Below are 57231 nucleotides of genomic sequence, written 5' to 3' on the forward strand. Positions count from 1 at the left end.
GACGTCGCCTTCGCGGGTGACTTTCAACGGCTCTCCCGGAACCAGCGACAACTGGGTCTTATTGCCCTCGGCGTCGATATACTGAACGCCGGTATATTGGGACGTGAACGTGTGGTCCTCGTTGAGCTGGCTGGCCATATATTCGCCCTCGGGAAGCGTGTAGGCATCTTCGCCCGGAACTGCATAGAGGTCGGCCACGAAAAGGTAACCCGCCTCTTTGAGCGTCACCCGCCCTTTGGCCACGGTATATTCGGCATCCGTAAAGGCCATATAATAGTTGTGCGACTCCACGCCCTTGACCGGGCCGAGGTACCACGACAGCGGAACTTTATCCAGCACCACCTTGTCTGCGTCGTCTCCCTCCTCCGAAGCGTCGGAATTCTTGCACGGTCCGTAATAGGCGACCGTCAGCGTTTTGCCGCCGGTTTCGATTTCGGCGGAAATGCGGGCGACGCGGGCCGAGAGGAACTCGACCGAGAGAGCCGCTTTCGAGGCTTCCCCGACGTTCGAGGAGTTCACGTCGATCTCCCCATAGACGATTCCGTTGCCGGCAGCCGTAAGATCGACGGCTCCGGAAGGCTGTTTGACGGTGATCTTCACGGCATCGTCGGCGATCAGCATGCCGTCCGCATCCACGAGCCCTGCCGTCGGCGAGAGATAGATCGTATAGACAGGGGCGGCTTCCGGAACATCTGCCTTTTCGCCGTTTCCGGGAGTCTCGACCGTATAGACGGCGGATTTGATTTCCCGCACGACACCGTTGCAGATCAGTGCATTCCCGCTTTCCGGCATATCGGGGTCGCCGGATGAGGACGAGTCGTCGTCCGAGCATGAACTCAGCGCGACGGCTCCTGCCATGCAAAGCATGATCAGAAAGAATGGGTACAGTTTTTTCATAGGATGAGATTTAATGAACCGGCTTCCCGGCTTGGTTTTGCGAATGGAATGCACCGAACTCGACGCCATCTTTGAATGGGTTTTACCATTTTACATTCGGAACCCTGAGCGGATTCCGGAAAAAATTACTTATTCGAGTTTTCGGGATTTTTTCAGCTCGGCACGAGAACGGCGCCAAGGAAAAATCCCCCCCCCTCGCGATTTGACAAGGAAAGAGGATTCTCTCAATAACAAAAGTAACAAAAAGTTTCTATTTTGATTCATTTTCGGCGATTTTTTAATCAGGAAGATGAAAAAAGATACTGTTCGTCGGTGAAATTCAGGCGGTAGGATTTACTCTCGCGTGCAAATTTTTTCCCGTATTTCCCGGATCTCCAGGGCGGGAGGGATTCCGGAAAGACGGCCGCACGAACGGATCGTGCTTCGGGAACGGGGCCTCCCGGCCATTTCCCAAACGAACCGGCTCCCGAACCCTTGCCCCCCCCGACATGTCCCGCCCGGAACGGACCGTCCCCCTTCCGAAACACTCCGGCCCGACCTCACTCCGGCCCGAAACACCCCGGTCCGAAACACCCCGGTCCGAAACGAAACGCCCCCGTCGCAATCGTTGCGACGGGGGCGTTATCCCTATGCGGAACGGGAAGGTTCCGCAAATCCTATTTCTTCGAATTCTTCGCGCGCTGCATGGCTTCCTGCTGGCGCATCAGCTCTTCGTAGCGCTGCTGGAACTTCGACTTCCGGCCTTTCGATTTCCGCGCGGCGTTGGCCTGCATGAAGGCCTGGATCTTCGAATCGTCCACCATGCGCCGGATCACGAGCGTCTGGCCGATGGTGAGCAGGTTCGACAGCAGGTAGTAGTAGCACAGACCGCTGGCGTAGCTGTTGAACCACAGGAGCAGCATGACGGGCATCATATAGACCATCATGAATTTCATGCCGGCCATCTGGGGCTGCGCCGAAGCCGTCTGCTGGTAGTTGTAATACGAATAGACGAACATCGACAGGGCCATCAGCAGCGCGAACAGGCTCACGTGGTCGCCGTAGAACGGAATCGAGAAGGGCAGGTTCAGCACGCTGTCGTACGACGACAGGTCGTCGGCCCAGAGGAACGACTGGTCGCGCAGCTCGATCGACGCCGGGAAGAACCGGAACACGGCGATCAGAATCGGCATCTGGATCAGCAGCGGAATGCAGCCGCCCATCGGGTTGATCCCGGCCTTTTTGTAGAGCTCCATCGTCGCCTGCTGGCGCTTCATGGCATCCTCCTGCTTGGGGTACTTCTTCGCCAGCTCATCGACCTGCGGCTTGATCAGCCGCATCTTGGCCATCGAAACGTAACTCTTGTAGGTCAGCGGCGAGATCACCAGCCGGATCAGCACGGCCAGGATCAGGATGACGATGCCGAAGCTCGGAATGTAGTTACGCAGGAAGTCGAAGACCGGAATCACGCACCAGCGGTTCACCCAGCCGAAGATGCCCCAGCCGAGCGGAATCAGACGCTCCATGTGCAGGTCGTCCCCCTCCGAAAGGCTCACCTTCTTGAGGATCGAGTACTTGTTGGGGCCGAAGTAGAAGGCGAAATCATACCCTTCGGTCTGCGGCGTGTAGGGCACGGTCATCCGCGCCGTGAAATCCTTCACGTAGCCCGAACCGGGATGCGCCGTCGAGAAGCCCAGATCGGCATACGAGACGTTCTCCGGGGCGATGAACACCGACGAGAAGAACTGCTGCTTGAAGGCCACCCAGTTGAGCGACGAGGTCACCTCCTTCGACTTCTCCTCCTCGCTCATGCCCAGCTCCTCGACCGACTTCTCGCCCGGAAAACGGTAGGCCACCGTGGTATACATGTTCTCGTTCTTGAAGCCCTTCTCGTTCTGGTAGGAGGTGTTCGACCAGTCGATCTGTATCTGGGTCTGGTTGGCCATCTCGCGGGCCATGTTCACCAGCCGGACGTCGAACCCCACCAGATAGTCGCGCTCGGGCGACGCCGTGTCGTAGATCGTATAGCGGTACTCGAGGCTCGCATCCCCCGACACCGGGAGGCGCATGACGACCACCTGTTCGCCCTCCGGGCCTTCGGCGACCGGCTCGGCCTCGAAAACGTAGTCGAGCGTATTGACATCGACGTTGCGCAGGCCGTTCTTCACGTAGAAGGTCATGCCGAAACGCGCCGTGGCGGGGTCCATCATCTCGACCGGACGGCCCTCCTCGCCGCGGGGGGCATAGCGCTTGTAATCCTTCAGCGTCACGCCCGTCACCTGGCCGCCGCGCGTCGAGAAACGCACCGCCATCACGTCGTTCTCCACCGTGAACTCCTCCGCTTCGGCCTCACGGGCCGCAGCGAGCGTCGCGCCCAGCGCCTCCACCTGACGTTCGCGCACGGCGGCGGCCGCCACCGAATCCGCCGCGGCAACCGCCTCTCCGGCGGCGGGCGCCGTCACGGCCGCGGCCGCGGCCAGCGAATCCTGATAGGCCTGCCACCGGGCCATCTCCTGCTGGTATTTCTCCTGTTCCTTTGTATTCATATAGGCGAAGCCCAGAAAGAGCACCGCCACTACGGCAATTCCGATAATTGATTTTTTATCCATCTAACCAAATAAAATCGCTCTTCGTTGTCCTGCTTTTTGTTTTCCGGTCTCCGGGCCGCTATTTCCGCTCCTCCGCACAGGCGAGCGCGGCCTTCACGAAGGCCACGAACAGCGGCGAGGGACTCAGCACGGTGCTCTTGTACTCGGGGTGGTACTGCGTACCCACGAACCACGGGTGGTTCTCGATCTCGACGACCTCCACCAGATTCGTGTCGGGATTGACACCCACGGCCTTCATCCCGGCCGCCTCGAACTGCGCGAGGTAGTCGTTGTTGAACTCGTAACGGTGGCGGTGGCGCTCCGAAATGTTGAGCCGGCCATAGGCCGCGGCCACCTTCGACCCCTTGCGGAGCGTACAGGGATAGGCCCCCAGACGCATCGTGCCGCCCTTGGCCGTGATACCCTTCTGCTCCTCCATCAGGTCGATCACCGGATGGGGCGTCTGTTCCATTTCGCTCGAATTGGCGTCGGCGATTCCCAACACGTTGCGGGCGAACTCGATCACGGCGCACTGCATGCCGAGACAGATGCCGAGGAACGGGATGCCGTTCTCGCGTGCGAAACGCACGGCCTCGATCTTGCCCTCGATGCCGCGGTTTCCGAATCCGGGAGCCACCAGGATCCCGGCCATCCGGCCCAACTGCGCGGCCACGTTCGACGCGTCGATCTTCTCCGAGTTCACGTAGCGCAGCTTCACCTTGCAGTCGTTCACCGCCCCGGCGTGCACGAACGATTCGCAGATCGACTTGTAGGCGTCGGGCAGCTCGGTGTATTTGCCCACCAGCGCGATCTCGATCGTCTTCGCCGGATGCTTGATCTTCTCGACCAGCGCCGTCCAGGCGGCCATGTCCGGCTCCTTGTCGGCCGGCAGGTCCAGCTTGGCGAGCACCACTTCGTCCAGATGCTGCTCGTGCATCTTCATCGGCACTTCGTAGATCGTCGGCACGTCGATCGACTCCATCACGGCGTTGGCGTCCACGTTGCAGAACAGCGCCACCTTGCGCTTGATGCCCAGCGTCAGCGGATGCTCCGTGCGCAGCACCAGAATATCGGGCTGCAATCCGTTTTCCAGCAGCGCCTTCACGGAGTGCTGCGTGGGCTTGGTCTTCAGTTCGCCCGACGCGGCCATGTAGGGGATGAGCGTCAGGTGCACCAGCGCCGTGTTCCTGTACCCGAGCGAATAGCGCAACTGGCGCACCGACTCGATGAAGGGCAGCGACTCGATGTCGCCCACCGTACCTCCGATCTCGGTGATAATCACGTCGTATTTCTTGGTCTGCCCCAGCAGTTGAATGCGCCGCTTGATCTCGTCGGTGATGTGCGGAATGACCTGCACGGTCTTGCCCAGGTACTCGCCCTTGCGCTCCTTCTCGATGACGCTCTTGTAGATCTTGCCCGTCGTGACGTTGTTGGCTTTCGACGTGGGGTGGTTCGTAAAGCGCTCGTAGTGGCCCAGGTCGAGGTCCGTCTCGGCGCCGTCCTCCGTCACGTAGCACTCGCCGTGCTCGTAGGGATTCAGCGTTCCCGGATCGACGTTGATGTAGGGGTCGAGCTTCTGGATGGTCACCGAATAGCCGCGCGCCTGCAACAGCCGTGCGATCGAAGCCGAAATGATACCCTTGCCGAGCGACGACGCCACGCCGCCCGTCACGAATATGTACTTGGGTTTGGAGAGTTTCATGCTGTACTCTTAAAATATTTTAGTATCTGTCTTTTCCTGATGCCGTCAGGCCTTCTCCTGCCCGCCGGCGTCGCTCTCCGCCTGCCGGTCGATCAGTTTCACCTTCTCGATCGTGGCGGCCAGCTCCTCGCGGGCCCGGTCGATCTTCGCCCGCACCTCGGCGATCAGCGCTTCGGCGTTCTTCGACTTGGCGAAGAAGCCCACGTTGTTCTCCAGCAGGGCGATCTCCTGCTCGATCTGCCGCACCTTGTTGTAAAGGCGCTCGCGCTCCGAGCGCAGGCGGCGGTCCCCCGAGGCCTTCAGCGAGGAGACCTTCTCGCGGAAACGGGTCATCGAACGGTCGCGCTCCGAGCCGCGCAGCGTCGCGAACAGCTCATCGACGGCCGCCTTGTAGCGCTTCTGCACCGCCTCCTTCTGGCGGATGGGCACGAATCCGATCTCGCCCCAGCGGCGCTGGAAATCCCGGATCACCTCGTAGCCGCCGGCCCTGACGTCCGCCGCGGCCATCTCGTCGAGCAGCGCCAGCTTGCGGCGCAGGTTCTCCTCGTGCTCGCCGTCCACGCCGGCGAAATGCGCGCTCTTGCGCTCGAAGAAGCGGTCGCATGCCGCGCGGAACCGTTTCCACACGGCATCGGAATGCCGACGCGACACGGCGCCGATCTGTTTCCAGCGGGCCTGCAAGGCGATCAGCTCGTCGGTGGCCTTCTTCCACTCCTCGCTCTGCATCAGCGACTCGGCAGCCTCGCACAGCTCGGTCTTGAGCTGCAGGTTGTGCTCCATCTCGGCCTTCACCCCGGCATAGAACTGCCGCTTGGCCTCGAAGAAGCGGTCGCACGCCGCACGGAACCGTTCGTAAATGCGGTTGTTATCCTTTTTCGGGGCGAACCCGATCGTCTTCCATGTCTTCTGTATCTCGAGCAGCCGGTCGCTCGCCCGGTTCCACTCCTTGCGCGCGGTGAAAGGCTGCGCGGCCAGCTCCTCCGTGGCTTCGCACAGCCCGGTCTTCAGCTCGAGGTTCCTGACCTGCTCGGCCTTCAGCGCCTCGAAATGCTCCTGATGCTGCTTGTTGATGCGGCTCGAAGCGGCCTTGAACCGCTCCCACAGCGCCTCCTTGTATTCGTTGGCCACGGGACCCGTCTCGCGCCATTCGTCGTGGAGCTTCTGCAACTTGTGGAACGCCTCCACCACCGACGGCTCCAGCACCAGCGCCTCGGCCTGCTCGCAGAGGGCGAGTTTCTGCTCGTAGTTCTTCTTCAGGTCCAGGTCGCGCAGCTCCTTGTTGATCTTGATGAAGTTGTAGAAATTCTCGACATGCAGGTTGTAGGTCTCCCACAGGTCCTTGACATGCTGCTGGGGCACGATGCCCGTCTCCTTCCAGCGCTGCTGCAACTCGCGGAATTTCGTGAAGGTATGGTTCAGCGTCTCGTCCGAATCGACCAGTTCCTTGAGCTCCTCGATGATCCCGAGTTTCGTCGCGAGGTTCTTCTCCTTCTCGGCCTCCAGTCCGGCGATGAACTCGTCGCGGCGGCGGCGGTACTCCCTGAACAGCTCCTTGAGCTGCACCTCGGCGCCGTCCACGGCGGGCGAGAACTCCTCTTCGGCGCCCCCCTCCTCAATGAAGCGGCGGCGCGCAGCCTCCACCTCGGCGCGGCGCAGCCGGTAGAAGGCGATCTTCAGCGCCTCCACGTCGCGCCGCAACGCCTGCACGGGCTGCTCCCCGAGCATCTTCCCGAACAGGGCCACCAGCTCCTCCTTGCTCTTTCCGGCGAAACGGTCCTCGGCCGCGGGAGCCTCCGCCGCCAGCCGTTCGGCGGCCTCCTCCTCGGCCGTGGCCTCGTCCAGTTCGAGCCCGGCGCTCCGGGCCGCCAGCGCGGCGTCCTCGTCCGAAAAGTCCACCTGCACCTCCTCGGGCGCATCCTCCTCCTGCGGGGCTTCCACGGGCTCCGCCGCCGCCTTGATACGGGCGCGGCGCGGACGCGGCGCATCCTCCTGCCGCACGGCCTCCCCGGCGGGAACCTCTCCGGCGACCTCTTCGGCGGCAGTCTCCGTCACGGAATCTCCGGCAGCGGTCTCCCCGGCGGCATCCGTCCCGGATTCTGCGCCGGCGGCCTCCGCGACAGGGGGTTCCGCCGCAGCGGGCATTTCGGGATCGGCGACGCCGTCGGTCGCCTCGCAGGCAGCGATCACATCTTCAGCCGCAGGGCTGATTTGCTCCTCGGAAGCAGGAAGGTTCGGTTTTTCAGTAGCCATTTCAGTACGCGTTTTCTTGCCCGCCGCGAAGCGGGAGTACATAAATCCCGCAAATATACTTATTTTTCCCGGGACGCCGAAGGTTTTAGCGGGAAATTTGCTATCTTCGCGGAAAGATAATCCGGGCCTCCGTCCGAAGGACGCCCCCATCGGAAAACCGACACATGAGCCATCGCATCCTGCTGGTGGACGACGAGGTGGACATCCTCGAATTCGTCCGTTACAACCTCGTCCGCGAAGGGTACGAGGTCTATACGGCCCAGAACGGCGCCGAAGCGCTGCAACGGGCCGCCGCCTGCCGTCCGCACCTGATTCTGCTGGATATGATGATGCCCGTGATGGACGGCGTGGAGACCTGCCGCGCCATCCGCCGCGACCCCCGGCTGCGCGACACGATGATCGTCTTCCTCTCGGCACTGGGCGAAGAGGAGCAGCAGCTCGCCGGCTTCGGCGTCGGAGCCGACGACTACCTCACCAAACCGATCAAGATGAAACTGCTCGTAAGCCGCGTACAGGCCATTCTCAAACGCATCGACGCCGACGACACCCCCGCCGCGCCGGACGGCGCGCAGACAGGAATCACGGTGGACCGCGAACGCCACACGGTGCTCTGCGACGGCCGCGAAATCACCCTGCCGCGCAAGGAGTTCGCCCTGCTGGAGCTGCTCTGCGCCGCCCCGGGAAGGCTCGTTTCGCGCGAGGAGATCTACGCCCGGATCTGGGGCTCGGAGGTGGTCGTGGGCGACCGTACGATCGACGTGCATATCCGCAAGCTCCGCCAGAAGATCGGCGAGCGGCGCATCGTCACGGTCAAGGGCATGGGTTACAAATACGAGCCGTAATCCCGCCGCACCCGGGAAACCGTCCCCGGAAGCGCACCGGCAATATCCCGCCCGGGCCGTCCCGAAGCCCCTGCCCGGAACCGTATCCGCACCCCGCAGCCGGTCCCGCGCGGCCTCCGATTCTCCGACGCCGCGCCCATTCCGACAAAATTCCCGAAAAATTCGGCAGGCATCATAACAATCCGTAATCATTTTTTATCTAAATTTGCATATTCGCAGAAATATACATATATTTAACTTATGATTCGTGAACTCATCGCCGTAGGAATCGGGGGCGCCGCCGGAAGCGCCGCCCGCTACGCGATCTCCTGCTGGATGCTGGCCGGGCACACGCTGCTGGGCTTTCCCGCCGGGACGTTCGCCGTCAATGCCGCGGGGTCGCTGCTGATCGGCATTCTGCTCGAAAGCCTTTCGTCCGCCGCGGCCGGATGGCTGCTCGTCACGGGGTTCTGCGGCGGGTTCACCACCTTTTCGACCTTTTCGGCCGACGCCGTCCGCCTGCTCCGCGCCGGGGACTACGGCCCCGCCGCCGCATACATCGTCCTGAGCGCCGCGGTCTGCATCGCGTTCGCCGCGCTGGGCATGTGGATCGGCCACCTGTCACGCAATTAACTCAAAAAACCGCATAGAGAAAAATGGTAATTCTGGTACTGAACTGCGGCTCGTCGTCGATCAAATATCAGGTCATCGACATGGAGGCCGCCTCGAGCAAAGTGCTCGCAAAGGGAATCGTGGAACGCATCGGACTGGCCGAGGGCGATCTGGTGCACAAACCCGTCGGCAAGGAGCGGTTCGAACTGCGGCAGCCGATTCCCGACCACACGACCGGCATCCGTCTGGTGCTCGACGCCCTGACGGATCCTGCGCACGGCGTGATCCGCTCGCTGGACGAGGTGAAGGCCGTCGGCCACCGCGTCGCCCACGGCGGCGAATTTTTCCCCGAAAGCTGCCTGGTCACCGAGGAGGTCAAGGAGAAGATCCGCTCGCTGTTCGAGATCGCCCCGCTGCACAACCCCGCCAACCTCGAGGGCGTGCTCTCGATCGAGAAGGTGCTGCCGGGCGTGCCGCAGGTCACGGTCTTCGACACGTCGTTCCACCAGACCATCCCGGCCGTCAATTACATGTACGCCCTGCCCCACGCCTACTACGACAAGTACCGCGTGCGCAAATACGGTTTCCACGGCACGAGCCACCGCTACGTGGCCCGCGTGGGCGCCGAACTGGCCGGGCTGGACTTCCTCCGTTCGAAAATCATCACCTGCCACATCGGCAACGGCGCGTCGGTGACGGCCGTGCTCGACGGCAAGTCCTTCGATACGTCGATGGGCTTCTCGCCGCTCGACGGGCTGGTGATGGGCACGCGCTGCGGACAGGTGGACGCCAGCGCCGTCACCTACATCGGCGAAAAGGAGGGCATGTCCTACGCCGAGCTGAACGACATGATGAACAAGCGTTCGGGCGTGCTGGGGCTCACGGACCTCTCGAGCGACATGCGCGACATCGACCGCGCCTACGACGAGGGCGACCCGCGCGCGATTCTGGCCCGCGACATGCACTACGGCCGGATCAAGAAGTTCGTCGGACAGTACGCCGCCGAGATGGGCGGCGTCGATCTGATCGTCTTCACGGGCGGCGTGGGCGAGAACTCCGAGGAGATGCGCGAATCGGTCTGCTCGGGACTGGAGTTCATGGGCGTGAAGTTCGACCCCGCGGCCAACAAGGGCGCGCGCGGCGTGGACAAGCTGCTCTCGGCGCCCGACTCGCGCGTGAAGGTGGCCATGATCGCCACCGACGAAGAGCTGATGATCGCCACGGACACCTACAATCTGGTGAAATAAAACGCACACACGACAACAAATCAAACGACACAAAACTATGATTGAGCATCTTACGGAAATCGTCGAAGAGGCGAGAAAGAGAGGTAAAAAACGTCTTGCCGTAGCCTACGGGCAGGATTCGCATACGCTGGAGGCCGTCTATGAGGCCTACAAGGAGGGGCTGGTGGAGCCGACGCTCTACGGCGACAAGGCCACGATCGAACGGGTCTGCGAGGAGAACGGCCTCGACCTGAAGGCCTTCAACGTCGTGGACGAACCCAACGACGTGAAGTGCGTGCAGCAGGCCGTCGCCGCCGTGGTCGCCGGAAACGCCGACGTGCTGATGAAGGGGCTGGTCTCGACGGACAAGTACATGCGCGGCATCCTCAACAAGGAGGCCGGGCTGTTCCCCCCGAAAGGCGTGCTGAGCCACGTCTCGATCGTCGAGATGCCCTGCTACCACAAGCTGCTCGTCATTTCGGACGTCGCCGTGATTCCGCTGCCCGACTTCAAGCAGAAGACCGTGCAGATCGGCTACCTCGCCCGCACGGCCAACCTGCTGGGCATCAAGACGCCGAAAATCGCCTGCATCGCCCCCTCGGAGCAACTGCTCCCCAACGTCGTCTCCTCGACCGAAGGCGCGCTGCTGGCCAAGATGGCCGACCGCGGCCAGTTGGGCGACGTCGTCGTGGACGGTCCGCTGTCGCTCGACGTGGCGCTCTACAAGGAGGTGGCCGAACACAAGAAGGTCCGGGGTTCGTCCGTCGCGGGCGATCCGGACTGCCTGCTCTTCCCCAATCTGGAGTCGGCCAACGTCTTCTTCAAGTCGGTGTCGCACCTCTGCGGCGGCGAACTCGCGGCCATGGTGATGGGCACGAAGGTTCCCTGCGTGCTCACCTCGCGCGGCGACACGAGCAAGACGAAACTCTACTCGATCGCCCTGGCCTGTCTGGCCGCCAGATAACACCCGAAACCGACCTGCTACTAACCTGAACCGAGAACTTTATGGGCTACAAAGTATTAGCGATAAATCCCGGCTCCACATCCACCAAGATCGCCCTCTACGACGACGAACGGCCCTTGCTGGAGGTGACCCTGCGCCACAAGACCGAAGAGATCGCGCAGTTTCCCGACATCATCAACCAGTTGGACTGGCGCCGGGGCCTGATCCTCACGGCGCTCCGCGAGAAGGAGTTCGACATCAAACAGCTCGCGGCCGTCATCGGCCGCGGCGGGCTGATCCGTCCGATCCCCGCGGGGGTTTACGAGGTCAATTCGCGGATGCGGTACGACCTGCGGAACGCCCAGATGAAGCACGCCTGCAACCTCGGAGGGCTGCTGGCGGCGCAGATCGCCCACATGGCGGGCGTGAAGGCCTACATAGCCGATCCGCCCGTGGTGGACGAGATGGACGACGCGGCCCGCATCACGGGCATGCCCATGTGCCCGCGCAAGCCGATCTTCCACGCCCTGAACCAGAAGGCCACGGCACGCCTGCACTGCGACCGCGCGGGACTGGTTTACGAACAGGCGAACCTGATCGTCGCCCACATGGGCGGCGGCATTTCGGTCGCGGCCCACAGGCAGGGCCGGATCGTGGACGTGAACAACGCCCTGGACGGCGACGGCCCCTTCGCCCCCGACCGCGCGGGAAGCATCCCCTCGAGCGAGCTCATCAAGGTCTGCTTCTCGGGGCAGTACACCCGCGAGGAGCTGCTCAAGTTCGTCTCCAGCAAGGGCGGCCTCGTGGCCTACCTGGGAACGAACTCCGTCATGGAGGTCATGGGACGCATCGCCGAGGGCGACCAGCGGGCGCAGAAGGTGCTCGACGCCATGTGCTACAACATCGCCAAACAGATCGGCGCCATGGCCGCTGCGCTTTCGGGACGGGTGGACGGGATCCTGCTCACGGGCGGCATCGCCTACAACGAGCCGGTCACCGACTACCTCCGCGACCGCTGCGGATTCATCGCCCCGGTCACGGTTTACCCCGGCGAGAACGAGCTGGAGGCACTGGTGGCCAACGCTCTCGTCGTCCTGCGGGGCTCCGTAGAGCCGAAGGTTTACGCATAGCGGCGGAATCTCCTTCCGGCGACGGTTCCGATACATTCATCCGAAACGAAAGCAGGCTGTCCTCAACGGGCAGCCTGCTTTTTCAACAGGGAGACCACCTGCCGGAAAGCTTCCAGCCGGAAGAGCAGCGAAACGAGCAGGTAGCTCGCGCAGCCCGCCGCGACCTCCGCCGCGACCCGCAGCAGCGCGTGCCCGGGAGGCATCGCCGCAGCCGTCAGCCGCACCACGGCGTACATCGCCGCGGAAGCCAGCGCCACGGGCAGCATGGTCCGGAGGAACCGCCCGACGGAGAGCGTCGTGAAGCGCAGCGTGGCCCAGAAATTGACGGCCATTTCGCAGAAGGCGATGACGACCAGCCCCCATACCACGGCCATCACGCTGCAAGGGATCGTCACGGCGAACACGGCCGTCATGACGAGCTTCTTGAGCACTTCGAGCCGGACGATCAGCGGCCCTCGGCTTTTGATCTTCAGCACGTTGTAGGCGATCATCCCCACCGAGTAGAACATTCCGGCCAGACACACCACCTCGAAATAGGGAACCGTCGGCCGCCACTTGTCCGTCAGCAGCGCGTCGAACAGGTCGCGGGCCACGGCCGACAGCCCCAGCAGTGCGGGAAACATCACGTAGGCCATGACCATCATCACCTGCCGGTAGCTCTCGGCGAACTTCGGGGCGTCGTCCCCGATCTTCGCCAGCGCGGGAAAGGTGACGCTCTGCACGGACTGCACGGCGGCCGTCGTGGGCATGTCCTTGAGCTTGACGGCCTGTTCGAAGACGCCGAGCGTCGCCGCCGGATAGAGCCTGCCGAAGAAAAACTGCGGCAGCTTGTTGTAGAGAGTCGAGATCAGGTCGGTCGCCATGAGGCTCATGCTGAACGGAGCCATCTCACGCAGAGGCGCGGCGCTGAACCGTCCCGAGGGATGCCAGTCGCTGAACCGCCACAACAGCGCGGCCCGCACGCCCATCGCCAGCAGCCGTTCGGCCACGAGGCTCCAGATGCCGCACCCGAGGGCCGCCAGCGCGACGGCGGCCAGTCCGCTCACGAAAGAGGAGAGGAAATTGACCTTCGAGAGCAGCGCGAAGCGGAACTGCCGCGTGAAGATGGCGTTCTGCACCGAGCAGAGCGACGAGAGGGGCAGCAGCAGCAGGAACACCGGCGCGATGCGGGCGATCTCCGGCATGCCGTAATAGCGCGCCGCAACGGGCGCCAGCAGCGCCAGCAGCACGTAGAGCGCCGACGAGAGAGCCATGTTGAAGACGAACACCGCCTTGTAGTCGCGCGGGCCGGGGTCCCGGCGGCGGATCAGGTTCTGCGAAAAACCGCTGTCGGCCACCACCATCGCCACGGCCGCCACGGCCGAGGGGATGGCGAAGCAGCCGAAGATCCGGGGCTCCAGCAGGTTCAGGATCACCAGCCGCACGGCGGTCATCGAGAGCATCGACCCGATCTTCTCGGCCATGCTCCACGCCACGCCGCGGGCCACCTGCTCTCTGAGCTGCTCCTCCAAGCCCCGCTCCGTTTATTTGTGCGCCTCGATCTCCGCGTTGCGCCGGCGGATGTTGCGCACGCTGGCGAACTCGATGTACGACGCGCCTCCGTCGGGCCCGAAGCTGCCGCCCACGATGGCCAGCAGATCGTCGTCCGCGAGTTTGCTGTACTGGTCGAGGAACTCCAGCGCGTCGATCAGGAAGTGGTACTTGTCGCGCAGCTCCTGATTGCGGAGAATCGGCACGACGCCGTACGAAAGCGCCAGGATGCGCTGCGCGTGAAGCTGGTAGCAGACGGCCATCACGGTCTTCCGGCCGCGGAACGCCGCCAGGTAACGCCCCGTGCGGCCCGTCTTGGTGTCGAGCACCACGTACTTCACCGGCAGGTTCGTCGAGGCGCGCACGGCCGAACGGGCCAACTGCGCCGTGATCTCGTGGTTCACCGAGACCATATCCATGTCGATCATCGGCTTGAAATGCGTCTCGTCGCGCTCGATCTCGCGGGCGATGCGGGCCATCGTCTCCACGGCCTCCACCGGATAGTCGCCCATGGCCGTCTCGTCGCTCAGCATCACGGCATCCACGCGCTCGTAAATCGCGCTGGCCACGTCGCTCACCTCGGCGCGCGTCGGACGGGGCGACTTGACCATCGAATAGAGCATCTGCGTGGCGATGATCACCGGACGTTTGGCGCAGATGCACTTCTCGACGATGCGCCGCTGCGCGTTGGGAATCGCCTCGGCCGGCAGCTCCACGCCCAGGTCGCCGCGCGCCACCATGATGCCGTACGACGCTTCGATGATCTCGTCGATATTGTCCAGCCCCTCCTGGTTCTCGATCTTCGAAATGATCTTGATCTGGCTGCCGTGGGCGTCCAGAATCTCCTGCACGGCCCGGATGTCGCGCGCCGAGCGCACGAACGAATGGGCGATGAAATCGACGTCGTGGCGCACGGCCCACTCGATGAAACGGCGGTCCTTCTCGGTCACCGACGGCAGATCGACCGAGACGCCCGGCACATTGACGCTCTTGCGCGAACGCATGGCGCCGCCCACGACGAACTCGCAGTCGAGCTCCGTGTCGCTCTTGCCCACGACACGTATCTCCAGCTCGCCGTCGGCGATGAGCATCCGCGCCCCCACGGGAATGTCGCGCACGATCGTCGGGACATTCATGTACACCACCTTGCGCGTGGTCATGTCCGAACCGTCCGACCCGCGCACGGCGACCCGGTCGCCCGCACGGAAATGGATGCTGTTGCCGTATTCGTCGGCGATCGTCGTCACGCGGATCTCCGGCCCCTTCGTGTCGATCATGATCGGAATGGCCGGATTGACCTTGTGCACGATCTCCACGATGCGCGTGGCGCCCTCCTCGGTCACATGGGCCGAATTGACGCGGATCACGTCCATCCCCGCATCGAAAAGCTCCTTCACGAACTCCTCCGTGCAGCGGAAATCCGACATGGTCGCAACGATCTTCGTTTTTTTCATTCTATACATAGGAAATACGTTTATTTGTGTTTCTCTCAATCGTCCGGATTCCTGCCCGTCCGTCCCGCGGGGCTGCCCTGCCCCGCCCCGTCCGCTCCGCCGGAAAAGCTACCGCTTTCCGCAGCCTCCCAGCAGGGCCTCGGCGCCGAGACGGTAGGAGTCCAGCCCGAAACCCATGATCGACCCCTTCACGACGGGGGCCAGCAGCGACACGTGCCGGAACTCCTCGCGGGCGAGAATCGACGAGATATGCACCTCCACGACCGGAACCGACACCGCCGCCACGGCATCCCGCAGCGCCACCGAAGTATGCGTGTATCCCCCGGCATTGAGCACCACGCCGTCGTAGCGTCCCTCGGCCCGTTGCAGGGCGTCGATCAGCTCTCCCTCGACATTCGACTGGAAATACCCGAACTCCACGCCCTGAAAGCCGGCCCGGAGCCGTTCCAGAAACTCTTCGAAGGTCTCCGTGCCGTACACCTCCGGATCGCGCCGTCCCTGCAAATTGAGGTTCGGGCCGTTGAGAATCAATATCTTCATATCCGCATCGTTTGCTTCGTGCGCCGCAGCGGACCCCGGTCCGCCGTTCGCGAGACAAAGATAGTGATAATTCCCGGAAAATTCGATACCTTTGTCCGACAGCTCCGCAACAATGACTGAATTCGGATTCATCGACTCGATCCGGCGGCTCTTCGCCGAACTCCCCGACAACGGCTTCGAGGGCATCGGCGACGACTGCGCCGTGCTGCCGCTCGGCGACGGAACGTCGCTGCTCTTCACCGCCGACCTGCTGACCGAGGGGGTGCACTTCCTGCGGGCCGCGACCTCGGCCCGCGAACTGGGCCGCAAATCGCTGGCCGTCAACCTGAGCGACATCGCGGCGATGGGCGCCCGTCCCGTCGCCACGCTGCTCTCCCTGGCGCTCCCCGCCGATGCGGAGGATGCCTGGACCGCGGAGTTCACGGAGGGATACCGCGAGCTGTCGGCCCGCTACGGCGCGGCACTCGTCGGAGGCGACACGACCCGCTCGGCCGGGGGCATCACGATCAACGTCACGGCCATCGGCCGCGCCCCCGACGCACACGTCAAACGCCGCGACGCCGCCCGGGAGGGCGACGTCGTCTTCGTCGCGGGCGAACTGGGAGCCTCGGGTGCCGGACTGCGGGACATCCTCGCCGGACGGTACGACACGCCGCTCGCCGCCGTGCACCGCAACCCGGAGCCGCAGGTCGGGGAGGGTGCATGGCTGGGCGCCCGAAGCGAGGTGCACGCCATGATGGACCTCTCGGACGGACTGGCTTCGGACCTCGGACACATCCTCGACCGTTCGTCGGCGGGTGCAGAGGTGGAGCTTTCGCTCATCCCCGTCGCCCCGGGGTCCGACCTGCGCACCGCCGCCTGCGGAGGCGAGGACTACAAGCTGCTCCTCACCGCCGATCCGTCCGCCGCCGACCGTCTGGCCGCCGACTACCTCGCCCGCTTCGGCTCGCCGCTCTATCCGCTGGGCCGCATCACCGCCCGCCCGGGCCTCGTCTGGCTCCGCGACGGGCGTCCCGAGCCGCTCGACTGGCACGGCTTCGAACACTTCTGATTCCGGCACGGAAACGGCGTCCGCACCCCGGTCCTCCGAAACCGGCTCCCTGAAAAAAGAAAAACCGACGGGAATTTTCCCACCGGAATCATTGAAACGCCCTGTCCGAAAACCGCGCCGCACGCCTTCATCCGCAAATCCGCCGGACGGACGGAAATCCGTCGGGAGGGGAGACGGAATGAACGCCCGCTACTCCTCGACGATATAGACGTGTTCGTCGCGCCGCTGCATGTGGTAATTCTCCCGGGCGTACTCCTCGAGGTAGTCGTCGTAACGCAACTGCTCGACGAGCGCGCTGTCCTGCGCGATCCGCTCCCGGTAGAACAGCTCCTCGCGCAGCAGGGCGTTGATCTGCCCCTTGATCTTCACGGCGTGCAGCGCATTGCGCCCCACCACGAAAAGCGTGAGCACCACGATGATCGCCGTCGCCGCGATCCAGAACTTCCGGCCCGGTCGGATTTTCATAGGCGGATCAGGGAATGCGCATGTACTTGTGCGTCTGGATGGAGATGTTCCACTCCGGACGGGCCTTGACATACTCCACGATCGCGGGCATCACCCGTTCGGAGACGCTCCATTCGGGCTGGAGATACAGCCGGCAATGCCGCCCGACGCGCGCGGCGTTCCGCTCGGCCCACTCGAAATCGGCCTCCGATTCGACGATCACCTTCAGCTCGTGGGCCCTACCGTAGGCGTCGTCCAGCGGCGGCTGCCTGCGCTTGGGCGAAAGGCACACCCAGTCGAACACCCCGCTGAAGGGGTGCGAACCCGAGGTCTCCAGAAAGATTTCGAGCCCCCTCCGGCGCAACTCTCCGGTCAGGATTCCCAGCGGATAGATCAGCGGCTCGCCGCCGGTGATGACGATGGCCCGCGCGGCGCACGACGTGGCCCGGTCGATCACCGTCCCCACGTCGGTGGGCGGATAGAGCTTCGGATTCCACGTGTACTTGGCGTCGCACCAACTGCAACCCACGTCGCACCCGCCCAGACGGATGAAGTAGGCCGGCTTGCCGGCGTGGTAGCCCTCGCCCTGGATCGTGTAGAAATCCTCGACGAGCGGCAACAGCCGCCCCCCGTCGAGCAGCGCGTTATCGGTTCCTGCAGCCATCACTCCGTCACGACGTAAATATCCTTCAGGCTGCGGCCCAACTGGTCGTAGTCGAGCCCGTAACCCACGATGAACTCGTTGCCGATCTCCATCGCGCGGTACTTGATCGGCACCTGCTTGCGGTACGATCCCGGCTTGAAGAAGAGCGTGCACACCTCGACGCTGGCCGGACGGCGGGCTTGCAGGTCGCGCATCATGTGCTCGATCGACTCGCCCGTATCGACGATATCCTCCACGACGATCACGTGCCGCCCCTCGATCGAGCCGTTCAGTCCGATGAGGCTCTTCACCTCCCCCGTCGAGCTGGTTCCCTCGTAGGAGGCCAGCTTCACGAACGAAAGTTCGTTGTTGAAGTCGATCTTCTTGATCAGATCGCTCATGAACATGAACGACCCGTTCAGCACGCCCACGAACAGCGGCGTCGGGCAGCCGGCATAATCCGCATTGATGCGGTCGGCCACGGCCGTCACCGCCTCGTCGATCTTCTCGGCGGGAATCATGATCTTGAACTTCTTGTCGTGAAGTTTTATGATGTCCTTCATCGCAATTCGGGATTTGTGTTTAATTTTGCAAAAATAACGAATCTCGGACAACATTGCCAACGTTTCACGCAAAATAATCGCAAAAAGATGAAAACCCCGCATCTGCGGCCGCTCGTCCTGCCGCTCGTCCTGCTCCTGGCGGCCTGCGCCGCCCGCCCCGAAGAACCCGTGCACACGACGCTTTTCCGCCCGGGCGACCACGGCTCGAAGTACTACCGCATCCCGGCGCTCGCCACGACTGCCGAGGGTACGCTGCTGGCCGTGGCCGACCGCCGCAACGACTCGCAGGGCGACCTGCCGAACGCCATCGACCTCGTCGTGCGCCGCAGTACCGACAACGGCCGCACGTGGAGCGACCAGATTCCGATCGCCCTGCACACCGCCGAGACCGGATACGGCGACGCCGCGCTGGTCACCGACCGCACCTCGGGCGACATACTCTGCATCTTCGCCTCGGGTTGCGGGCTCTGGGCCTCGACGGCCGAACACCCGCTCGACGTCAACGTTTCGCGCAGCCGCGACGACGGCCGCACGTGGAGCGCCCCGGAACGCATCACCCCGCAAATCTACGGCCCCGGCTGCAACAACCCCGCGGCGGACTCCCTCTCGGGACTTTTCGCCGCCTCGGGACGCGCCCTGCAACTCGCCGACGGCACGCTGCTGTTCGCCGCGGCCGCCCACCGGACGGGAACGAAATGGCCGCCGCTGTACAACTACGTCTGCCTCTCCGGGGACGGGGGCCGCACCTGGCGGCTGCTTCCCGCCGCAGCCTCCGACTGCGGCGACGAGGCCAAACTCGCGGAGCTGGCCGACGGCGGCTGGCTCATGAGCATCCGCAACCCCGACAAGGGCTGCCGCCGCTTCGCCGTTTCGCACGACCGGGGCGCGACATGGAGCCCCGTCGGCACGTGGTCCGACCTGCCCGATCCGGCCTGCAACGGCGACCTGCTGCGCTACTCGCTCCGCAGCGAAGGGGCCTCCCACGACCGCCTGCTGCATTCGATTCCTGCCGACACGGCCGAGCGCCGCAACGTCTCCGTCGCCCTGAGCTACGACGAGGGCCGGACATGGCCCGTCCGCAAAACCGTCTGGGAAGGTCCCGCGGGCTACTCCTCGCTCACGCGGCTCGCCGACGGCGGAATCGGCCTGCTCACCGAGGTCGGCGACTGGGATTCGGGATTCGAGATCCGCTTCACCCGCCTCTCCATCGACTGGCTCACCGACGGAGCGGACGACGGACGGTAAACGGACGGCGGCGGTTTCCCGGCATCCCGACGCCCCGATCCGCCCCCCGGCATGCAAACGCCCGGAGCTCTTTCGAAGAGCTCCGGGCGTCTTTTTCCCGTAAGGTTCCGCTGCTACACCAGCCCCGAGAAGCCCATGAAAGCCATGGCGAGGATGCTGGCCGTGATGAGCGCGATGGGAACGCCGCGGAACGCCGCGGGCACGTCCTCGAACTCGAGCCGTTCGCGGATACCCGCGAAGAGCACCAGCGCCAGGCCGAATCCCAGGGCCGTCGCGACGGAGTAGGTGACGCTTTGCAGGAGCGTGAACTCCTTCTGGATCATCAGAATCGCCACGCCCAGCACGGCGCAGTTCGTCGTGATGAGCGGCAGGAAGATACCCAGCGCCTGATAGAGCGACGGGGACATCTTCTTGAGAATGATTTCGACCATCTGCACCAGCGCGGCGATCACGAGGATAAAGACGATGGTCTGCATGTACTCGATACCCAGCGGCACGAGGATATAGGTCTGGATCGGCCAGGCCACCACGGCCGTCAGCGCCATGACGAACGTCACGGCCGCGCCCATGCCGAGCGACGTCTCGACCTTCGACGACACGCCCAGGAAGGGACAGATGCCGAGGAACTGCGCCAGCACGACGTTATTGACGAAGATGGCGCCGATGATGATTGCGAAATAGGATATCTCCATGACTCTACTTCTTGACTAATTTATTAAACAGGACCATCAGGTATCCGAGCGTGAGGAATCCGCCGGGAGCCAGCACGAACACCAGCGGCGTCAGGTCGGAAATGCCGAGATCGACCCCGAAGACGGCGCCGCTGCCCAGCACCTCGCGCACGGCTCCCATGACCGTGAGCGCCAGCGTGAAGCCCAGACCGATCCCTACGCCGTCGAGGATGGAATCCAGCGGCGAATTCTTCGATGCGAAAGCCTCGGCGCGTCCCAGAATGATGCAGTTCACCACGATCAGCGGGATGAAGACACCCAGCGCGGCGTACAGCGCCGGCACGAAAGCCTCCATCAGCATCTGGATGATCGTCACGAACGAGGCGATCACCACGATAAAGGCCGGAATGCGGACCTTGTCCGGAATGATGTTCTTGATGAGCGAAATCACCAGATTCGACATGATCAGCACGGCGGTCGTCGCCAGCCCCATGCCCATGCCGTTCGCGGCCGACGTCGTCGTGCCGAGCGTGGGGCACATGCCCAGCACCAGCACGAACGTGGGATTGTTCCGGACAATCCCGCTCAAAACTATCTGCAACTTATTCATTATGACCTCCTTCCTGAATCTGCGATTCGTTGGTTCCTACGGTCCCGGACTCTTCCTTACCTTCCGGGGCGGCCTGTGCCGAGGCCTCTCCGGCCGCCGCGGCATCCCCGGCAGAAGCGGTCTGCGACGCCCCCGAAGCCACGTCCGAGGGCGCTTCGCCCGACGCCACGCTCCGGTAAGCCATCCACGCGCGGTTGATCGCATCGACATAGGCGCGCGAGGAGATCGTCGCCGCCGTCAGCGCATCCACGTCGCCGCCGTCCTTGCGAACGGCCAGTTTGCCGTCCACGAGTTTCTTCTCCTCCAGTTTCTGTCCTTTGACGCTCATCAGCAGCGGGTTGCCCTCGTCTGCCATCTTCGTGCCGAGGCCCGGCGTCTCGGACTGCTCCAGCACATTGACGTTCACCACTTCGCCTTCGGGCGTGAATCCCACCATCAGGCGCACCACGCCGCTGAAACCCTGTTTGGTCATCGTCTGCACGGCATAGCCCGCCACGGCGCCGCCCTTCGTGGCGGTATAGACCGTGATCGGCATTTCGTCGATCGTCAGCTCCTCGCTCGTCGTCCCGTCGAAAGGCGGGAGGACCTCCGTGAGCGCCGCCTTCGTCGCGGCCTGCTTGGCCTGCGCGATCGGCTCCGCCGTAATCATGTTCACGACGCCCACCCCGGCCGAAGCCACGAGGGTGATGCCGAAGAGCACGGCGGTCATGTTCAAAAGCGTACTTTTCATACCTCGCACCTGCTTATTTCACGCCGAAGCGCTTGGGTTTGACATATTTGTTGATAAGAGGAACGCAGGCGTTCATGATCAGGATGGCGAACGACATGCCCTCGGGATAGGCTCCCCAGAGACGGATCAGCATCGTGATGACGCCGATTCCCGCAGCGAAGATCACCCCTCCGCGGACGGTCATCGGCGAGGTCGAATAGTCCGTCGCCATGAAGACCGCACCGAGAATCGCACCGCCGGCCAGCACGTGGAACAGCGGCACTTGCCAGAGCGCCGCGCCCGTCATCCCCTTGCCCAGCGCATAGACGAAGGCGAACACGGCCATCGTCGCCAGCACCGTCACGGGGACATGCCACCGGATCACACGCCGCCACAGCAGGTAGGCGAATCCCGCCAGCAGCGCCAGCGCGGCCACCTCGCCCAGCGAACCGGGCATGTTGCCCAGCAGCAGCTCCTGCACGCCCACCACATCGGCCGCCGCACCGTGCTTGACGGCCGCCAGCGGCGTCGCACCCGACAGCGCGTCGAACGCCCCGTTCACGGGCATCGGGAACGAAGTCATCTGCACGGGATAGGCGATCAGGAGAAAGACACGCCCCACCAGCGCCGGATTGAAGGGATTCTTGCCCAGCCCGCCGAAGGTCATCTTGCCGATGGCGATGGCCACGAAAGCGCCGATCACCACGATCCACCAGGGAATCGAGGCCGGGAGGTTGAAGGCCAGCAGCACGCCGGTCACCGCGGCCGACCCGTTGGAGACCGTCAGCGGGCCGCGGACCAGAAAGCGCTGGATCAGGTACTCGAACGCCACGCACGCCGCCACCGAGAGGGCCACGACGCGCAGCACGTCCATGCCGAAGACCACCGTCGAAACGACCAGCGCGGGCATCAGCGCCACGATGACGTCGCGCATGATCGAGGCGGTCGATTGCGCGGACTGCACGTGCGGCGCAGGAGCTACGATAAGTTTATTAGCCATAGATTATCCGTATTTTTTCGTTATCACTTCTTGGCCGCCGCGGCGCGTGCGCGGATCAGCCCCATGACGGTCTGCTTGCCCAGACGCACCCAGTCGAGCAGAGGCAGGTAGGCCGGGCAGGTCGCCTGGCAACTGCCGCACTCGATGCACGAGGTGATCATCCGCGCCTCCAGCTCGTCCCAGCCCTTCTTCTGCGTCATCTTCGAGAGGAAATAGGGTTCGAGGCCCATCGGGCAGGCCTCCACGCATTTGGCGCACTTGATGCACTGCGAGGGTGCGCGGCGCACGGCGTCGCGGCCCGAGAGGATCGTGATGCCCGAGCAGCCCTTCGTCACGGGCGACCCGAGATTGACCATCGCACGGCCCATCATCGGGCCGCCGTTGATCGCCTTCAGCTCGCCGTCGGGAAGTCCTCCGGCCGCCTCGACGAGCGTCATGACGGGCGTTCCCATGCGCGTCAGCAGGTTCTTCGGCTCCCTGAGCCCCTTGCCCGTGATCGTCACGACACGCTCGATGAGCGGCATGCGCTTCTGCACGGCCCGGTAAACGGCCACCGTCGTCGAGGCGTTGCACACCACGGCGCCCACGTCGATCGGCAGCGCCGGCGGAGGCGGGACCTGACGGCCCGTCACGGCCGCGATAAGCTGCTTCTCACCGCCCTGCGGATACTTCACCTGCAGGGGGACGATCTCGATGCCCCCGTATCCGGCGGACAGGCCGCGCAGATGCGCGATGGCGTCGGGCTTGTTGTTCTCGATACCGATATAGGCCTTACCGACGCCCACGGCCTTCATGAGGATCGTGACGCCGACGAGCAGCTCCTCGCCGTATTCGAGCATCGTGCGGTGATCCGACGTCAGATAGGGTTCGCACTCCACGCCGTTAACGATCACGCATTCGGCCTTCTTGCCGGGAGGAACCGAGAGTTTCACGTGCGTGGGGAACGTCGCGCCGCCCATGCCGACGATGCCGGCCTCCCTGATGCGGGCGACGATCTCCTGCGCCGAAAGCGTGCATTCGCGCACGAGCGTCTCCGAGCGGTCGATGCCCTCGGCCCACTCGTCGCCCTCGCGCCGGATCGTAATCATCATCTGGCGCAGCCCCTGCCCGTTGGGCTGGAGGTCCACGGCCGTCACCGTTCCCGACACCGGAGAGTGGATATTCGCCGACATGAAGCTGCCGGCCTCGGCGATGAGCTGTCCCGTGAGCACCCGGTCGCCTTTGGCGACCCTGGCCACGGCCGGCGCCCCGATATGCTGCGCGAGGGGGATCGTCACCGTCTCGGGCAGCGGAAGACGCTCGATCGGCCTGGCGCAGCTCAGTTTGTTTTCCGACGGATGCACTCCGCCCATTGGAAATGTCTTCATATCTCAATTGCTGTTTTTACGATTCGTTGGCGGGAGCGTCCGTGGCCGACGCACCCTGCTTTTCAGCGGCCGCAGGCGCAGGTTCCGGATCCTTCTTCCCGGCCTTCGGAGCCGCCGCAGGCTTTGCAGGCGCAGGCTCCGCCGCCTGAACAGCCGCGGCCGGCTTCGGTGCGGCGGGCGTCTTCGGCGCCTTCGGCAGCGGCTCCATGCCCACCAGGCGGATCGCTCCGGTCGGACACTCGTTCACGCACTTGCGGCACAACTTACACTTCTGCGGGTCGATGTAGGCGAGGTTGTTCTCGACGGTGATGGCCCCGAAGGCGCACACCTTCTCGCACTTGCCGCAGCCGATGCAGCCCGCCTTGCAGGCTTTCATCACCGCCGCGCCCTTCTCCTTCGACACGCACGACACATAGACCGCGCGGTTCTTGGGCCACTTCTTGCGCAGCTCGATAATCATGCGCGGGCAGGCTTTCACGCAGGCGCCGCAGGCCGTGCACTTGTCGGGATCGACCTCCGGAAGCCCCGTCTGCGGGTCGATGCGGATGGCGTCGAACGCACAGGCCGCCACGCAGTCGCCGAATCCCAGACAGCCGAATGCGCAGGCCGTCTCGCCGACGTAGAGCGACGACGCCACGGCGCACGACCGCACGCCGTCGTACCCGTTCGTGCGGGGGCGCTTCTCGCATGTGCCGCCGCAGCGGACCGTCGCCACCTCGGGCTGCTTCTCGGCCGCGGCCTTGCCCAGATACGCCGCCACGGCCTTCATGCAGTCGCTGCCGCCCACCGGGCAGAACAGCGCCGAAATGTCGTCGCGTTTCACGAGCGCATCGGCCATGCCGCGGCATCCGGCGAATCCGCAGCCGCCGCAGTTCGCCCCGGGGAGCATCTTCTCCACCTCGTCGATGCGCGGGTCCTCCTCGACCCGGAATTTCCGGGCCACGAAGTAGAGCACCACGGCCGCGAGCACTCCCAACGCGCACAACGTCAGGATCGTGTAAAGTAATACTTCCATTTAGATTTTAGTTATTGTAAAATGAATTGTGTGTTCGATTCTCCGCCGGCAGAGCCACAGTACGACGTAGTAGAGCACCACGCCTCCGAGCGCCGCGAGCGCACTCGCCCCCTCGCTCCAGCCCAAAGCGGCATTCGCCGCGAAGAGCACGGCCAGCAGCACGGCCAGCGCACCGACATAGGCCAGGGCGACGGCACGCATCCCCGCGCTGCGGCGCACGCCGACCACGACCTGCTCGCCGGCGGCGTAATGCGGAGCATCGGCCGTCTTCACGGCGACGATCTTCTCCTGCGTCTCCGCCAGACCGCACGCCTGCCGGGCCCGGCACGCTCCGCAGGCGCTCCGGGAGGTGATTCTCACGTACACCGCATCGGGCGCCGTGCGTTCCACCACCCCGCTATGTTCGATCGGGCGCGCCACGGCCTCAATCTCCGTATTTGTTCGTCAGGGGCATCAGCCGTTCGTGGCCGAACGAGCAGGAGGAAAGACGCAGCACGGGCGGGAACTGGTAGCGTTTCTTCTCGTTGCGCATGATCATCGAATGGATCTTCTCCACCACTTCGGCGTCGAAGCCCGCATTGACGATCTCCTCGCGGTGCTGCCCCTCCTCGATCATGCGGAACAGAATGACGTCCACCACCTCGTAGGGAGGCAGGATGTCGCTGTCCTTCTGCCCGGGGTGCAGCTCCGACGAAGGCTCCTTGGTCAGGATGCTTTCGGGAATCGGATTGCCCATCGTGCGGTTGATATAGCGCGCCACGTCGTACATTTCGCTTTTGTAAAGGTCGCCCGTGGGGCTGAACGCCCCGGCCGTGTCGCCGTAAAGCGTGCAGAGTCCCAGCGCGTTCTCGCTCTTGTTCGAGGAGTTGAGCAGGATATGCCCCGTCTTGTTCTGCAGGGCCATGAGCAGCACGGTGCGGATACGGGTCTGGATGTTCTCCTCGGTCGAGTCGAACTCCGTGCCGCCGATCACCGGCTTGAGCGTGTTCACCACGCTGGTGTAGATTTCCGAAATGGGAATGACGTTGTAACCGATGCCCAGGTTCGCGGCCAGCCGCTTGGCATCCTCCACCGACTCGTCGGACGAAAAGGGCGAAGGCATGAGCAGCGCCCGGACATTCTCCGCCCCCAGCGCATCCACGGCGATCGAGGCCACCACGGCCGAGTCGATGCCGCCCGAAAGGCCGATCGAGGCTTTCGCGTAGCCGTTCTTGCGGAAGAAGTCGCGCACGCCGCAGCGGGCCGCCTCATAGATCAGCCGCGTACGCTCATTATACGACGACGAGACCGCAATCGGTGCGGCCTCGGCCTTCGTGTCGAACAACTGGAAATCCTCTTCGAAACTCTTCATCATCACGACCACCTCGCCGCGGCTGTTCATCGCCCCCGAAGTGCCGTCGTAAACGATCTCCGTCGAACCGCCCACCTGATTGGCCATCACGAGGTTCTTGCCCTCGACGAAGGCCAGGTCGCGCATCATCTCGTAGCGGTAGGTCATCGTTCCCTTGCCGTAACGGCGGGCGTTGATCGAGATGATCGTCTCCACCGACTTGTCGAAATCGCGCTCGCGGCTCAGATCGTCGCCCACCACCACGGCGCACTTGTGGCCCTTGACGGTGATGTACTCGTAGCCCTTCGAAGGGACCAGAAAACCCATTTCGCGCCGCGCCGAGATGTATTTCTTGCCGATATAACGCTGTATCCTGCCGTTTTCGAGGAGCGCGGCGGCGCTGATCGTCCCCTCGCGGGTCAGCACCGGAAGCCCCACCAGGGCCGTGATCCCGTCGCAGCGGGACGCTATCTTCTCCAGCGCCTCTTCGCACAGTTCGAGAAAGGTCGTCTTGCGCAGCAGGTCGAAGGCCGGCGTGCCGCTCACGGCCTGCTCGGCGAAAATCACCAGATCGGCGCGCCGCGCCTTCGCCTCGTCGATCGCGCCGACGATCTTCGCCGTGTTTCCGTCGATATCCCCCACCGTGTAGTTCAGCTGGGCTATGGCTATTTTCATGGCAGTAATTTAAGTCGGTAAGTTACAACTCCGCAAATTTAAAGATTATTTGCAAAAGTCGGAAAAATTTTCAATGTTAATAATATAACAGGCCGCCCCGCCGAACGCCCCCGCCGCCGGCATCTCCGAAGCGGAACGCGGCCCCCCCGGCTCCGCATTCCGGCCGCACTTCGCACCGGCCGGATACGGCGGAGGCTCCCCGTCCTTTCCGGACGGAGAGCCTCCGCATGTCGCACGACACGTCTCCCTACTCCTGCTCCCCGGCGGGATCGGCGACCAGGATACGGCCGCAGTACTCGCAGACGATGATTTTCTTTCCCTGGCGAATGTCCACCTGGCGCTGGGGCGGAATGCGGTTGAAGCAGCCTCCGCAGGCGTCGCGCCTGACGGTCACCACGGCCAGTCCGTTGCGGACGTTGCGGCGGATACGCTCGTAAGCCGCCAGCAGGCGCTCGTCGATCTTCTCCTTGGCGCGGGCCTCCTGCGCTTCGTATTCGGCCACCTGCGGCGCCGTCTCGGCCTCGATGCCGTCCAGCTCGGCCTTCTTGGCCTGCAAATCGGCGGCACGGCCCTCCACGAGCCCCTCGGCCTCCTCCAGTTGGAGTTTCTTGGCCTTGATGCCCGCGGCGTACTCCTTCAGGCGCTTCTCGGCCAGCTCGATCTCGAGCTCCTGGTACTCGATCTCCTTCGAAATGGCGTCGAACTCGCGGTTGTTGCGCACGTTGTTCTGCTGTTCCTTGTAGTTTCCGATCATGATCCGGGCCTGATCCACCTCGCGCTTGCGCTGTTTCGTGAGCGTGTTCAACTCCTCGATCTCGGCGTTGATGTGCTCGATGCGGGTCTTCATTCCGGCCACTTCATCCTCGAGGTCCTGCACCTCGAGAGGCAGTTCACCTTTCACCTTGTTGATCTCGTCGATCCGGCTGTCGATCTTCTGCAGTTCGTAGAGCGCCAGAATCTTCTCCTGCATCGAGTAATCAACTTCGGCAGTCTTCTTTTGTGTTGCCATATGTTGTCTTTAGAGTTTAGACTTAAACCAGATAATTCACCGGATTGCGAGAGCATTCACTCTTGCGAACCGCAAAGGTACGTAAATTTTTCGACAAAATGTCAAATAAAAGCTGAATTGCGCAATATTCGCTTTCAAAATGGCCTATATCCGCCACGGTGAGGGCCTTATCGGGCATCATGAAGTCGTTGTACTTCATGTCGGCCGTGAGGTAGAAATCGGCCCCGGCGCGGCGTGCGTCGCCGATGAGCGAGGCCCCGGCCCCGGTGCAGACGGCCACGCGGCGCACCGCGGAAGAGGCGATGTCGCTGTAACGTACGACGCTCGCCCCGAGCCGCCGCTGAATAAAGCGCATGAACTCCACGGTATCGACCGCTTCCGCGAGCTCGCCCACGACGCCGAATCCGACACCCTCCTCGGCCGCGGGCTGCAACACGCGGAGGTTCCCCACGCCCAGCATCCCGGCCAGATGCCAGCTCATGCCTCCCGGAGCGCTGTCGAGGTTGGTGTGGCAGGCGTACAGCGCGATGCCGCGGCGGATGGCCCGCTCGACGCAGCGCTGCACCGTGTCCGCCGAATTGAAGCGCTTGAGCGCATGGAAGACGATCGGATGGTGCGTCACGACCAGGTCGCATCCCAGCCGCTCGGCCTCGTCCAGCACCTCCTCGGTCACGTCCACGGCCAGCAGCGCGGCGTGCGCCTCGTCCTCCCCGCGACCCACGATAAGCCCCGCATTGTCATAGGATTCCTGCCACCGAAGCGGCGCAAAGGTTTCGATAACCGTCGTAATATCCCTGATCTTCATAATCCTGAAAAATATGTCATCCGTTTTCTCCGCTCCGCGGCTCCGAACACCGGAACCTTCCGGAAACGGTCCGCGCCCCGGAATCTCAGAACAACGACTGCTCGTAGAAGGCGAACAGCTCCTTGTGCTCCGGCTCCTCCTTCTTGCGGCGGGGCTTGCGCACCGGACGCCGCACGGCGCCGGGCGCTCCGTCCGCCGGGGATTCCGCTCCGGACGGAACGCCGGCCGCTTCGTCGATCTTCACGACGGCCCGGTTCCGGCGGCGCGCCGGAGTCTCCGTATCGGGTATTCCTGCCTGCGGAGCCTCCGCGGCAGGCGTCGCCGCATCATCCGCAGATACGGCGGGCGGGGTATCGGGCGCGAGGCTCCCGGCCGCCGCGGGTCGTTCCGCGGAAACCGGTGCGGATGCGGGCGTTTCCGCCGGGGATTCGGCGCCGTAGTCGTCGCCCACCGCCACGATCTCGCCGTCGGCGGCCTTCAGGTCCTCGCGGACCTCGACGAGCAGGGCCCGAATCCGCTGCAACCGCTCCAGCAATTCGCCCGAGCGGTCCGCCGCATCGCCCGCAGGCTGGCGGCGCATCGCCCGCTTGGCCCCTTCGAGCGTCATGCCGCACTCCTTGACCAGGTGGTAGATCCGCTTCAGGTTCTCGACGTCCTGCGGCGTGAAGAGCCGGTTGCCCTTCTTGTTCCGCTTCGGCCGCAACACGCTGAACTGCGACTCCCAATGACGGATGAGCGACTGATTGACGTCGAACATTTCGGCGACCTCGCCCATCGAGTAATAGAGTTTTTCAGCCATATCTGTCAATCCTGTTTTATGATTCGCAACGAATTGGGATACAAGTTGTTCACCCGCCGCCCGATCCGCTTGGCGAAGCCCAGCGCGCGGCCGCGGGCCGCAATGAGGTTCATCCCCTCGGCCAATTCCCCGGGCGGGATGTCCTGCCGCCGCAGGTAGCGCACCGCCGTCGGCCCGTCCAGCTCCGCCACGGGCAGCGCCCCGCGGTTCAGCCCCGTGTGGAAGGCCAGCGCCGGATCGGGCTTCAGCACCCCCCGGAACACCTGTCCGAACGCCACGCCGGAATAGATCGCGGGCAGCGCTTCCGAAAGCGCCCGGACGGCGTCGGCCTGCGCCGCGAACCAGCCGTAGCAGGAGCCGGCCACCGTGCCGAAGCGCATCGCGCCGGGATCGAGCGTCCAGCGCGCCAGCTCGGCCGCAGTCGCCCGGTCGGCCGGAGCGAACACCGCACGGCGCGCCCGGGGCGTGCGCATCCGCCCCTCCGCATCGGGAGCCTTGCGGGCCACGGCGGCGAAAAATCCCTCGCCGACGGCCCGGTGGGGATAGAACCGATAGGTGCGGAACGCACCGACCCGGCCGCAGACGACGCCCCAGGCCCCGTCCACGGGCCGCTCCTCCGTCTCGGCAGCCTCGCTGCCGACGGCGGCGAGCAGCCGCTCCAGCACGCCCTCGTCCTCGTCGCGGTTGAACGTGCAGGTACTGTACAGCAGCGTGCCGCCGGGTTTGAGCGCCCGCCACGCCTCGCGCAGAATCTCCTCCTGCCGCGCGGCGCACACGCGCACGCCGCCCTCGCTCCACTCGGCGCGGGAGGCCGGGTCCTTGCGGAACATGCCCTCGCCCGAACAGGGGGCATCTACGGCCACGACGTCGAACCACGCCTCGAAGTCGCAGACGGCGCGCGGCTCGCAGGTCGTCACCACGACGTTGCCCGTGCCCCACTTGCGGACGTTGTCCGCCAGCACGGCGGCGCGGCGGCGGTCGATCTCGTTGGCGACGACCAGCCCCTCCGGCCCCGCGAGCGAGGCGTAGAGCGTCGTCTTGCCGCCCGGAGCGGCGCAGAGGTCCAGCACACGCGCACCGCGTACCGCCGCGCCGCCGAGCAGGTGTCCGACCGCCTGCGACGACGCCTCCTGCACGTAGTAGGCCCCGGCGTGGAAGTCGCTGTCGAAGGTGAACTGCGGCCGCGAAGCGAGGTAAAGGCCCCCGGCGCACCAGGGAACCCGCCCCGCGACGTCGAGCTGCGGCAGGCCGGGCGGTGTCTCCGTCCCGGAAAACGCCGCGCTCCCGGATGCCCCGGAAGACACGGACGCACCGGATACGGCCTGCGGTGTCCCAGCGCCCCCCGGCCCCCCGGGGAGCACTTCGGGAAACAGCTCCGGGAGCCGGTCCGTCCCCGTCTTCGCGGGGTTCAGGCGCACGGAGACCGGCGGCGGCGCGTCGAGCGCCCCGCACAGGGCGCGCCCTTCGGCCGTCCCGAGGTCGCGCAACACGCGTTCGACGAATTTCGGAGGCAGTTCCATGCTATTTTCCGGCCGCTTTCAGCGCATCGAGGCGCGCGCAAATCTTATCCAGCACCGCGGGGTCCGAGACGAAGTCCTCGTGGTCCTTGTCCACGACGAGCACCTCGCCGTCGTAGTTGTGTTCGATCCAGTCGTTGTACTTGTCGTTGAGCCGCTTGAGGTACAGCTCGTCGATGTTCATCTCGTATTCGCGGCCCCGCTTGCGGATCTGCGAGGTGAGCGTCGGCACGCCCGCCTTGAGGTAGATCAGCAGGTCGGGCTTGGGAATGAGCGTCGTGACGAGCCGGAAAATGCTCATGTAGGTCTCGATGTCGCGCGTGGCCATCAGCCCCATCTCGTGAAGGTTGCTCGCGAAGATGTACGCGTCCTCGTAGATCGTGCGGTCCTGGATGATGTCGCCCTGCGAGACGTCGGAGAGCATCTCCATCGTCTGCCGGATGCGGCTTCCGAGGAAATAGATCTGCAAGTTGAACGACCAGCGGTTCATGTCCTCGTAAAAATCGCCGATATAGGGGTTGTTGCTCTCCTCGAGGTAGGACCGCGCGTCGTAACGCGCCGTGAGCATCTGGGTCAGCGTGGTCTTCCCGCTGCCGATATTTCCGGCTATGGCTATATACATAATGATCCGTGTTTTAATCCTGTTCCGTTATCCGCTCCCCGTCCAGCGCGAGCACGTCGTCCGCCACGCGGCGATCGTTCACCAGCCGCGGGACCTTGTTCTTGCCCCGCGCACGCATCCATCGCAGGAAATAGCCCCGGGGAACCGTCACGATGCGCTGCCGTTCGAGCGTCGTGCGGCGCTTGGCATCGTAGTCCGAATTGACGGCCCGCAGCGCCTCGTCAAGCGCCCCGGCGAACCGTTCGGCGCTCTCCGGCTCGCGGTCGAACTCCACGATCCACTCGTGCGCCCCCCGTTCGCGCAGCGACATGTAGCACGGCGCCACGGTGTACTCCGCGACCGCGGCTCCCGACGCGCGGCAGGCCGCGGCCAGCGCCCGGTCGGCGTTATCGGCGATCAGCTCCTCGCCGAAGACGTTGATATACTGTTTCGTCCGGCCCGCGAAGCGGATGCGGTAGGGCGTCGTCGAGGTGAACTCCACCGTGTCGCCGATCTCGTAGCGCCACAGGCCGTTGTTCGACGTGACGAGCATCGCATAGACCTTGCCGCACTCCACGTCGGCCAGCGGCACGATGCGCTCCCCGTCGCGGAACTCGAAGAACGTGCCGTAGTCGAGCATCAGCAGCATGTCGTCGCGGCCCGGGTCGTCGGCCAGCGCGAAGAAACCCTCCGAAGCGTTATAGGTCTCCATGTAGTGCATCCCCTCCGAAGGCAGCAGCTCTTCGAACATGCGGCGGTAGGGGGTGAACTCCACCCCGCCGTGGGCGAACAGCTCCAGCCGGGGCCACACTTCGAGCAGATTCTTCCGCCCGGTGAACTCCAGCACGCGGCGCATGAGCGCCAGATTCCACGACGGCACGCCCGCGAAGGCCGTGATCGGTTCGCCGACGCATTCGCGGCAGATCGCCTCGCACTTCGCGTCGAAGTCGGGAATGATCGCCGTCCCGATGCGCGGCGCGCGGAACCAGCCGCTCCAGAAGGTCGTCTCGTGGATCAGCAGCGCCGAGAGGTCCCCCACGAGGTTCCGCCCCTCGCACGCGCACGAACCGCCGAGCGTCAGGGTCTTGCCGTCAAAGACCCGCGTGCCGGGACGGGCCGCGGCGTAGAGCGTCGCCACGTCGCGCATACCCAGCGTATGATTCCACCACAACGACTCCCGCGTGACGGGGATGTACTTGCTGCGGTCGGAGGTCGTGCCCGACGAACGGGCGAACAGCCGGACCCGCCCGGGGGCCGTAACGCTGCGCACGCCCGCCATCATACGCTCGACATAGGGCTTGAAGGTCTCGTAGTCGAACGTCTCGACCTGCGACTGGAACCGCTCCACGGAGCGGATGTGCCGCAGGTCGTAGCGGTCGCCGAACTCCGTCAGGCGGCCCCGGCGCACCAGACGGCGGAGCATCCGCTCCTGTGTCTCGACGGGGTGCCGCCGGAAGCGGTCAATCGCCCGCGCACGCTGCGAGAACCACGTCTTGAGAATCGTATTGCGAAAAGACATAGTCAGTTAAAATAATACCCCACCTTCCCCACCGACGCGGGCATGGCGAAGAGCACGACCCGGTCGTAAGCCGAAATCTGCGTGTCGTCCACGGCGATGAAAACCTTGTCGCCGCGCACGATGCCGCCGATGATCGCGTCCTCGGGCAGCCCGAGGTCCTTGATCGGGGCCTTCGTGGCCGGGGAGTTGGGCTTGACGATGAACTCCAGCACCTCGGCGTCGCTGCCCGTGAGGCACTTGATCGCCTGCACGTCGGTAGACATGGTGAAACGGAAAATGTTCGACGCCGTGACCAGCTTCTTGTTGATGATCGTGTCGATGCCGATCGACTCGGCCAGATTGATGTAATTGAGGTTCTCGACCTCGGCGATCACCTTCTTCACGCCCATGCGCTTGGCAAGCATCGCCGCCAGGATGTTCGTCTCGCTGCGGCCCGTCACGGCCACGAAGGCGTCCATGTTCGAAAGCCCTTCCTCCATCATCGCCTCCGTATTGCGGCCGTCCTCGTTGATGATGAGCGTCTTGTCGAGCGTCTCGGCCAGCCGGTAGGCCTTCTCGGCGTTGTAGTCCACCAGTTTGATGTTGATCTCGTCCTGCAACTCCGTGGCGATGCGGATGCCGATGCGCGAGCCGCCGAGGATCATCATGTTGCGCACGTCGATATTCGACCGACCGGAGAGCTCCATCACGTCGTGCACGGCGTCCTGCCGCGCGATGACGTAGATCACGTCGCCCTCCAGGTAGCGTTCGCCCAGACGCGGAATGATCGTCTCGCCGCCGCGCGTGATGGCCACGGTGCGGTAGCTCAGCGCCTCCTGCCCCTCGCCGAACCCCGACAGCGCCTCGCCCACGAGCGGCGAAGCCGGTTCGAGGCGGAAGACAGCCAGCGAGAGCTTGCCGCTCGAGAAATCGACGTACTCGGTGGTCGAGGTATGGCCCAGCAGGTTGATCACCTCGCGCGCCGCGACCTTCTCGGGATAGAACAGGTAGTCGATGCCCATGTCGATGAACAGCTCCTTGTTGTCCGGTTCGAGGTACTCGTTGTTGTCGATGCGGGCGATGGACTTCTTCGCCCCGAGCCGCTTGGCCAGCGTCGCCGCCACGATATTGTCCGTCTCCTCGTGATTGACGGCGATGAAAAGGTCGCACCTGCGCACCGCAGCGCGCCGCAGCACCGCGAAGGTCGTCGAGTCGCCCTCGACGGTGAGCACGTCGGCCAGACTGCCCACCTCGGCCAGCAGTTTCTGGTCGGCGTCGATAATGGTGATATCGTGGCCGTTGCCGCTCAACATCCGGGCCAGATGGCTGCCCATCTCGCCGGCTCCCGCAATTACGATCTTCATGGTCCGTGGTTCGCCGCCGGAGCCTCCCCCCGCCGCACGCCGGGACACCGGCGAACGCGGAGCGGGAAACGACGGCCGCATTTTTGCAATTTAACTCACAAATATATACATTTGTCCCGGAAACCGCAAATCGCGGGAAAATTAAAAAACGAAACGTATGCCTTCCTGGTTGATCCTTCTGCTTTGCGCCGTGGCGGCCGTCGGTCTGTTCGTCCTCGGCATGTCGCTGACGCTGATGATAAAAGGCCATCACATCGACTCGGAAATCTCGACCAACAAGAACATGCAGCGGCTCGGAATCAAATGCGCCGTCCAGGAGACGCGCGAGGAGGACGGCACGGCCGCCTGCTCCGACGCCTCCCCGCTGTCCGGCTGCTCGGGCAACTGCGGGGCCTGCGACATCGAGCACAAATAGCCACCCCGGCGCCCCGCCCCGGAGGCCCGGAAAAAGGCCGTTCCGGAAAAATCGGGCTCCGGGAACGACAGGAATCCTACAATTCGCAGTATTTCGACCGGCAGACGAACCAGGGATTGTGCAGGTCCGCCTCGTTGTACCGCAGCTCCGCATCCCCGGGCAGCGAACGGGTCGTCCCGCCGGCCTCCGCGAGAATGAGCTCCCCGGCGGCCGTATCCCACTCGTAGGTGCGGGTCGTACGCACGTAGTAGTCCACGCTCCCCTCGGCCAGCATGCAGAATTTATAGGAACTGCCCTGCTCGACGACCTCCAGATCGGGATGCCGCGCCCGCAGGCGTTCGATATGCTCGTGCGTCTCGGAGGTCTGGTGCGAACGCGAAACGGCCACCCGCAGGTGGTCGTGACGCCCCTCCCGGGGCAGCGGCAGCCGGGTCCAGCCGCAGACGATCTCGTCGTAGGTGTAGGAGGCGCCGGCATCCGGAGCGACGCCCTCCTTGAGAAAGGAGCCGGCATTCCGCCCCGCGACATACATCTTCCCGAAATAGGGCACATAGACCACCGCTCCGATGCAGACGTTGTTCTCCATCAGGGCGATATTGACCGTGAACTCGTTGTTGCCCTTGATGAACTCCACCGTCCCGTCCAGCGGGTCCACCAGCCAGTAAAGCTCCCAGTTGCAGCGCTCTTCGTAACGCATCTCGCGCCCCTCCTCCGAAAGGATCGGAATGCGCGTCGGCCCGAGGTACTCGCGGATGGTCCGGTGAGCCAGCCGGTCGGCCACCGTGATCGGCGTGCGGTCGTCCTTGAGGCTTATGTCGTAGTCGTCGAGGTTCTTATAGACTTGCATGATCGAGGCTCCGGCTCTCACGGCCGCATTGAACAGGGGCGGCAGCAGATACATTCTCACCTTGTCGTCAATCATCGTAGCGCGTTTTTGGGAATCCGAAGTTTGCATTGCCATGGTAAAGGTAACAACAATTTATCATATAACGAAGGATGCGGCGCACATATTTTGCGCCGTTCCGCTTTCGGACACGATCCCCGACCCGGGGACGAACGAGGGCGGAAGCGGAGGCTCCCTCCGCGCGTCGAAAACCGTGCCGGAACGCCGCGGTGCGAAAAAATTCCGCACAACGTTTTGCATATCCCGCAAAAAGCCGTATATTTGCACTCCGAATTATGTTTCAACACATAACACTCGAATTTAATGTACGTTATAGTAGAGATCGCAGGTCAGCAATTCAAAGCTGAAAAAGGTCGGAAACTTTATGTTCACCGTCTTCAGGGCGAAGAGAATTCGTCCGTAAGTTTCGACAAAGTCCTGCTCGCAGACAACGACGGTCAGGTCAAGGTCGGCGCACCTGTAGTAGAAGGCGCCGCAGTGAAATGCAAGATCCTGAAACATCTGAAGGATGACAAGGTTCTGGTCTTCAAGAAGAAGCGCCGCACGGGCTACCAGAAGTGCAACGGCCATCGCCAGTACCTGACGCAGATTCTCGTGGAGGAAATTGTTGCATAAACCTTTAAAAACGAAAGTAACATGGCACACAAGAAAGGTGTAGGTAGTTCGAAGAACGGCCGCGAGTCGGAAAGCAAGCGACTCGGCATCAAATTGTTCGGCGGCCAGTTCGCAAAGGCGGGCAACATCATCGTCCGTCAGCGCGGCACGGTTCATAACGCCGGCGAGAACGTAGGCATGGGCAAGGATCACACCCTGTTCGCACTCGTGGACGGAACCGTGGAGTTCTGCAAGAAGAGCGAAGGCAAATCCTACGTGAGCGTAACTCCGCTGAGCGAGTAAGCCAGCGGCACTGCAAAAGTCCGGGGGGGGGTAAGGTCTGCCTCCGGAAAGGGAAACGAAATCATCGGTCTCCGGTTCGTCGGGGACCGATTTTTCTTTTTCATCGCCGGAACGACCGGAAACGAACGCGGCAAGTCTCCCCTGCTATCGGCCCCTGTCCGGCGGAGGCAGGAAGAGACAGGGACGGCGGTAGCAGAGATTTTCGCGCGGCAGCACCGAAGAGGTCCGGACCGGCAGATGCAAAGGTCCGAAACCCGGAAACAGGCGGCAACGACGGCCATAAAGGCGGTCGGGGAAAAGGCCGGGGCAACCGGAACAGCCGGGATAGCTCGAACTGCCGGGGCCTGCCCCGGCCTCCGGAACGACAGGCTGCCGGAGCGACAGGCTGCCGGAGCGACAGGCTGCCGGAGCGAGGGGTTACCGGAACGACAGGCTGCCGGAACGACAGGCTGCCGGAACGACAGGCACGGAAAATCCGGCTGCCGGGGAGTATCGCAAAACAGACGCAAAAAGTCCGGCTGCGGAATGCAGCCGGACCTGTCGCACGAAGATGCGGGACAGCCCGCACCGTGTCTATTTCCGCTCCGCTTCGGCGGAAGCCTCGGGAGCCGCGGCACGGAACCCGGCCAGCAGCGTCTTGTCGTCGTAGAGCTTCAGCTCCGAACCCACGATCTCGTAGCGGTCCACTTCGTCGAGCATCCTGACGAAAGCATCCTCGTACTGCATGTCGGGGCAGGCCATCCGGGTCATGCCCAGATTGCCGAACTCCAGCTTGCCGTCCTGCTTCTCGTACTTGCCGAAGAAGCGGTTGCAGTTGGTGCGTCCCGAAACGAGCGTGTCGGCGGCATCGAATTTCAGCGTGAAGGCATCCGTCCCGGCATCGATCGCCCCGGCGGGGATTCCCTCCATCTCCGCGAGTTTCCAGGTCGTGCCTTCGAGTGCGGTCTGCGCGCCTCCGCAGCAAGCCGTCATGGCTGCAAACAGAACGGCAGCCGTAAAAATCTTTTTCATGCTTTATTGTTTTTAAAGAGTCATTTCAACCGACGGGTCCGCCGGGAAGCCCCGGCCGCAGACGGAATCGCAAATATACGCAAAGATTCCCGCATCCGCAAAAAAGCGGGCCGCCTTTTAAGGCCGGCCCGCAACTTGCATGCCCGAAAGAGCGTCAGATCTTCTGAAGCCGCAGCGCGATCTCCATTTCGGTCGTATTGTCCTTGAGATCCTTGATGATCTTGCCAGCGTCGATGCCCATCGTCACCGACGAATCGAGCGAACCGAGCAGCGAGGAGAATACGTCGAGGAACGGAACCATCATGGCACGGTCCACATAAACCTTGACCACACCGTTCTCCTGAACATATTTCAGCGGAATGGCGTAATAATCATCGGCCGATACGATACCCAGCGAGGGATACTGCGTCAGCAGTCCGTCGATCAATGCGGGAACGTCGAGGTCGGCTCCGCCCGCGGCCTTCAGAAAGTCACGGCCGATCTTGAAATAGAGCTTGCTGTCCTTCGTGTAGTAGCCGATCGCACCCTCGGGCAGAATCTCCGAGGTCTCGGCGTTCGGGAACGACTTCACCTCCTCACCGAACTTCGGTTCCAACAAAGCGCCCAAAATGGCCGAAACGTCCGTTCCCTCGACGATCAGATCCTTGTACTGCGCACCGAACGAACCATCGTTCTTCAGCTCCACGCCGATCAGGCCGCCCTTCACGATACCCGATCCTATGGCCTCGACCATGCTCAGCACCGTATTCATCGGCATCTGATAAGGAATACCGAGAATCTCCGTCAGGTCTATTCCCGGAATGTTGTCGGGATCGGTCCATGTAACGTCGAAAGTCAGGTAGTACTCCTGCATCTCTTCGGGATCGGCGGCAGTCGGCCGGGATACGGAGGCCGGCTTATAGCTGCCGATAAGCTCCGAGGAGAAAGGCGGCGGCGTATTTTTCTTGTTATCGTCGTCGCACGACACGGACGACACGGCTATCGCACAGAGAGCGGCGATCAGCGAGAATTTCGTAAACAGGTTTTTCATAACGATCTTGTTAAAGTGTTTTCCATTCAATTCCGGACAAAAATATCCCTTTCCGCAGAATGAAACAAATTAATTCATCGGACCCGAAGCATTCCCCCACGAACGCACCGTTTTTCATCACGAAAAAAAACACGGAAGGGCCGCGGCTTGTCTGCCGCGGCCCTTCGCACCTATTTTTATATACGGGATCAGTACTCCATCTTCGCACGGCGCACATAGCCGTTGTAACGCCACTTGGCGTTCTCCTCGGCTGCGGCGAACAACTCGTCGGCCTCGGCCGGGAAGGATTTCTGCAACGACGTGTAGCGCACCTCCTTCATCAGGAACTCGCGGAACTTCGTCCAGTCCGGCTCCTTCGAGTCGAGCACGAAGGGATTCTTGCCCTCCTCCTCGAGCTGCGGATTGTAGTGCCACAGATGCCAGTAGCCGCAGGCCACGGCCTCCTTGCCCACGGTCTGCGTGCGCGTCATGCCGCCCTTGATGCCGTGGTTGATACACGGCGCATAGGCGATCACCAGCGACGGACCCGGATAGGCCTCGGCCTCCTTGAGCACGTTGAAGAGCTGCTGCTGCGAAGCGCCGATCGAAACCTGCGCCACATAGACATAGCCGTAGGTCATGGCCATCGCGCCGAGGTCCTTCTTGCGGATGCGCTTGCCGCTCGAAGCGAACTTCGCCACGGCGCCCACGGGAGTGGCCTTCGACGACTGTCCGCCGGTGTTGGAGTAAACCTCGGTGTCGATCACCAGGATATTCACGTCCTGACCCGACGCCAGCACGTGGTCCACGCCGCCGTAGCCGATGTCGTAGCCCCAGCCGTCGCCGCCGATGATCCACTGTGACTTCTTCACGAGCCAGTCCTTGTGCTCGAGAATCTTCCGGCAGTAGTCGCAGCCGCAGGCCTCCAGCATCGGAAGCAGGCGAGCCGTGACCTCGGCCGAACGGGCCGACGAACCGCGGTTCCCGATCCACTCGCGCATCACGCCCTTCAACTCCTCGGAGCACTTGTCGCACGAGGCGATGGCGGCCTCCATCGTCTCCTGGATCCGGTCGCGGAGCTTCTCAATACCGATGTGCATACCCAGACCGAACTCGGCGTTGTCCTCGAAGAGCGAGTTGGCCCAGGCCGGCCCCTGCCCCTTCTCGTTGGTGCAGTAAGGCGTCGAGGGAGCCGAACCCGAATAGATCGAGGTGCAGCCCGTGGCGTTGGCGACCATCATCTTGTCGCCGAACAACTGCGTGATGGCCTTGATGTAGGGCGTCTCGCCGCAGCCGGCGCAGGCTCCCGAGAACTCGAACAGCGGCTGCGCGAATTGCAGGTTCTTCACCGATTTGGTCTTATCGACGACCTGCTTGTAGCCGATGTTCCCGGTGATGTAGTCCCAGTTCTTCTGCTGCGGGAGCTGCTCCTCGAGCGGACGCATGACGAGCGCCTTCTGCTTGGCGGGGCAGACGTCCACGCAGTTGCCGCAGCCCGTACAGTCGAGCGGCGAAATCTGGATGCGGAACTTGTACTCCTTCGTCTCGCCCAGGCCCTGCTTCCACTCCACGCCCGAAGCGGCGGCCTCCTCCTCCGTGGCGAGGAACGGACGGATCACGGCGTGCGGGCAGACATAGGCGCACTGGTTGCACTGGATACAGTTGGCGATCTGCCACTCGGGAACGTTCACGGCGATACCGCGCTTCTCGTAGGCGGCCGTGCCGTTGTCCCACGTGCCGTCCTCGCGGCCGTCGAAGGCCGAGACGGGCAGCCGGTCGCCCTTCAGACCGTTGATCGGCTCGACGATCCGGCGGACGAACTCGGGATACGAGGCGTTCGAGACGTGCTCGAAGCCCTTGTCCTCGATCGCGGCCCACTCGGCCGGAACCTCGACCTTCACCACGGCGCTGCCGCCGGCATCCACGGCCGCGTAGTTCATGTTCACGATGTCCTCGCCCTTCTTGCCGTAGGACTTCAGGATGGCGTGCTTCATCTCCTCGACGGCCTTCTCGAACGGAATGACGTTCGCGATCTTGAAGAAGGCCGACTGCATGATCGTATTCGTGCGCGAACCCAGCCCCAGCTCGGCGGCGATCTTCGTGGCGTTGATGACGTAGAAGTTGATCCTGTTCTTGGCAAGGTAAGCCTTCATGTGGTCGGGCAGCGTGGCGCAGGTGGTCTCGGGGTCATGCACCGAGTTGAGCAGGAACGAGCCGCCGGGCTTCAGGCCCTTCAGCACGTCGTACTTGTCCACGTACGACGGCACGTGGCAGGCCACGAAGTCGGGCGTGGTCACCAGATAGGGCGACGTGATGGGCAGGTCGCCGAAACGCAGGTGCGACGAGGTATAGCCGCCCGACTTCTTCGAGTCGTAGGAGAAGTAGGCCTGGCAGTACTTGTTCGTCGAACCGCCGATGATCTTGATCGAGTTCTTGTTGGCGCCCACCGTGCCGTCGGCGCCCAGACCGAAGAACAGCGCCTCGAACGTGCCGGGCTTGGCGAGCGAAATCTCCTCGCCCACCGGAAGCGAGAGGTTCGTCACGTCGTCGGTGATGCCCACCGTGAAGTGCTCCTTCGGAGCCTCCGCGGCCAGGTTCTCGAAGACGGCCAGAATCTGGGCCGGCGTGGTGTCCTTCGACGAGAGGCCGTAGCGGCCGCCGACGATCATCGGCTGGAGCTTCTTGCCGTAGAACATGGACTTCACGTCGAGGTAGAGCGGCTCGCCCTCGGCTCCCGGCTCCTTCGTGCGGTCGAGCACGCAGACTCGTTTGACGCTCGCGGGCAGCACGTCGAAGAAATATTTCTCCGAGAAGGGCCGGTAGAGGTGCACGGTCACCAGACCCACCTTACGGCCCTGCTTCGACAGGTAGTCGATCGTCTCCTTGACGGTCTCCGTCACCGAGCCCATGGCCACGACGATGTGTTCGGCCTCGGGATGGCCGTAATAGACGAAGGGTTTGTAGTCGCGGCCCGTGATCTTCGAGATCTCGCGCATGGTGTCGGCCACCATGTCGGGCACGGCGTCGTAGAACTTGTTGGCCGCCTCGCGCGTCTGGAAATAGATGTCGGGGTTCTGCGCCGTACCGCGCGTGACGGGGTGCTCGGGGTTGAGCGCCCGGGCACGGAAGGCCTTCAGCGCATCGCGGTCGAGCAGCGCCGTGAGCGACGCCTCGTCGATCAGCTCGATCTTCTGAATCTCGTGCGAGGTGCGGAATCCGTCGAAGAAGTGCAGGAAAGGCACGCGGGCCTTCAGCGCCACGAGGTGCGCGACGCCCGCCAGGTCCATCACCTCCTGCACGGACGAGGTGGCCAGCATGGCGAAGCCCGTCTGCCGGGTGGCCATCACGTCCTGATGGTCGCCGAAGATCGACAGCGACTGCGCGGCCAGCGCGCGGGCCGAAACGTGGAAGACGCCCGGCAGCAGCTCGCCCGAAATCTTGTACATATTGGGGATCATCAGCAGCAGACCCTGCGACGCGGTGAACGTCGAGGTCAGGGCGCCGCTCTGCAGCGAACCGTGCACGGCGCCCGCGGCGCCCGCCTCCGACTGCATCTCGACGACCTTCACGGTCTCGCCGAAGATATTCCTGCGCCCCTGCGCGGCCCACTCGTCCACGAGTTCGGCCATCGTCGATGACGGCGTGATGGGATAGATCGCCGCAACCTCCGAGAACATGTAAGCCACATGAGCCGCAGCGTAGTTTCCATCACACGTGATGAATTTCTTTTCTGCCATTTTTCCGAGTTTTAGATAATATTCGTGTGTTATGACGGCCTTCCGGCCGCTGTCCTGCGGGACAGCGCTGCAAAGATAAAAAATTCGGCGCAAAAAACAGCCCGGTTTCCGTCCGAAAAATTGTAAAAAAACACGTTTTCGGGTGTTATCCGAATAACAGCCGCATTGTTATTCGGATAACAGAAACACGCATAGAATCACGGGGTTGCGAAAAGGGACTTTCCGACAGCGGATTACCCGCAACGCTCCCGCGCGGCGCGGCGGAATGCGGCAAAGGAAGGTGCGGCACAGCAAGGTGCGGCAGGGTGCGGCGGGACTCGGCGGAGTACGGCAGGACGGCGCGGCACAGAAAGTGCGGCGGGACACGGTGATGGACGGCGCGGCGGAGCGCGAAAGACCCGGAGACGCAGGAACGGCCGCATCACGGTCCGAACACAGGCTCCCCCGGAGGCCCGGAAGCCCGGCCGCCCCGACCGGACATTTCTCCGGAAACTCCGCACGAACCCCCTCCCCCGGACGGAACCGTGCGGGACGAAGGGTCCCCGACGACGGCTGCGGAAATAAATTTGACATTGCACGCTCCTTACACTATCTTTGCCGTATGATCGCATACGAACGAACGACACTCGCCAACGGCCTGACCGTGGCGGTGAACCGCGACCGGGCCTCGAAGCTCGCCGCGGTGAACATCCTCTACAAGGTCGGGGCGCGCAACGAAAACCCCGCACGCACGGGATTCGCCCACCTGTTCGAGCACCTCATGTTCCGCGGCACGCGCGAAGTGCCGAACTTCGACCTGCCGGTGCAGATGGCCTCGGGCGACAACAACGCCTTCACGAACAACGACTACACGGACTTCTACATCACGCTCCCGAAGGACAATCTCGAAACGGCACTCTGGCTCGAAAGCGACCGCATGGAAGGGCTGGAGATCACCCCCGAGAAGCTCGCCGCCGAGAAGAAGGTGGTCATCGAGGAGTTCCGCCAGCGCTACCTCAACCAGCCGTACGGCGACCAGACGATGCTTCTGCGCGCGCTGGCCTACAAGGTACATCCCTACCGCTGGGCGGCCATCGGACTGACGACGGAGCACATCGCCTCCGCATCGCCGGACGACGTCGGGGAGTTCTACCGCACCCACTACCACCCGTCGAACGCCATCCTGTCGATCTCGGCGGACATGGAGGAGGAACGGATGCTGGAGCTGGCCGAAAAATGGTTCGGAGGGCTGCCGGACACGCCCCGCCCCGCCGCACCGATTCCGCAGGAGCCGCCGCAGGAGGCCCCGCGGCGCGAGGAGGTAGAACGCGACGTGCCGGCCACGACGGTCACCGTGGCCTACCGCATGGGGACGCGCACCTCGCCCGACTTCTATACGGCCGACCTGGTTTCGGACCTCCTGTCGGGCGGCGACTCCGGGCGGCTGTACCGCCACCTGGTCAAGGAACGGCGGCTGCTTTCGAGCGTCAATGCCTACGTGACGGGAGACCTGGACCCGGGGCTGTTCGTCTTCACGGGACAGTTGCTGCCGGGCGTGGCTCCCGAAGCGGCCGAAGCGGCCTTCCGCGAGGAGATCGAGGCGCTCCGAACCGACCCCATATCGCAGTACGAGACCGAAAAGGTCAAGAACAAATTCGAGGCGAACACGCTGTTCGGCGAGTTGAACGTGATGAACAAGGCCATGAACCTCGGCTTCTACGAAATGCTGGGCGACCTGCCGCTCATCAACGGCGAGGTGGCGCGTTACCGCGCCGTCTCGGACGAGGACATCCGCGCCTTCTGCCGCAGCACGCTCCGGCCCGAAAACGCCTCCACACTCATCTACAAAGCGCGCAAATGACACGACAACCCCGCATAACGCACTCCGAAGTCGAGGTTCCCGCAGCGGCGGAGACCCTCCTCGGAAACGGCATCCGCCTCTACACGCTCGCCTCGGAGGATTTCGAGGTGCTGCGCATCTCGTTCGTATTCCGCGCCGGATCGGCCGTGCAGCGCACGCCCTTCTCGGCCTCGGCCACCGCGAACCTGCTCGCGGAGGGGTCGCCGGAGATGACGGCCGCCGAGATCGCCGAACGGCTGGACTACTACGGCTCGTGGTACGACGTGAACATCGACCGCGACTACGCCTACGTCAATTTCGCCACCCTCTCGAAATTCTTCGCCGAGACGCTCGCCGTGGCCGAACACATCCTGCTGCGCCCCGCCTTCCCCGAGGAGGAGCTGCGCACCTACTGCGCCAAGCGGAAGCAGCGGCTGGCCATCGACCGCACGAAAGTGGACGTCGAGGCGCGCGAAGCCTTCGCCCGGGCCCTGTTCGGGCCGCAGCACCCCTACGGCACGTCGTACGACGAGGCGGAGTACGACCGTCTGACGCGCGCCGACGTGGTGGAGTTCCACCGCCGCCGCTATACGGCGGAGAACTGCTTCGTGGTATGCAGCGGCCGGATCGGCGAGCGGGAGCGGCAGGCCGTAGCGGCCCTGGCCGAACGGATTCCGCACGGCGGAGATACGGTCCCGACAGCGTTTCCCGCCCCGGTCACCGAACACGAAGCGTTCGTCGGACACCCCGGCGCCGTACAGTCGTCGCTGCGGATCGGACGGCTGCTCTTTCCGCGCCAGCACCCCGATTTCCTGGGGATGCAGGTCGTGGCCACGGCGCTGGGCGGCTACTTCGGCTCGCGGCTGATGCGGAACCTGCGCGAGGAGCACGGATACACCTACGGCGTGGTGGCCGCGATGGTCAATTTCGAACGCGAAGGCTACTTCGCCGTGGCCACGCAGGTCGGAACCGACGTGACGCGCGCGGCCCTGCAAGCGATCTACGACGAGATCGAACGGCTGCGCACGGAGCCGATGCCCGCCGAAGAGCTGGAGATCGTGAAGAACATGATGACGGGCGAGATGATGCGCATACTCGACGGACCGTTCGGCATTGCGGACGTGACGATCGAAAACATCCTCTGCGGCACGGACAACGCCTCGATCGGCGAGAACATCCGCCGCATCCGCGCCATGACGCCCGCCGACGTGCAACGCCTCGCACAACGCTACCTCGCCCGCGAGGAGCTGGTGACGGCGGTGGCCGGCGCGGCGGATCCGCAGCAGGCATAAAACGACCGGGCGCAGGAAGCCCGGACACAGGAAGCCCAGGCGCATTCCGTCAGGCGCGGTGTCCGGCGACCCAGTTCGTCAGGGCGACGAAATCGGCGACCGAAAGCTGCTCGGCACGACGGGTGAAGAACGGATGTTCGGCGCCGCCGAAATCCCCGAAAGCCGCCCGGAGCGCATTGCGGATCATCTTGCGCCGCTGGCCGAAGGCGGCCTTCACGACACGGACGAACAGCGCCTCGTCGCACGCGAGACGCCGCGTGGCGTTGCGGCGCAGGCGGATGACGGCGCTCTTGACCTTCGGGGGCGGGCTGAACACCGTCTCGCTGACGGTGAAGAGGTATTCGATGTCGTACCACGCCTGCAGAAGCACCGAGAGGATGCCGTACTCCTTCGATCCGGGCCCCTCGGCGATCCGTACGGCGACCTCCCGCTGGACCATGCCGACGCACTCGGGAACCAGGTCGCGGTACTCGAGCACCCTGAAGAAGATCTGCGACGAAATGTTGTAGGGGAAGTTGCCGATGATCCGCAGCCCGCGGGGGAAACGCGCACGCAGGTCCATCTTCAGAAAATCGCCCTCGATAAGCCGCGGGGCGAACTCCGGGTAGTGCGCATGAAGATAAGCGACGCTTTCGGCGTCGATCTCCGCGCCCCAGGTCACAAGGTCCGTGCGGCGCAGCAGAAACTGCGTCAGCACTCCCATACCGCACCCCACCTCGAGCACGTCGCACGCCTCCGCAGCCGTGTCTGCGGCCGGGACATCCGCCCCGGTCGCCCCGGCACACGGTACGGCATGCTCCGAAGCCGCCGGCCCCAGAGCGGCCGTTTCCGAAAACGCCGCATCCGGAACTCCGGTCCCCGGAGCGGCCGGATGCAGGCGGATCGCACCGCCCGACAGGGCGTCGCAGATCTTGCGTGCGATATTGAGGTCCGTCAGGAAATGCTGTCCCAACGCCTTCTTGGCTCTTACTTCCGTCATAGTGCCGCAAAGATAGCAATTCCCGCAGGGAAGCGCAACAGCACGCGCCGAAAAGCGGCCCGGAGACAAGAAAGAGACCGGAGACGCCCGGTCATCGCTTCGAACGGCGGAGGCGGCGCTTCTCGCGCAGTTCCTCCTCGCGCTGCTCCCGGCGCAGCCGCCGCTGCGTCAGGCGGAACGTGTAGAGCAGTCCGACGAATCCGACGCCGAGAAGCGCGACCCAGAACCACACGGCAATCCCGTGCGGCACGTACTCCAGCGCATAGATTATCCCCGCGACGGCCAACACCATCAACACCAGGCGCACGACCTGCATCAGATTGAGTTTCATAACACGGTAAAAATTAAGGTATCCTGTATTTGTCCGCCTCGGCGACGTGTCTGCGCCGTTTCTTCTTCGCTTCGTTCCAGACCATGGCGGCCCCGAAGACGACGAACAGCAGCGAAAGCAGCGTGTTGTACACGTCCACCCTCCGCACGCAGTCCCAATAGACATTGACACCGAACCACACCAGCGTCACACAGAAAAACAATACGGCCAACGTAAAAGTCTTCTTGTTCATAGGCATCTATTTTTAAGGTTCCAGGTTGTCCTTCTCCACTCCCCGAGGCCGCGGCGCCGGCGCTGCGCCGGATCAGTTGCCCTGCTCGCAGATGAATTTGATTCGCACCAGACGGATCTCCTCCTCGGTATAGTCCGACCCCAGCTCCCCGATGGCCGCGTCGAGCGAATCGCTCTCGGCGTCCTCCTTGAAGTAGAGGTAAATGTCTTCCACCTTGTCCTCGTCCATGAAATCCTTCAGGTAGTACGAAATATCGAGTTTCGTACCCGAATTGACGATGCCTTCGATCTCCGTGAGCAGCTCGTCGAAATCGAGGTCCTTAGCCCGGGCGATGTCCTCGAAGTCCATCTTGCGGTCGATCGACTGGATGATGAAAATCTTGTTGCCCGACTTGCTGGCCACCGACTTGACGACCATGTCCTGCGGCCGGATGATCTCCTTCTCCTCGACGTAGGCCTTGATGAGCTTGACGAACTCCGCGCCGAACTTGCGGGCCTTGCCCACGCCGACGCCCGTGATGTTCTGCATCTCCTCGATCGTCACGGGATACTGCACGGCCATATCCTCGAGCGACGGGTCCTGGAAAATGACGAAAGGCGGCAGCCCGTGCTGCTTGGCGACCTTCTTGCGCAGGTCCTTGAGCATCGAGAAGAGCTCCTCGTCGGCCGCGCCGCCGCGCCCCACCGGAGCCACGGCCTCGGCCTCCTTCTCCTCCTCGTCGTAGTCGTGGTCGAGGGTCACGGTGACCGGATAGGGCATGGCCACATAGTCCTCGCCCCGCTTGTTGATCGAAATCAGGCCGTAATTCTCGATATTCTTGTCCACCAGTCCCATGATGAGCGCCTGCCGCAGCACCGCGCCCCAGAACCGCGCGTCGTGCTCGGCCCCCGCGCCGAACCACTTCGACTTGTTGTGCCCGTAGCTCTTGATGAGGGCCGTATTCTTGCCCACCAGCACATTGATCAGGTAGTCCGTCTTGAACTTGTCGCCGAGGTCGCGCAGCGCCTCGAGGGCCATGCGGAGCGCAGCCCGGGCGTCGATCCTGGGCTTGGGATGGCGGCAGTTGTCGCAGTTGCCGCAGTTCTCCTCGGTGTACTCCTCGCCGAAATAGTGCAGCAGCGTCTTGCGGCGGCACATCGAACTCTCGGCGTAGGAGACCGTCTCGAGCAGCAGCAGCTTCCCGATCTCCTGCTCGGCGACGGGCTTGCCCTGCATGAACTTCTCGAGCTTCTGAATGTCCTTGTAGCTGTAAAAGGTCAGGCAGTGTCCTTCGCCGCCGTCGCGGCCCGCACGCCCCGTCTCCTGGTAGTAGCCCTCGAGCGACTTGGGAATGTCGTAGTGGATGACGTAGCGCACGTCGGGCTTGTCGATGCCCATGCCGAAAGCGATCGTGGCGACGATCACCTCGACGCGCTCCATGAGGAAGGCGTCCTGGTTGGCGGCGCGCGTCGCGGCGTCCATGCCGGCGTGGTAGGCCAGCGCGCGGATGCCGTTGGCCACGAGCAGTTCCGTGAGCTCCTCGACCTTCTTGCGGCTCAGGCAGTAGATGATGCCGCTCTTGCCCTCGTTCTGCTTGATGAAGCGGATGATCTCGCGGTCCACGTCGTGTTTGGGCCGGATCTCGTAGTAGAGGTTCGGACGGTTGAACGACGACTTGAAAACCGCGGCGTCGGACATGCCCAGGTTCTTCTGGATGTCGAGCTGCACCTTGGGGGTGGCCGTGGCCGTCAGGGCGATCAGCGGCGCCGGACCGATCTCGTTGATGATCGGCCGGATACGGCGGTACTCCGGGCGGAAGTCGTGGCCCCACTCCGAGATGCAGTGCGCCTCGTCGATGGCGTAGAACGAAATCCGTATCTTGCGCAGGAACGCCACGTTGTCCTCCTTGGTGAGCGATTCGGGAGCGAAGTAGAGCAGCTTGGTCTTGCCCGCCAGCACGTCCGAGCGTACCTGCGTGACGGCCGTCTTGTTGAGCGACGAATTGAGGAAATGGGCGATGCCCGACTCGGCCGAGAAGGTGCGCATGGCATCCACCTGGTTCTTCATCAGGGCGATCAGCGGCGAGATGACGATGGCCACCCCGTCCATGAGCAACGCAGGGAGCTGGTAACACAACGACTTGCCCCCGCCCGTGGGCATGAGCACGAACGTATCCTTCCCCTCCAGTACATTGCGGATGACCGCCTCCTGATTCCCCTTGAACGACGAAAAGCCGAAATACTCTTTCAGTTTGCCGTGCAAGGAGGCCGAATCGTATTGTTCCATTTCGACGCTATTGCTCCGTTAAGATTAGAAAATTCATTGTAAAGATAAAAAAGATTTCGGAAAAAAACATAACTTTGTGAAAAATTTATCGAAAACACGCCATGCGCCTATACACCAGCGAACTCGTCAAGAAATACAAGGCCCGTACGGTCGTCAATCACGTCTCGATCGACGTCAATCAGGGCGAAATCGTCGGCTTGCTGGGACCCAACGGCGCCGGCAAGACCACGACCTTCTACATGATCGTGGGGCTTATCAAGCCCAACGACGGGCGCATCTTCCTCGAGAACGACGAAAAGCAGATCACCGAGCTGACCGGGCTGCCCGTCTATCGCCGCGCGCAACTGGGCGTGGGCTACCTGGCCCAGGAGGCTTCGGTTTTCCGCCGCCTGTCGGTCGAGGACAACATCCGGGCCGTACTCGAGATGACCGACTTTTCGAAGGAGTACCAGCGGGAGCGCGTCGAGGCGCTCATCGAGGAATTCCGCCTCCAGAAGGTGCGCAAGAGCCTCGGCATCCAGCTCTCGGGCGGCGAGCGGCGGCGCACGGAGATCGCGCGGGCGGTGGCCATCAACCCGGCCTTCATCCTGCTCGACGAGCCGTTCGCGGGCGTGGACCCGATCGCCGTGGAGGACATCCAGTCGATCGTGGCGACGCTCAAGCACAAGAACATCGGCGTCATCATCACCGACCACAACGTGGACGAGACGCTGGCGATCACCGACCGCACCTACCTGCTCTACGAGGGCAAGATACTCAAGACCGGCACGGCCGAGGAGCTGGCCGCCGACCCGATGGTGCGCAAGGTTTACCTGGGACAGCACTTCGAGCTGAAGAAAAGCCACCAACTGACGCAGGAGATGAAAAACCGCAAGGGACAGGAGTTGCAGGCGCAAGCCGCCTCCGACACCCGGACGGCGCGGGGAGAGCAGTCGGTTCCGGCCGGCACCGGCGCCGGGAACGCTCCGGCGGAAGCGGACGAAAAGCCCGGAACGGGCGCGGCACCGCGGAAAAACGGATAATCTTATGGACAAGACGGTTCCGCAGGGCCGCGTCAAAGGCACGCTGACGCCGCCCTGCTCGAAAAGCTATGCACAGCGTGCCCTGGCGGCGGCGCTGCTCACCGAAGGGGAGTCGTGCCTGCGCAACCTCGAATACTGCGACGACACCCGTGCGGCCCTGCGCTGCATCGAAACGCTCGGCGCCTCCGTCCGCGGCGCGGACGGAGGGACGCTGACGATCCGCGGCGGTCTCCGCCCGCGGGGCAGCATCCTCCGCGTCGGGGAGTCGGGGCTCTCGACACGGCTCTTCACCCCCATTGCGGCGCTTTGCGACATGCCCGTCACCATCGAAGGCGAAGGGACGCTTTTAAGCCGCCCGATGCACATGATGACCGCCCCGCTGCGGGCGCTGGGCGTCGAGATCGCGGACACCGGCGGGCGGCTGCCCCTGCGGGTGCGCGGCCCGATCCGCGGCGGCGAGGTCGCGGTGGACGGCTCGGTCTCGTCGCAGTTCATCACGGGGCTGCTGCTCGCGCTGCCCCGGGCGGAGCGGGACACGACGCTCTACGTCCGGCGGGCCGTCTCGACACCTTATTTAGATATGACGCTGGCGACAGCCGCACGTTTCGGCGTAGAGATCAGCCAACGCGACTACGAGGAGTTCTACATCCCCGGCGGGCAACGCTACGAGCCGGCGGATTTCGCCATCGAAGGCGACTGGAGCGCCGCGGCGATGCTGCTGGTGATGGGCGCCACGGCCGGAGAGATCACCGTAAGGAACGTCTCGATGCTCTCGAAGCAGGCCGACACGGCCGTCTGCACGGCCCTCGCACGCGCCGGAGCCGCCGTCATCCACGAAGGGCAGGCCGTCACGGCGGCGCACCGCCCCCTGCACGCCTTCGAGTTCGACGCCACCCACTGTCCCGACCTCTTCCCCGCCCTCGCGGCGCTGGCGGCGGCGGCCGAAGGGGTGAGCACGATCCGCGGCACGTCGCGGTTGGAGTACAAGGAGTGCAACCGTGCGGAGGCAATCCGCGACGAGTACGCCAAGCTCGGAATCGAAGTGGACACCTCGGAGGAGGACGTCATGCGGATCCGCGGCGGCGCGATCCGCAGCGCGCGGGTCCGCAGCTACGGCGACCACCGGATGGCCATGTCGCTGGCCGTCGCGGCGCTGCGCTCGGACGGAGAGGTGGAGATCGAAGGGGCCGAGAGCGTGGCCAAGAGCTACCCGGACTTCTTCGGAGACCTGGAGCGGGTCCGCATCTGATCCCCGGCCGACAGCGGCCGAAACCGTACCGGCACGAAGCCGGCTGCGGCAACGATAAACGAACAACCGAAATTCCATGAATCAATTCGGAACCAATTTCCGGCTCGCCGTATGGGGCGAATCGCACGGCCCGCAGATCGGCGTCACGATCGACGGCGTAAGTCCCGGCATTCCCCTCTCGGAGGCGGATTTCGCCGAAGACCTGGCCCGGCGGCGCAGCGGCGCGCCCGGCACGACGCCCCGCCGCGAGGCCGATGCGCCGCAGATCGTCTCGGGCGTCTATGAAGGGTACACGACGGGGGCGCCGCTGACCGTCGAATTCACGAACGCCGACACCCGTTCGCAGGACTACGCCGCCCTGAAGACCCACTACCGCCCCTCGCACGCCGACCTGACGGCCGTCCGCAAATTCGGCGGGTTCAACGACCCGCGCGGCGGAGGCCACTTCTCGGGGCGCATCACGCTGGGGCTGGTGGCCGCGGGCGTCGTGGCCAAGAAGATGCTCGGGGAGCGCGTCCGCTTCTCGACGCAAATCGTCGAGATCGGCGGCTGCACCGACCCGGCGCGCTTCGACGACCTCCTGCGCGAGACGGCCGCCGCGAAGGATTCGGTGGGCGGCATCGTGGAGTGCCGCGCCGAAGGGGTGATGCCCGCCTTGGGCGAACCCTTCTTCGACTCGACGGAGAGCCTCATCGCCCACCTGCTGTTCTCGGTCCCCGCAGTCAAGGGGGTGGAGTTCGGCAGCGGATTCGCCGCGGCGCGGATGCGCGGCTCGGAGCACAACGACCCGATCGTGGACGCCTCGGGACTCACGGCGACGAACCACGCCGGAGGCATCGTCGGCGGCCTCACGAACGGCAATCCGCTCGTCGTGCGGGCCGCCGTGAAACCCACGGCGAGCATCGCCCGCGAACAGATGACCTACAACCTTGCGACGGACCGCATGGAGCCGCTCGAAATCCGCGGACGACACGACGTCTGCATCGCCCTGCGTGCGGCGGTGGTCGTCGAGGCGGCCGTCGCCATCGCCCTCGAGGACCTGCTTCTCCGCTGCCGCGCATGACACGCCGCGAAGCCATCGGACACCTCGCCGCACGGCTCGTCCCCCTCTACGATCCGCGCGAAGCGCGCAGCATCGCGCTCGCGGCCGCGGCGGGAATTTCGGGCCTCACGACGACGGCGCTGCTCACCGACCCCGGCGCGGAGCTGCCCGCCGCCGAGCGGCTCGAAGCCGCCGCCGAGCGGCTCGCCGCGGGGGAGCCGTTGCAATACGTGCTCGGAGAGGCCGGGTTCTGCGGCCGCCCGTTCGTCGTGCGCCCGGGAGTGCTGATCCCGCGTCCGGAGACCGAGGAGCTGGTGGCATGGGTGCTGCGCGGCGAGGTCCGGTCGCGGCGCCTGCTCGACGTCGGAACGGGCAGCGGCTGCATCGCCGTCTCGCTGGCGCTCGGGCTGCCCGGCGCGGAGCTGTTCGCCGCCGACCTCTCGGACGAGGCGCTCGCCGTGGCCGCCGAAAACGCCCGCCGGCTCGGGGCCCGCGTCACGCTGCGCCGCGCCGATGCGCTGCACGGACTGGCCGACGCCTTTCCCGAGCGGTTCGACGCGATCGTCTCGAACCCGCCCTACGTGCCCGAAAGCGACCGTGCGGCGATGCACCCCAACGTCCGCGACCACGAACCGGGTATGGCGCTCTTCGTGCCGGACGACGACCGCATCCTCTTCTACCGCGCCATAGCCCGCGCCGGACGGAGGTTGCTGCTTCCGGGCGGCAGGCTCTATTTCGAAATCTACGAACACGCCGCGGAGGAGACGGCGCAAATGCTCCGGCAGGAGGGATACTCCGCCGTCGAGCTGCGCGAAGACCTCAACGGCAAACCCCGCATGATATGCAGCCGGCTGACGTAAAGAAAAGCCCCGTCCGCGGCGAACGGCCGCCGCGGCGCACCAAAACCCCGGAGGAGGCGTATGCCGCGCTGATGCGCCTCTGCGCCCGGGCCGAGAAGTCCGAAAGCGACGCCCTGCGCCTGATGCGCGGCTGGGGGCTGGCGGAGAGCGACGCGCAGCGCGTGCTCGCGCGCCTCGTGAGCGACCGCTTCATCGACGACGCCCGCTATGCCGGGGCCTTCGTCCGCGAAAAGTTCCGCCTGAGCGGCTGGGGCGAATACAAGATCCGCGCGGCCCTGCAACGCAAGGGCATCGCGCGGGAGCGGATCGACGCCGCACTGGCGGAGGCCGACCGCGGCGACACGGCCGGCCGGCTGAGACGCCAGCTCGAACGCAAGGCCCGCACGGTGCGGCATGCGACGCCCTGCGAGCTGAAGGCCAAACTCGTCCGATACGGCCTCTCGCTCGGATACGAATACGAAGCGGTGCTCGACGCCGCCTCGGAGATGACCAAAAACACGGAACCATGCGACGATTTCTGATCCCGCTTCTCGCCACCGTCCTCGCCGCGGCCGCCTACGGCCAGCGGCTCGACCCCGCCGACTACGTCTATCCCGTGCTGGACGTGTCGCGGCTCTACGCCGCCAATTTCGGCGAACTGCGCCCCGCGCATTTCCACGCGGGCATCGACATCAAGACCGACGGCGTGGAAGGCAAGCCCCTCGTGGCCGTGGCCGACGGCTACGTGTCGCGCGTCTCGCTGGCCGCGGGAGGCTACGGACGGGCGATCTACCTGACGCTCGACAACGGCACGACGGCCGTGTACGGCCACCTGCAACGGTTCCGCGACGACATCGAAAAACGCGTGCGCGAAGAGCGCTACCGCAACCGTTCGAACGGCGCGGACCTCCGGTTCGACGCCGCGGAGTGGCCCGTCCGGCAGGGCGACACGATCGGATTTTCGGGCAACAGCGGCTCGTCGATGGGCCCGCACCTCCACTTCGAACTGCGCGACACGCCGACGCAACGGCTCCGCAACGTCGTGCGCGAAGGGGTGATCCGCCCCGAGGACGACCTCCCGCCCCGGATCATGCGCCTGCACTACATCGAGGTCGATACGCTGGACGGGATTCCCGTACACCGCCGTCCGGTCAGCTACGCCGTGGTGCGCGAAGCCGAAGGCCGCTACCGCCTGACGCGCGAAGAGCCCGTCGGCACGGGCCGCAAGGGGTACTTCGTGGCCGAAGTCACCGACCGCCGCAACGGCGTGCACAATACGTTCGGCGTCTGGCGCGTCTCGCTCGCGGTGGACGGCGAGCCCCGCTTCGAATACCGCATGGACGGCTTCACGCACGATCTCTCGCGCTGCTGCGACGCCGTGAGCTGCTACCCCATGCAGCTCGGTTCGCGCAACGAGGCGATCCGGCTGGCGCGGATGGAGCGCTCGCCGGCATGCTTCTACCCCGTGGCCGAGGAGCGCGGCATCGTGCGTACCGCGCCGGGAGAGGTGCGCCGCGTCCGCATCGAGACCGAAGACGACTGCGGCAACCGCTCGGCGCTGGAGTTCGACATCCGGGGCCGCGCCGACACCTTCCGCGCGAAGGCCGACCCGGCAGCCACGGCGCTCCGGCCCGAACGCACCTCGACGCTCCGCATCGGCCGCACGGCGCACGTCACCGTTCCGGCCGGGGCGCTCTACGAACCGCTCTTCGTCCGCCCGGAGATCCGCACGGCCCCCGAAGCCCCGGAAGGCGTCGTCGTCCTCTCGCCCGCCTACCGGTTCCTGGATTGCACCACGCCGCTGCGGCTGGCCGCGACCGCGGAGATCCGCGCCGACATCCCGCGGCCGCTGCAACTGCGCACGCTGCTGGCGGTCCGCAACCGCCACGGACGGCTCTCGGCCGCCGGCGGGAGATGCAACAACGGCATCGTGCGCGCCGCGACCCGCTCGACGGGCGACTTCGTCGTCGTGGCGGACACGCTGCCGCCCCGTGTCCGGCCCCTCTTCGAACGGGGCGCCGACCTTTCGCGTGCCGAAGGGCTGCGGTTCGGCGCCGGGGACAACTTCTCGGGCATCGCGGCCTGGTCGCTCGAAATCGACGGACAGTGGGTTCCCTGCGACCGGTTCCCGATCAAGGGGACGCTCGTGCACTTCTTCGACACGCCGCCCGCCCGCAGCCGCCACACGGTGCGCCTGAGCGTGACCGACGCCTGCGGCAACACGACCCGCTGCGAAACGGAATTCGTACGCTGACACGCCGGACAACACCCCAAAAAGAAAGCCGCCATGAATACCGAAAGACCGGAGGTGCTCTACCACTACACGACGATGAACGCCCTCTGCAACATGCTCAACGGCGTGACCGACCGCGGGGACGGACAGACCCCGGACTACCGTTTCCGGATATGGGTATCCTGCGCCGACTACATGAACGATCCGCTGGAGGGGGTCTTCTTCCGGAAATGCCTCCACGAGGCATTCCTGCGTTACCAGTCCGCGCACGATCTTCCGGACAAATCCGGATACATGCCGTTCGCATTCACCGCACTGAACCTGAACCGGCAGACCTTCTACGCCTTCTCGCTCTCCGAACACGCCGACTCGCTGCCGATGTGGGTCGCGTACGGCAACAACGGCCAGGGCGTAGCGATCGGATTCGACACGGAGGAGTTCGCGCGGGCGGCGGCGGAATACCCCTATTGCCATTTCCTGAAAATGGCTTACAGGACCGGCGGGGAGTTCGCGGAGATGTTCTCCGACGAGGACATGGCGCGGGCCTACGAAGCGATCCGCCCGCGGGAGGACGGAGGCTGTTCGGTATGCTATGCCGACTACGACTTCCTGCACGACAAGTACAGCCATGTCAAGAACCGCTATTATGCCGCCGAACGGGAGTGGAGACTGGTCTTCGACGACCGGCCCGACCTGCCCAAACAGTTCCGCGAACGGAACGGGCTGATCCTCCCCTACTACGAAATCGAGTTGCCGCTGAAGGTCATCCGGCACTTCGTCATCGGCCCGTGCACGAACCAGGCACTTTCCCGGAGCGCGCTCGAGTCCATGCTGTACCACAAGGCCCGGGAGTTCCGCAAGAACGAAAGGAAGGTCCTCCTTTCCGAGGTCCCCTACGTGCTGCGATAGCCGCCTCGGAAAGCAATTGCGCGAACCGGATTCTCCGCCGCCGGCCCCGGCGGAATCCGCAGACGAAAAGTCCGCAGACCGAAACCGCGTCCCGAAAAGCGGAAAATCGGACGATTAAGTTTGCAGAAGCCCCGAAATTTCGTACTTTTGCACCTGCATCGCGCCGCGACGACGATGCGAGCGTCGGTTCCGTAGCTCAGTTGGATAGAGCAACAGCCTTCTAAGCTGTGGGTCTTGGGTTCGAATCCCAACGGAATCACCCGAAAGCGCGGAATGTCCCCGGGGCGTTCCGCGTTCCGCTTCCCGGAACGACGCCCCTCCCCGGCGGGGCGCAACGCAAAATGCGGATTTTCATGCCATTTATTTTGCCGGGCGGAATATTTTGTCTATATTTGCAGGCTTAAAAACCCGTAAGGGCGAGCGTTTTTTTATTAACCTTATACAATTTTATAGCAAAT

Annotated in this window: 52 protein-coding genes, 1 tRNA gene and 1 pseudogene (2 of these 54 only partly in view); 21 read left to right on the plus strand and 33 right to left on the minus strand. The window is 64.0% G+C overall.

Features of this window, described 5'->3' with window-relative positions:
• From FME97_RS02720 to FME97_RS02735, 4 genes are all read right to left on the minus strand, one after another.
• Positions 1-897, minus strand: the beginning of a protein-coding gene (locus FME97_RS02720; protein WP_141427753.1) for a hypothetical protein. It extends 1350 nt beyond the left edge of the window; 897 of the gene's 2247 nt are visible here — the first part of the coding sequence; it begins with the start codon at positions 895-897; its stop codon lies beyond the left edge, outside the window.
• Between the two features lie 656 nt (positions 898-1553).
• Entirely contained in the window at positions 1554-3485 is a 1932-nt protein-coding gene (gene yidC / locus FME97_RS02725) for a membrane protein insertase YidC (RefSeq protein WP_141427754.1), read from the minus strand.
• 58 nt (positions 3486-3543) lie between these two features.
• Complete coding sequence (locus FME97_RS02730; RefSeq protein ID WP_141427755.1) at positions 3544-5166, minus strand: CTP synthase; 1623 nt, start codon at positions 5164-5166, stop codon at positions 3544-3546.
• Between the two features lie 45 nt (positions 5167-5211).
• Entirely contained in the window at positions 5212-7416 is a 2205-nt protein-coding gene (locus FME97_RS02735; protein WP_141427756.1) for a DUF349 domain-containing protein, read from the minus strand.
• A 164-nt stretch (positions 7417-7580) separates the two neighbouring features.
• Here FME97_RS02735 and FME97_RS02740 point away from each other — a divergent pair, with 164 nt between their 5' ends.
• The 5 genes from FME97_RS02740 to buk all read left to right on the plus strand — a co-directional run bounded on the left by FME97_RS02740 (position 7581) and on the right by buk (position 12148).
• Positions 7581-8258, plus strand: a complete 678-nt coding sequence (locus FME97_RS02740) for a response regulator transcription factor (protein ID WP_141427757.1) — start codon at positions 7581-7583, stop codon at positions 8256-8258.
• A gap of 240 nt (positions 8259-8498) precedes the next feature.
• Positions 8499-8870, plus strand: coding sequence for a fluoride efflux transporter CrcB (crcB, locus tag FME97_RS02745; RefSeq protein ID WP_141427758.1), 372 nt, complete (start codon positions 8499-8501; stop codon positions 8868-8870).
• Between the two features lie 23 nt (positions 8871-8893).
• Positions 8894-10096 carry an acetate/propionate family kinase gene (locus tag FME97_RS02750; RefSeq protein WP_141427759.1) on the plus strand — a complete coding sequence of 401 codons (1203 nt, stop codon included), beginning with the start codon at positions 8894-8896 and terminating at the stop codon, positions 10094-10096.
• Positions 10097-10133: 37 nt separating this feature from the next.
• A complete protein-coding gene (locus FME97_RS02755) occupies positions 10134-11039 on the plus strand; it encodes a phosphate acyltransferase (protein ID WP_141427760.1) in 906 nt (301 codons plus the stop codon).
• Positions 11040-11080: 41 nt separating this feature from the next.
• Positions 11081-12148, plus strand: coding sequence for a butyrate kinase (gene buk / locus FME97_RS02760; RefSeq protein ID WP_141427761.1), 1068 nt, complete (start codon positions 11081-11083; stop codon positions 12146-12148).
• A gap of 62 nt (positions 12149-12210) precedes the next feature.
• Here the strand turns inward: buk and FME97_RS02765 are convergent, their stop codons facing one another.
• The 3 genes from FME97_RS02765 to aroQ all read right to left on the minus strand — a co-directional run bounded on the left by FME97_RS02765 (position 12211) and on the right by aroQ (position 15672).
• Positions 12211-13659 (minus strand): lipopolysaccharide biosynthesis protein, encoded by a 1449-nt coding sequence (locus FME97_RS02765; protein ID WP_141427762.1) that lies wholly within the window; start codon positions 13657-13659, stop codon positions 12211-12213.
• 12 nt (positions 13660-13671) lie between these two features.
• The gene (pyk, locus tag FME97_RS02770; protein WP_141427763.1) at positions 13672-15141 is read right to left on the minus strand and encodes a pyruvate kinase; all 1470 of its coding nucleotides are present in this window, start codon (positions 15139-15141) and stop codon (positions 13672-13674) included.
• 99 nt (positions 15142-15240) lie between these two features.
• On the minus strand, positions 15241-15672 hold the full coding sequence (aroQ, locus tag FME97_RS02775) for a type II 3-dehydroquinate dehydratase (protein WP_141427764.1): 432 nt from the start codon (positions 15670-15672) through the stop codon (positions 15241-15243).
• Between the two features lie 112 nt (positions 15673-15784).
• On the opposite strand from aroQ, the gene thiL reads away from it, so the two are divergent.
• Entirely contained in the window at positions 15785-16723 is a 939-nt protein-coding gene (thiL, locus tag FME97_RS02780; protein ID WP_141427765.1) for a thiamine-phosphate kinase, read from the plus strand.
• Between the two features lie 189 nt (positions 16724-16912).
• Here the strand turns inward: thiL and FME97_RS02785 are convergent, their stop codons facing one another.
• The 3 genes from FME97_RS02785 to hpt are packed head-to-tail and all read right to left on the minus strand — an operon-like array spanning position 16913 to position 18373.
• Positions 16913-17188, minus strand: coding sequence for an FtsB family cell division protein (locus FME97_RS02785; RefSeq protein ID WP_141427766.1), 276 nt, complete (start codon positions 17186-17188; stop codon positions 16913-16915).
• Positions 17189-17195: 7 nt separating this feature from the next.
• The gene (locus FME97_RS02790; protein WP_141427767.1) at positions 17196-17831 is read right to left on the minus strand and encodes a 7-carboxy-7-deazaguanine synthase QueE; all 636 of its coding nucleotides are present in this window, start codon (positions 17829-17831) and stop codon (positions 17196-17198) included.
• Positions 17831-18373, minus strand: a complete 543-nt coding sequence (hpt, locus tag FME97_RS02795) for a hypoxanthine phosphoribosyltransferase (RefSeq protein WP_141427768.1) — start codon at positions 18371-18373, stop codon at positions 17831-17833. The genes FME97_RS02790 and hpt overlap by 1 nt, the downstream gene beginning before the upstream one ends.
• An 87-nt stretch (positions 18374-18460) precedes the next feature.
• Here hpt and FME97_RS02800 point away from each other — a divergent pair, with 87 nt between their 5' ends.
• Positions 18461-19618, plus strand: a complete 1158-nt coding sequence (locus FME97_RS02800; protein WP_141427769.1) for a sialidase family protein — start codon at positions 18461-18463, stop codon at positions 19616-19618.
• A 113-nt stretch (positions 19619-19731) separates the two neighbouring features.
• On the opposite strand, the gene rsxA is transcribed toward FME97_RS02800, so the two are convergent.
• The 15 genes from rsxA to trkA form a co-directional block, all read right to left on the minus strand.
• A complete protein-coding gene (gene rsxA / locus FME97_RS02805) occupies positions 19732-20310 on the minus strand; it encodes an electron transport complex subunit RsxA (RefSeq protein ID WP_141427770.1) in 579 nt (192 codons plus the stop codon).
• Between the two features lie 4 nt (positions 20311-20314).
• On the minus strand, positions 20315-20899 hold the full coding sequence (locus FME97_RS02810; protein WP_141427771.1) for an RnfABCDGE type electron transport complex subunit E: 585 nt from the start codon (positions 20897-20899) through the stop codon (positions 20315-20317).
• Positions 20892-21629: an RnfABCDGE type electron transport complex subunit G gene (locus tag FME97_RS02815; protein WP_232522920.1), complete on the minus strand. Its 738-nt coding sequence runs from the start codon at positions 21627-21629 to the stop codon at positions 20892-20894. The genes FME97_RS02810 and FME97_RS02815 overlap by 8 nt, the downstream gene beginning before the upstream one ends.
• A gap of 13 nt (positions 21630-21642) precedes the next feature.
• On the minus strand, positions 21643-22608 hold the full coding sequence (locus FME97_RS02820) for an RnfABCDGE type electron transport complex subunit D (protein WP_141427772.1): 966 nt from the start codon (positions 22606-22608) through the stop codon (positions 21643-21645).
• Positions 22609-22631: 23 nt separating this feature from the next.
• Positions 22632-23975, minus strand: coding sequence for an electron transport complex subunit RsxC (rsxC, locus tag FME97_RS02825; protein WP_162852157.1), 1344 nt, complete (start codon positions 23973-23975; stop codon positions 22632-22634).
• 16 nt (positions 23976-23991) lie between these two features.
• The gene (locus FME97_RS02830) at positions 23992-24990 is read right to left on the minus strand and encodes an RnfABCDGE type electron transport complex subunit B (RefSeq protein ID WP_141427773.1); all 999 of its coding nucleotides are present in this window, start codon (positions 24988-24990) and stop codon (positions 23992-23994) included.
• The gene (locus tag FME97_RS02835) at positions 24991-25410 is read right to left on the minus strand and encodes a SoxR reducing system RseC family protein (RefSeq protein ID WP_141427774.1); all 420 of its coding nucleotides are present in this window, start codon (positions 25408-25410) and stop codon (positions 24991-24993) included.
• 4 nt (positions 25411-25414) lie between these two features.
• On the minus strand, positions 25415-26995 hold the full coding sequence (locus tag FME97_RS02840; RefSeq protein ID WP_141427775.1) for an NAD+ synthase: 1581 nt from the start codon (positions 26993-26995) through the stop codon (positions 25415-25417).
• Positions 26996-27242: 247 nt separating this feature from the next.
• Positions 27243-28004, minus strand: coding sequence for a zinc ribbon domain-containing protein (locus FME97_RS02845; RefSeq protein WP_141427776.1), 762 nt, complete (start codon positions 28002-28004; stop codon positions 27243-27245).
• A gap of 22 nt (positions 28005-28026) precedes the next feature.
• On the minus strand, positions 28027-28809 hold the full coding sequence (locus FME97_RS02850) for a Nif3-like dinuclear metal center hexameric protein (protein ID WP_141427777.1): 783 nt from the start codon (positions 28807-28809) through the stop codon (positions 28027-28029).
• An 85-nt stretch (positions 28810-28894) separates the two neighbouring features.
• Positions 28895-29608, minus strand: a complete 714-nt coding sequence (locus tag FME97_RS02855; RefSeq protein WP_141427778.1) for a MerR family transcriptional regulator — start codon at positions 29606-29608, stop codon at positions 28895-28897.
• A gap of 5 nt (positions 29609-29613) precedes the next feature.
• Positions 29614-31128: a methyltransferase RsmF C-terminal domain-like protein gene (locus FME97_RS02860; protein WP_141427779.1), complete on the minus strand. Its 1515-nt coding sequence runs from the start codon at positions 31126-31128 to the stop codon at positions 29614-29616.
• Position 31129: 1 nt separating this feature from the next.
• On the minus strand, positions 31130-31747 hold the full coding sequence (locus FME97_RS02865; protein WP_141427780.1) for a deoxynucleoside kinase: 618 nt from the start codon (positions 31745-31747) through the stop codon (positions 31130-31132).
• 13 nt (positions 31748-31760) lie between these two features.
• Positions 31761-33245 (minus strand): GH3 auxin-responsive promoter family protein, encoded by a 1485-nt coding sequence (locus FME97_RS02870; RefSeq protein ID WP_141427781.1) that lies wholly within the window; start codon positions 33243-33245, stop codon positions 31761-31763.
• Between the two features lie 2 nt (positions 33246-33247).
• Positions 33248-34588: a Trk system potassium transporter TrkA gene (trkA, locus tag FME97_RS02875; protein WP_141427782.1), complete on the minus strand. Its 1341-nt coding sequence runs from the start codon at positions 34586-34588 to the stop codon at positions 33248-33250.
• 157 nt (positions 34589-34745) lie between these two features.
• On the opposite strand from trkA, the gene FME97_RS02880 reads away from it, so the two are divergent.
• Positions 34746-35003, plus strand: a complete 258-nt coding sequence (locus FME97_RS02880; RefSeq protein ID WP_141427783.1) for a hypothetical protein — start codon at positions 34746-34748, stop codon at positions 35001-35003.
• Positions 35004-35079: 76 nt separating this feature from the next.
• On the opposite strand, the gene FME97_RS02885 is transcribed toward FME97_RS02880, so the two are convergent.
• Entirely contained in the window at positions 35080-35925 is an 846-nt protein-coding gene (locus FME97_RS02885; protein WP_141427784.1) for a 3'(2'),5'-bisphosphate nucleotidase CysQ family protein, read from the minus strand.
• 285 nt (positions 35926-36210) lie between these two features.
• Here FME97_RS02885 and rplU point away from each other — a divergent pair, with 285 nt between their 5' ends.
• A complete protein-coding gene (gene rplU / locus FME97_RS02890) occupies positions 36211-36522 on the plus strand; it encodes a 50S ribosomal protein L21 (protein ID WP_141427785.1) in 312 nt (103 codons plus the stop codon).
• Between the two features lie 21 nt (positions 36523-36543).
• Positions 36544-36804, plus strand: a complete 261-nt coding sequence (rpmA, locus tag FME97_RS02895) for a 50S ribosomal protein L27 (protein ID WP_141427786.1) — start codon at positions 36544-36546, stop codon at positions 36802-36804.
• A gap of 573 nt (positions 36805-37377) precedes the next feature.
• On the opposite strand, the gene FME97_RS02900 is transcribed toward rpmA, so the two are convergent.
• The 3 genes from FME97_RS02900 to nifJ form a co-directional block, all read right to left on the minus strand.
• On the minus strand, positions 37378-37815 hold the full coding sequence (locus FME97_RS02900; RefSeq protein WP_141427787.1) for an META domain-containing protein: 438 nt from the start codon (positions 37813-37815) through the stop codon (positions 37378-37380).
• A gap of 154 nt (positions 37816-37969) precedes the next feature.
• Positions 37970-38845 (minus strand): hypothetical protein, encoded by an 876-nt coding sequence (locus FME97_RS02905; protein WP_141427788.1) that lies wholly within the window; start codon positions 38843-38845, stop codon positions 37970-37972.
• Between the two features lie 188 nt (positions 38846-39033).
• Positions 39034-42561 (minus strand): pyruvate:ferredoxin (flavodoxin) oxidoreductase, encoded by a 3528-nt coding sequence (nifJ, locus tag FME97_RS02910; RefSeq protein ID WP_141427789.1) that lies wholly within the window; start codon positions 42559-42561, stop codon positions 39034-39036.
• 601 nt (positions 42562-43162) lie between these two features.
• Between nifJ and FME97_RS02915 the strand changes: the two genes are divergently transcribed.
• Complete coding sequence (locus tag FME97_RS02915; RefSeq protein ID WP_141427790.1) at positions 43163-44401, plus strand: M16 family metallopeptidase; 1239 nt, start codon at positions 43163-43165, stop codon at positions 44399-44401.
• On the plus strand, positions 44398-45672 hold the full coding sequence (locus FME97_RS02920) for a M16 family metallopeptidase (RefSeq protein WP_141427791.1): 1275 nt from the start codon (positions 44398-44400) through the stop codon (positions 45670-45672). The genes FME97_RS02915 and FME97_RS02920 overlap by 4 nt, the downstream gene beginning before the upstream one ends.
• 49 nt (positions 45673-45721) lie before the next feature.
• Here FME97_RS02920 and rsmA read toward each other — a convergent pair whose 3' ends face one another.
• From rsmA to recQ, 4 genes are all read right to left on the minus strand, one after another.
• Positions 45722-46651, minus strand: a complete 930-nt coding sequence (gene rsmA / locus FME97_RS02925; protein WP_141427792.1) for a 16S rRNA (adenine(1518)-N(6)/adenine(1519)-N(6))-dimethyltransferase RsmA — start codon at positions 46649-46651, stop codon at positions 45722-45724.
• A 91-nt stretch (positions 46652-46742) separates the two neighbouring features.
• Positions 46743-46982, minus strand: a complete 240-nt coding sequence (locus tag FME97_RS02930) for a hypothetical protein (protein ID WP_141427793.1) — start codon at positions 46980-46982, stop codon at positions 46743-46745.
• 13 nt (positions 46983-46995) lie between these two features.
• Positions 46996-47214: a DUF1003 domain-containing protein gene (locus FME97_RS02935; protein WP_141427794.1), complete on the minus strand. Its 219-nt coding sequence runs from the start codon at positions 47212-47214 to the stop codon at positions 46996-46998.
• A 72-nt stretch (positions 47215-47286) separates the two neighbouring features.
• Positions 47287-49479 carry a DNA helicase RecQ gene (recQ, locus tag FME97_RS02940; protein WP_141427795.1) on the minus strand — a complete coding sequence of 731 codons (2193 nt, stop codon included), beginning with the start codon at positions 49477-49479 and terminating at the stop codon, positions 47287-47289.
• A gap of 101 nt (positions 49480-49580) precedes the next feature.
• On the opposite strand from recQ, the pseudogene lptB reads away from it, so the two are divergent.
• From lptB to FME97_RS02985, 9 genes and pseudogenes are all read left to right on the plus strand, one after another.
• Positions 49581-50363 (plus strand): annotated as a pseudogene (gene lptB / locus FME97_RS02945) (LPS export ABC transporter ATP-binding protein); the annotation flags it as partial.
• Between the two features lie 142 nt (positions 50364-50505).
• Complete coding sequence (aroA, locus tag FME97_RS02950) at positions 50506-51750, plus strand: 3-phosphoshikimate 1-carboxyvinyltransferase (RefSeq protein WP_141427796.1); 1245 nt, start codon at positions 50506-50508, stop codon at positions 51748-51750.
• 76 nt (positions 51751-51826) lie between these two features.
• Entirely contained in the window at positions 51827-52813 is a 987-nt protein-coding gene (locus tag FME97_RS02955) for a chorismate synthase (protein ID WP_141427797.1), read from the plus strand.
• The gene (gene prmC, locus FME97_RS02960) at positions 52810-53652 is read left to right on the plus strand and encodes a peptide chain release factor N(5)-glutamine methyltransferase (RefSeq protein ID WP_141427798.1); all 843 of its coding nucleotides are present in this window, start codon (positions 52810-52812) and stop codon (positions 53650-53652) included. Before FME97_RS02955 ends, prmC begins: the two co-directional genes overlap by 4 nt.
• Complete coding sequence (locus FME97_RS02965) at positions 53634-54173, plus strand: regulatory protein RecX (protein ID WP_141427799.1); 540 nt, start codon at positions 53634-53636, stop codon at positions 54171-54173. The genes prmC and FME97_RS02965 overlap by 19 nt, the downstream gene beginning before the upstream one ends.
• Complete coding sequence (locus FME97_RS02970) at positions 54158-55885, plus strand: M23 family metallopeptidase (RefSeq protein WP_141427800.1); 1728 nt, start codon at positions 54158-54160, stop codon at positions 55883-55885. Before FME97_RS02965 ends, FME97_RS02970 begins: the two co-directional genes overlap by 16 nt.
• Positions 55886-55918: 33 nt before the next feature.
• Positions 55919-56773: a DUF2971 domain-containing protein gene (locus FME97_RS02975; RefSeq protein WP_141427801.1), complete on the plus strand. Its 855-nt coding sequence runs from the start codon at positions 55919-55921 to the stop codon at positions 56771-56773.
• A 185-nt stretch (positions 56774-56958) separates the two neighbouring features.
• A tRNA-Arg gene (locus FME97_RS02980) sits at positions 56959-57032 on the plus strand.
• A gap of 197 nt (positions 57033-57229) precedes the next feature.
• Positions 57230-57231 carry a 2-nt sliver of a 30S ribosomal protein S16 gene (locus FME97_RS02985; protein WP_141427802.1) on the plus strand. Its footprint extends 559 nt past the window's final position, so only 2 of the gene's 561 nt are visible here; the start codon is cut by the window's right edge — 2 of its three bases fall inside, at positions 57230-57231; its stop codon lies off the right edge, out of view.

This window comes from Alistipes dispar, from assembly GCF_006542685.1.
Classification (GTDB): domain Bacteria; phylum Bacteroidota; class Bacteroidia; order Bacteroidales; family Rikenellaceae; genus Alistipes; species Alistipes dispar.

What these genes read in the sequence shown, in the direction of transcription:
- yidC (WP_141427754.1), bottom strand. Translation starts at nt 3,485, where the DNA reads ATGGATAAAAAATCAATTATCGGAATTGCCGTAGTGGCGGTGCTCTTT.
- FME97_RS02730 (WP_141427755.1), bottom strand. Translation starts at nt 5,166, where the DNA reads ATGAAACTCTCCAAACCCAAGTACATATTCGTGACGGGCGGCGTGGCG.
- FME97_RS02735 (WP_141427756.1), bottom strand. Translation starts at nt 7,416, where the DNA reads ATGGCTACTGAAAAACCGAACCTTCCTGCTTCCGAGGAGCAAATCAGC.
- FME97_RS02740 (WP_141427757.1), top strand. Translation starts at nt 7,581, where the DNA reads ATGAGCCATCGCATCCTGCTGGTGGACGACGAGGTGGACATCCTCGAA.
- crcB (WP_141427758.1), top strand. Translation starts at nt 8,499, where the DNA reads ATGATTCGTGAACTCATCGCCGTAGGAATCGGGGGCGCCGCCGGAAGC.
- FME97_RS02750 (WP_141427759.1), top strand. Translation starts at nt 8,894, where the DNA reads ATGGTAATTCTGGTACTGAACTGCGGCTCGTCGTCGATCAAATATCAG.
- FME97_RS02755 (WP_141427760.1), top strand. Translation starts at nt 10,134, where the DNA reads ATGATTGAGCATCTTACGGAAATCGTCGAAGAGGCGAGAAAGAGAGGT.
- buk (WP_141427761.1), top strand. Translation starts at nt 11,081, where the DNA reads ATGGGCTACAAAGTATTAGCGATAAATCCCGGCTCCACATCCACCAAG.
- pyk (WP_141427763.1), bottom strand. Translation starts at nt 15,141, where the DNA reads ATGTATAGAATGAAAAAAACGAAGATCGTTGCGACCATGTCGGATTTC.
- aroQ (WP_141427764.1), bottom strand. Translation starts at nt 15,672, where the DNA reads ATGAAGATATTGATTCTCAACGGCCCGAACCTCAATTTGCAGGGACGG.
- thiL (WP_141427765.1), top strand. Translation starts at nt 15,785, where the DNA reads ATGACTGAATTCGGATTCATCGACTCGATCCGGCGGCTCTTCGCCGAA.
- FME97_RS02785 (WP_141427766.1), bottom strand. Translation starts at nt 17,188, where the DNA reads ATGAAAATCCGACCGGGCCGGAAGTTCTGGATCGCGGCGACGGCGATC.
- FME97_RS02790 (WP_141427767.1), bottom strand. Translation starts at nt 17,831, where the DNA reads ATGGCTGCAGGAACCGATAACGCGCTGCTCGACGGGGGGCGGCTGTTG.
- hpt (WP_141427768.1), bottom strand. Translation starts at nt 18,373, where the DNA reads ATGAAGGACATCATAAAACTTCACGACAAGAAGTTCAAGATCATGATT.
- FME97_RS02800 (WP_141427769.1), top strand. Translation starts at nt 18,461, where the DNA reads ATGAAAACCCCGCATCTGCGGCCGCTCGTCCTGCCGCTCGTCCTGCTC.
- rsxA (WP_141427770.1), bottom strand. Translation starts at nt 20,310, where the DNA reads ATGGAGATATCCTATTTCGCAATCATCATCGGCGCCATCTTCGTCAAT.
- FME97_RS02810 (WP_141427771.1), bottom strand. Translation starts at nt 20,899, where the DNA reads ATGAATAAGTTGCAGATAGTTTTGAGCGGGATTGTCCGGAACAATCCC.
- FME97_RS02815 (WP_232522920.1), bottom strand. Translation starts at nt 21,629, where the DNA reads ATGAAAAGTACGCTTTTGAACATGACCGCCGTGCTCTTCGGCATCACC.
- FME97_RS02820 (WP_141427772.1), bottom strand. Translation starts at nt 22,608, where the DNA reads ATGGCTAATAAACTTATCGTAGCTCCTGCGCCGCACGTGCAGTCCGCG.
- rsxC (WP_162852157.1), bottom strand. Translation starts at nt 23,975, where the DNA reads ATGAAGACATTTCCAATGGGCGGAGTGCATCCGTCGGAAAACAAACTG.
- FME97_RS02830 (WP_141427773.1), bottom strand. Translation starts at nt 24,990, where the DNA reads ATGGAAGTATTACTTTACACGATCCTGACGTTGTGCGCGTTGGGAGTG.
- FME97_RS02840 (WP_141427775.1), bottom strand. Translation starts at nt 26,995, where the DNA reads ATGAAAATAGCCATAGCCCAGCTGAACTACACGGTGGGGGATATCGAC.
- FME97_RS02845 (WP_141427776.1), bottom strand. Translation starts at nt 28,004, where the DNA reads ATGGCAACACAAAAGAAGACTGCCGAAGTTGATTACTCGATGCAGGAG.
- FME97_RS02850 (WP_141427777.1), bottom strand. Translation starts at nt 28,809, where the DNA reads ATGAAGATCAGGGATATTACGACGGTTATCGAAACCTTTGCGCCGCTT.
- FME97_RS02855 (WP_141427778.1), bottom strand. Translation starts at nt 29,608, where the DNA reads ATGGCTGAAAAACTCTATTACTCGATGGGCGAGGTCGCCGAAATGTTC.
- FME97_RS02860 (WP_141427779.1), bottom strand. Translation starts at nt 31,128, where the DNA reads ATGGAACTGCCTCCGAAATTCGTCGAACGCGTGTTGCGCGACCTCGGG.
- FME97_RS02865 (WP_141427780.1), bottom strand. Translation starts at nt 31,747, where the DNA reads ATGTATATAGCCATAGCCGGAAATATCGGCAGCGGGAAGACCACGCTG.
- FME97_RS02870 (WP_141427781.1), bottom strand. Translation starts at nt 33,245, where the DNA reads ATGTCTTTTCGCAATACGATTCTCAAGACGTGGTTCTCGCAGCGTGCG.
- trkA (WP_141427782.1), bottom strand. Translation starts at nt 34,588, where the DNA reads ATGAAGATCGTAATTGCGGGAGCCGGCGAGATGGGCAGCCATCTGGCC.
- FME97_RS02880 (WP_141427783.1), top strand. Translation starts at nt 34,746, where the DNA reads ATGCCTTCCTGGTTGATCCTTCTGCTTTGCGCCGTGGCGGCCGTCGGT.
- FME97_RS02885 (WP_141427784.1), bottom strand. Translation starts at nt 35,925, where the DNA reads ATGATTGACGACAAGGTGAGAATGTATCTGCTGCCGCCCCTGTTCAAT.
- rplU (WP_141427785.1), top strand. Translation starts at nt 36,211, where the DNA reads ATGTACGTTATAGTAGAGATCGCAGGTCAGCAATTCAAAGCTGAAAAA.
- rpmA (WP_141427786.1), top strand. Translation starts at nt 36,544, where the DNA reads ATGGCACACAAGAAAGGTGTAGGTAGTTCGAAGAACGGCCGCGAGTCG.
- FME97_RS02900 (WP_141427787.1), bottom strand. Translation starts at nt 37,815, where the DNA reads ATGAAAAAGATTTTTACGGCTGCCGTTCTGTTTGCAGCCATGACGGCT.
- FME97_RS02905 (WP_141427788.1), bottom strand. Translation starts at nt 38,845, where the DNA reads ATGAAAAACCTGTTTACGAAATTCTCGCTGATCGCCGCTCTCTGTGCG.
- nifJ (WP_141427789.1), bottom strand. Translation starts at nt 42,561, where the DNA reads ATGGCAGAAAAGAAATTCATCACGTGTGATGGAAACTACGCTGCGGCT.
- FME97_RS02915 (WP_141427790.1), top strand. Translation starts at nt 43,163, where the DNA reads ATGATCGCATACGAACGAACGACACTCGCCAACGGCCTGACCGTGGCG.
- FME97_RS02920 (WP_141427791.1), top strand. Translation starts at nt 44,398, where the DNA reads ATGACACGACAACCCCGCATAACGCACTCCGAAGTCGAGGTTCCCGCA.
- rsmA (WP_141427792.1), bottom strand. Translation starts at nt 46,651, where the DNA reads ATGACGGAAGTAAGAGCCAAGAAGGCGTTGGGACAGCATTTCCTGACG.
- FME97_RS02930 (WP_141427793.1), bottom strand. Translation starts at nt 46,982, where the DNA reads ATGAAACTCAATCTGATGCAGGTCGTGCGCCTGGTGTTGATGGTGTTG.
- FME97_RS02935 (WP_141427794.1), bottom strand. Translation starts at nt 47,214, where the DNA reads ATGAACAAGAAGACTTTTACGTTGGCCGTATTGTTTTTCTGTGTGACG.
- recQ (WP_141427795.1), bottom strand. Translation starts at nt 49,479, where the DNA reads ATGGAACAATACGATTCGGCCTCCTTGCACGGCAAACTGAAAGAGTAT.
- aroA (WP_141427796.1), top strand. Translation starts at nt 50,506, where the DNA reads ATGGACAAGACGGTTCCGCAGGGCCGCGTCAAAGGCACGCTGACGCCG.
- FME97_RS02955 (WP_141427797.1), top strand. Translation starts at nt 51,827, where the DNA reads ATGAATCAATTCGGAACCAATTTCCGGCTCGCCGTATGGGGCGAATCG.
- prmC (WP_141427798.1), top strand. Translation starts at nt 52,810, where the DNA reads ATGACACGCCGCGAAGCCATCGGACACCTCGCCGCACGGCTCGTCCCC.
- FME97_RS02965 (WP_141427799.1), top strand. Translation starts at nt 53,634, where the DNA reads ATGCAGCCGGCTGACGTAAAGAAAAGCCCCGTCCGCGGCGAACGGCCG.
- FME97_RS02970 (WP_141427800.1), top strand. Translation starts at nt 54,158, where the DNA reads ATGCGACGATTTCTGATCCCGCTTCTCGCCACCGTCCTCGCCGCGGCC.
- FME97_RS02975 (WP_141427801.1), top strand. Translation starts at nt 55,919, where the DNA reads ATGAATACCGAAAGACCGGAGGTGCTCTACCACTACACGACGATGAAC.